Source organism: Amycolatopsis sp. NPDC004169, from assembly GCF_040610315.1.
In the GTDB taxonomy this organism is placed as follows: Bacteria; Actinomycetota; Actinomycetes; order Mycobacteriales; family Pseudonocardiaceae; genus Amycolatopsis.
In genome coordinates, this window is record NZ_JBEXMD010000027.1 from 56699 (window position 1) to 112804 (window position 56106).

Genomic DNA, 56106 nt, shown 5'->3' on the forward strand with positions numbered 1-56106 from the left:
CGGGTGCGGACGACGCAGTCGCTGGAAGAGGGCGTCGACGGCGCTTCCGCGGTGCTGATCCAGCTGCGCGTCGGCGGGCAGCGGGCGCGGCGCTCGGACGAGACGTTCCCGCACGTCTGCGGCTGCGTCGGCCAGGAGACGACCGGCGCGGGCGGGCTGGCGAAGGCGCTGCGCACGGTCCCGGTGGTGCTCGACATCGCCGACCGCGTCCGCAAGATCGCCGGCGACGACACGTGGATCGTCAACTTCACCAACCCGGTCGGCATCGTCACGCGGGCGCTGCTCAACGAGGGGCACCGCGCGGTCGGGCTCTGCAACGTCGCCATCAACCTGCAGCGCCAGTTCGGCAAGCTGCTCGGGGTCGGCGCGGACGACGTCAAGCTCGTCCACACCGGGCTCAACCACCTGAGCTGGGAGCGCGGCGCTCTGGTGGACGGCGTCGACCGGCTGCCCGAGCTCCTCGATGAGCACCTGGAGTACCTGTCCAACGAGGTCAGCGTGCCCGAGAAGTGGTTGCGGCGGATGAACGTCGTGCCGTCGTACTACCTGAAGTACTTCTACGCGCACGACGAGCAGGTCACCAAGCAGCGCACGGAGCGGCCGCGCGCGGACGTCGTGTCCGACGTCGAGGAAGAGCTGCTGAAGATCTACCTCGACCCGGAGCAGAACACGAAGCCGGAGTCCCTGGAGAAGCGCGGCGGGGCGTACTACTCGGAGGCCGCCGTGCAGCTGGTGCACGCGCTGACCGCGGGCGGCCCGGCCGAGGAGCACGTGGTGAACGTCCGCAACGACGGCACGTTCCCCTTCCTGCCGGACGACGCCGTCATCGAGGCGCGGTCCATTGTGGACTCGAAGGGTGCGACGCCGATTCCGCAACCGGTGGTCGAGCCGCAGTTCTCAGGCCTGATCTCGGCGACGACGGCGTACGAGTTCCTGGCTTTGGAGGCAGCGCTGAAGGGTGGCCGCGACCGCGTGGCCGACGCGCTGCTGGCGCACCCGCTGGTCGGCCAGTACACGAAGGCCGACACGCTCGCCGATTCACTGGTCCAGATCAACCGCGAGTACCTGCCCTGGGCCCGCGGATGAGCGTGTCTGATTGCGCCTCCGCGGGGAAAAGTACGTCGGCGGCAGTCATCGCGATCGACGGCGGAAACAGCAAGACCGAGGTCCTGGTGATCTCGGAAGACGGCGTGGTGCTGGGCAAGTCGAGAGGCCCCGGCGCTTCGCCGCAGAACATCGGCGTCGCGGCCTGCGTCACGGCGCTGGAGGGCCTGGTGCTGGCCGCGTACCCCGATTTCGGGGAGAAGCCGTTCGCGGTGCACACTTCCGCGTACCTGGCCGGGCTGGACTTCCCGCGCGAGGAGGAGGCGCTGCACGCGGCGCTCTCGGCGCGCGGGTGGAGCGACACCCTGACGGTCGGCAACGACACCCTCGCGCTGCTCCGGGCGGGCAGCGCGGGGGTGGGTGTCGCGGTCGTCTGCGGCGCCGGGATCAACGGCGCCGGCGTCGGCCCCGACGGCCGCGTCCACCGCTTTCCCGCGCTGGGCAAGATCTCCGGCGACTGGGGCGGCGGTTACCGGCTCGGCGAGGAAGCGCTGTGGTGGGCCGTGCGCGCCGAGGACGGCCGCGGCCCGCGAACCGCGCTGATGCCCGCGGTGGCGGCCTACTTCGGCAAGCCGACGCTGCTGGACGTGGTGCAGGGCCTGCACTTCGAGGAGATCGACCCGGCGTCGATCCACGGCCTCTGCCCGCTGCTGTTCGAAGTCGCGGCGGCCGGGGACGAGGTCGCGCAGGACATCGTGACGCGGTTCGTCGAAGAGGTCAGCGTGTTCGCGGCGGTGATCCTGCGCGAGCTGGACCTGACCGAGGGCGCCCCGGAGATCGTCCTCGGCGGCGGCGTGCTGACCGGGATCGGCGCGCCGGTGATCGCGGAGATCGAGAAGCGGTGCCTGAAGGTCGCCCCGAAAGCGGTGGTCCGCGTCGTCGACGTGAACCCCGTGGTGGGCGCGGCGTTGTTCGGACTCGACGAGCTGGGCGCTCCGGAAGCCGCGAAGGCGGCTTTGAAGGCGGCCACCCAGCGCGTCTGAAGACCCTGGCGGAGCCCGTCCCGAAGCGGCGCGGGACGGGCTCCGCCAGACCCCCTTACGGCGCCGGGACGATGGTGTCGCCGGTCTCCAGCAGCGTCTTGAGGTCGGAGAGGATCCAGGCCCAGCCACCGCCGGCGTTCTCGTTCGGCGGCGCGTCGAGCCGCTCGAAGGAACCGCTGACCATCCCGGCGATCGTGGGCGCGCCGGTGACGTCGTGGGTCACGGTCAGCCGGGTCCCGGCGGTCTTGGACTCCTCGATCTCGTAGGTGAGCTTCGTGTAGGGCTCCTCGCTCACGTCCCCGGGCGCCATCAGCAGCTTCCAGGTGAGCACGAGTTTCCGCGGCGGGTCCACTTCCAGTACCTCGCCGTCGACGAGATCGCCGGTCATCCCGGCGTCGATGAACGCCTGCGTCGGGCGCGTGCGGTGCTTGCCGCCCGGGCGCAGGTCGAAGTCGACGAGCCCGGTGTAGCCGTACTTCGCCGTCCACTCGGGCTTCGTGATGGCGTCCCAGATGCGCTCCGGCGACGCCTTGATGTAGACGCGGTAGACCTGCACGGTGTCGGTCATGGTTCTTCGCCTTCCAGCTCGTTCTTGAGGTCGAGGAGCGCGGTGACGTGGCGCTCGGTGTACTTGTCGATCCACCGGTCGTGGATCTGGCGGATCGGGACGGGGTTGAGGAAGTGCCGCTTCTCCCGGCCTTCCTTCCTGGCGACGACGAGCCCGGCCTCCTCGAGGAGTTTCAGGTGTTTCATGACGCCGAAGCGGGTCATCTCCACCTGGGTCTCCAGCTCGGTGAGCGTGCGGCCGTCACGCTCGAAGAGCAGGTCGAGCAGGAACCGGCGGGTCGGATCCGCCAGCGCCTTGAACACCAGGTCGTCGTCGGGCACGTGAGCGAGAATAGGTGACCAAAAGGTCACATGTCAACGTGCGAAGAAGGCCGCCACCCGCACCGGGTGACGGCCTTCGTGGCGCGGCTAGACGATCAGCGACAGCGGCAGGATCAGCGCGATCGCCACCACGGAGATCAGCGTCTCCATCACCGACCAGCTCTTCAGCGTCTGGCCCACCGACAACCCGAAGTACTCCTTGACCAGCCAGAACCCGGCGTCGTTGACGTGCGAGAAGAACAGCGACCCGGCGCCGATCGCCAGCACCAGCAGCGCGCTGTGCGACGGGTCCATCGTCGCCGCCAGTGGGGCCACGATGCCCGCCGCCGAGACCGTGGCCACCGTGGCCGAGCCGGTGGCCAGGCGGATCGCCACCGCGACCAGCCAGCCGAGCAGCAGCGGTGAGAGGTTCGCGTCCTTGGCCAGCCCCGTGATGACGTCGCCGACGCCCGCGTCGACCAGGGTCTGCTTGAAGCCGCCGCCCGCGCCGACGATCAGGATGATCCCCGCGATCGGGCCGAGCGAGTCACCGACCACAGTGGACAGCCGGGCGCGGTCGAGGCCGGCCGGGCGGCCCAGCAGTACCATCCCCACCAGCACCGCCGCCAGCAGCGCGATCAGCGGGTCGCCGACGAAGTCCAGTACGCGGCGGGCCTGGCTGTCCTTGGCCAGCAGGATGTCCGAGAGCGCTTTCGCCAGCATGAGCACGACCGGCAGCAGCACCGTCGTGAGCGTCGCGGCGAAGCTCGGCCGCGGCTTGTCCGTGTCCGCGCGCTCCGGGATCAGCCGCTCCGGCGGCGCCGCGTCCGGGACCAGCCGGGCCGCCACGCGGGCGAACAGCGGGCCCGCGATGACCAGCGTCGGGATGCCGACGAGCAGGCCGAACGCCAGCGTGACGCCGACGTTCGCGTTCAGCGCGCCCGCCGCGGCGAGCGGGCCGGGGTGCGGCGGCACCAGGCCGTGCAGCACGGAAAGGCCGGCAACGGCCGGAATTCCCAGCAGCATCAACGGCTTCCCGGTGCGCTTGACCGCGAGCAGCACCACCGGGATCAGCATGACGAGCCCGATCTCGAAGAACATCGGCAGCCCGATCAGGGCGGCGACCAGTGCCATCGCCCACGGCAGCGCAGCGCCGCGGGCCTTGCCGAGCACGGTGTCGACGATCTGGTCGGCGCCGCCGGAGTCGGCGAGCAGCTTGCCGAGCATCGCGCCGAGGGCGATCAGGATGCCGACGGACGCGACCGTGCTGCCGACGCCGGTCGTGAAGCTCTTGAGCAGCTTGTCGACCGGCATCCCGGCGGCCAGCCCGAGCGCGAGCGAGCCGAGGACCAGTGACAGGAACGGGTGCAGCTTCACCTTCGTGATCAGCACGACGATGACGGCGATCGCGACGACGGTCGCGATGATCAGGCGGGTGTCGTGGCCGGTCCAGCCGGCGGCGAGGACGGCGTTCACGCGTGCTCCCGGAAAGCGGTCAAGGCGGCTTCGGTGATCTCTTCCGGAGTTCCGCTGGTGTTGTCGAGGACGACGCCGGACTCGTCCGGCTCGAGGGGTTCGAGGTCGGCGAGCTGCGAATCCAGCAGCGACACCGGCATGAAGTGACCCTTCCGGGTCTTCATCCGCTCGGCCAGCTGGGCCCGGTCGCCGCTGAGGTGGGCGAACCAGACGTCACCGCCGCCGCGCAGGACGTCCCGGTACCGCCGCTTGAGCGCGGACGACGTCACCACGCCGCCGGTGTCCTGGTGCGCGCGGATCCAGCCCGCGATGGCTTCGAGCCAGGGCGCGCGGTCTTCGTCCGTCAGCGGCGTACCGGCGGTCATCTTGTCGATGTTGGCCTTCGGGTGGAATGTGTCCGCTTCGGCGTACTCGACGCCGAGGGCCTCGGCGAGCGCCGTGCCGATCGTCGTCTTCCCGGAGCCTGACACCCCCATCACCACGATGACGGTCATCCGCACCTCCCACTTCGTTGTGCCCAGGTGAGTCAAACTCAAAAGTACTACTTATTCAAGATGAAGTACTACTTAATCGAATCAGACGGTTAGGTTGGCCGGGTGAAGCACGAAGAAGTCCTGGACGCGCTGGGCGCGGAGATCGCGAACGGCGCGCTGACGCCGGGCACGGTGTTGCGCTCCGAAGAGCTGCAGGAGCGTTTCGGCGCTTCGCGGACGGTGGCGCGCGAAGTCGTCCGCGTGCTGGAGACGATGCGGCTGACCAGCAGCAAGCGCCGGGTCGGGGTGATCGTCCGGGAGCAGGCGGAGTGGAACCACTACGACCCGCGGCTGATCCGCTGGCAGCTCGACGGCCAGGCCCGCCCGGCGGCCTTGGCGACGCTGAACGAGCTGCGGTCGGCGATCGAGCCGTGCGCGGCGCGGTACGCGGCCCTGCGCGCGACGCCGGAGGAGCGTGGGCGCCTGGGTGCGCTGGCGGAGCGGCTCGCGCGCACGGCCCGGGCGCGTGACCTTTCGGCGTTCCTCGGGTTCGACATCGCTTTTCACGACCAGCTGCTGACGGCGTCGCGGAACCCGATGTTCGGGCAGCTGTCGGAGATCGTGGCGGAGGTGCTCACCGGCCGGACCGGGCACGGGCTGATGCCGCCGGAGCCGCAGCCGGAGGCGGTGGCGCTGCACGCGGAGGTGGCCGCGGCGGTGGCGGCCGGGGCCGCGGACCGGGCGGAGCGGGCGATGCGGGACATCGTCGTCCAGGCGCGGGAGGAGATTGCCGCGCTGGTCAGCGGGGGTTGAGCGGGGGTTTCGTCGTCCGGGTGCGCCCTGGTCAGGAGCCCTGAAGAGGGCACTTCCGGACGCGCGGCGAGGCGGCTTCCCGGGGCGAGTAGCCTCCTCGGGTACTGGAGTTTTCTGCGGCCGGGGGGCACGGGTGAGCGCGGCGCGCGCGATCGGACTGGTGTTGGGTGTGGCGGCCGACGGCGCCCTCGGCGACGCCCGCCGTCGGCTCCCCGTGACGGCGTTCCGCCGGCTCCCGCCCCGCTCGGGTGCCCTGGTCACGGCGGCCGCCGTGGCCGGCGGCGCGCTGCTGGAGCGGGCGAGCCGGGGCCGTCCGCTGCTGCAGGCCACGGCGACGGCGGTGACGACCTGGGCGGTCCTCGGCGCGGCCGGCCTGGCCCAGCAGGGCACGGAACTGGCCCGCGACCTCGAGGAATGCCGGTTCGAGCCGGCCAGGGCGACCCTGTCCGAACTGGACCCCCGGGTGGCGGACGGCCTCGGCGCGATCGCGCTGTCCCGCGCCTCGGTGGAGACGCTCGCGGAGAACACGTCCGACGCGGTGGTGGCCCCGCTGGTGTGGGGCGCGCTGGCGGGTGTGCCGGGGCTGCTGGGAGCGCGGGCGGTGAGCCTGCTGCGCCGGGCGCGGGTCGGCCGCCGCGGTCACTGGGCGGTGGACCGCGCGGACGAGCTGGTCCACCTGGTGCCGACCCGCGTGGCGGCGGCGTTGACGGTGCTGGCGGCCCCGGTGGTCGGCGGCTCGGCGGGCGGCGCCTGGCGGGCCTGGCGGCGCGACACGATCGCCCACCCGAGCCCGAACGCGGGCCGCGTCGAGGCGGCCTTCGCGGGCGCACTGGAGATCCGGGTCGGCGGGCGGACGGTGTACCCGCACGGGATCCTCGAGCTGCCGGTGCTGGGCGTGGGCCGCAACCCGGACGCAGGACACGTGACGCGCGCGGTGGAGCTGTCCCGCGTGGTCGGCTGGCTGGCGGGCGCGACCTCGATGGTGGTGGCCGTGCTGACCGGCTTCCGGCGCGGCTGACGTGTAACCCCTCCCCGTATCGACCAGCGTAGGCAACGCTTCGCCGAACTGGAGCGGCGCTGCGGCCCCACCTACGAGCAGGACGGCTTCGGCAGCCTGGGCACGTCGTTCACGCTGAAGTCCAAGCACGACGACGACGGCCCCGGCGGGTCGTTCGTCGTGGGGGAGGAGTTCGAGATCCACACGAACGTCGCCGGCCAGACCTGGAGCATCACCTTCGCCGACAACGGCAAGGTCTTCTTCACCGGCGACGACGTCTCGACGACCACGGGCATCCGGGAGCAGCACCCGACGGCCAACCAGCCCGGCGTCACCCAGCACATGACCGCCGACGCGCTGGACCACACCACCGGCGAGACCATCCACGGCTTCCTGGACGTGCTGCCGGTCCCGGGCTGCGGCGGCTGACAGCGCACGCCGCGGCCGGTTCCTCAGCCGCGGCGGCGCAGCTGCGCCAGCGCTTCCGCGTCCAGCGGCCCGTCGCGCTCGGCCAGCCGGACCCCGATCCGCTCCCGCTCCTCCGCCGTCCGGTTCCCGCCGAACTTGAACTTCGCCCGCACCGCGGTCACCGTGAATTCGATGCCCCGGATCCCCGGCAGCAGCCGCCGGTCCGGGAACTCCGCCGCCGCGCTCACCGGCGCCCGCGAACCGTCGGGCTCGAAGTGCCGCAGCTGCCGGTCCAGCAGCGCCGCCTTCTCCGCCGCGTCGTCGACCAGCCGGACGTCCCCCTCGAACTGCACCGTCGCGTAGTACGACGTCGGCACGCCGAACGCCGGATCCCCGCTCGCGTTCCAGTCCGCCCGGACGTACGTGTAGTCGCCGACCACCGTCAGCAGCGCCCGCGGGTGCTCCTCCAGCAGCGGCCAGATCGGGTTCGGCCGGGCCAGGTGCGTGACGATCGTGCGGTCGCCGTCGAAGGCGAAGTGCGCCGGCGTCACCACCGGCAGGTCACGGCCGCGGCCGCCGGCGATCAGCTGGCCGAAGTCGTGCCCGGACAGCCACGCCCGCCACTCGTCGGCGGTGGCCGCGTCCCACGGGTGGATCAGCATGGCCCGAGTATCCAGCAGCCAAGTGGCCTCGCCAGAGGGCCATTTCCGGCCTACTTCTGATGGCCACTTTCGGCGAGTTCGTCCTCGGCGAGGATCTCCGCGACCGACTTCCGCCGCGAAGGAGCTGCCGAGGACGCGTCCAGCGCCCCGCCCGGCTTCAGCTCGCGGACCGTGAAGTACAGCCAGCCGAGCAGCGCCATCGCGCCGAAGGCGATCCACTGCAGCGCGTACGACAGGAACGGCCCCGAGTCCGTCTGCGGCAGCGGCAGCGCGCCGAGCACCCCGGGCTGGCCGACATCGAGCTGGAAGTACCCCGGCCGGATGTCGAGCCCGCCCGCGCGCCCCACTACCCGGGAGTCGACGACGTAGCTCTGCAGCCGCCCGCCGGTCGACGCGTCGGCGAACGCGTCGCGGTTCTTCGGGTCCGTCTCGTCGGCGCGCACCCGTGCCGTCACCGTGACCGTCCCGGGCGGCGGCGGGGCGAACGGCAGCGCGGCCGACTTGCTGTCCAGCCGGACGTAGCCGCGGTCGACCAGCACGATGGTGCCGTCGGTGGTCCGCATCGGCGTGAGCACCTCGAACGCGCCCTCGCCCTGGACCGTCCGCAGCCGCGCGACGACCTCCTTGTCCGGCAGGTACTGGCCGGTGATCGAGACGAGGTGCCATTCGGTGCGCTGACCGGGCGCGGTCCCCGGCGGCAGCAGCTGCGCGAGCGGCACCGGCGCGGCGGTGAACGACGTCTCCAGCGCGGCGTTCTGCTGCTCGCGCTCGGCGTTGCGGCTGAACTGCCACGGCGAGAGCAGCGTGAAGCAGCAGACGGCGAAGGTGAAGACCACCGCCGTCAGCGCCAGCCACCCGGGCCGGAGGAGGAACCGCAACCGCACCCCACCACGGTAGCCCGTGCCGCTCGCCGTCCGTCGCGGGCTGTGACGTCTAGCTCCGCGAACGCACCCAATCCAGCAAACCGGGCACCGCGCGCTCGACCATGCCGAGGACGTCTTCGAAGCCGTCGTCGCCGCCGTAGTAGGGGTCCGGGACCTCGGCACCTTCGGGCGCCGACGGGTCGAACGACCGCACCAGCCGCACCTTCGCCGGGTCGCCGACCCGCGACCGCAGGAACTCGAGGTGGCCTTCGTCCGCGGCGAGCAGCAGGTCGGCGGCGAGGTCTTCGTCGGACACCTCGGACGCGACGTGCGCGGTGGGGTAGCCGTGTGCCTTCAGCGTCGCGCGGGCCCGCTTGTCGGCGGGCTCCCCGGCGTGCCAGGGGCCGGTGCCGGCGCTGCTGACGCGGACGGCGTCGGCGAGACCGGCGTCGGCGAGCTTGGCCCGGAACACCAGCTCGGCCATCGGGGAGCGGCAGATGTTGCCGGAGCAGACGAAGACGATGTGCGTCACGTCCCGAGCGTAACGACCGCCCGCCACGGCCCCCTGCGTAACCACCGGGTTCACCCGGTCACCCGCCCGCTCGGCGGTATCCGCGCCCCGCGGCGCCCACTTAGCGTCGATCGGGCGAGGACGCGAACCGGAAGGAGAGCGATCATGCACGGGTGCTGCTCGAAGTGCACCGGTCAGGGCTGCGGCTGCTGCGGCAACTGCAACTGACCCACCCGGGCGCCGCGGCGGCTCGCAGCCGCCGGGGCGCCCCTAAGCCGAACAGGTCGCCGACGTCGCTTCGCCCAGAGCGCGCGCGTGCAGGGTGTCGAACCGGTGGAAGCCGTCCACGACGGCCGCCGTCACCAGCTGCCGGACCGGGCACGAGCGCGCCGCCCGCGCCGGTACCGTCGCCGCCAGCTCGGTGAGCAGGCCCGTGTTGAGCCCGTCGATGACCGGGCGGATCTGCCCGAGGTCCGGGCGGGTCGTCGGCGCCTCCGCCGGGTGCGCGTCCCAACGGGCGTACAGGCCGCGCTGCACCAGCTTGTTCGCCTCGATCTGGGCGCGGAAGAACCGGACCGCGTCCGCCGGGTCGAGGCCGAGGCCGGGCGCCCGCGACGCCACCGAGTCGTAGATCTGCTGCTCCCGCACCGGGTCGTCGATCGGCGACGGCGTGCCGTACTTCGCCGCCGCCACCTGGTCGGCGATCGCGACGCGCTGCGCCGCCAGGTCCGTGAGCCGCCACAGTGACGATTCCACCGACGATCCGACCGACGATTCCACCGGCGACTCCGACGCCGGAGCCGGGGCTGCGAAGAGCGCGGAAGCGGCGAGCACCGCCGTCACCGTGACGAGCAAGGACCGAAGGCGCATGGTCCCGGACGGTACATGCCAAAATCTCCGGGTGCCCGCCATCTCCGAAGTCATTTCCGTGCTGGAACGGGCGTACCCGCCCGAGCTCGCCGAGTCATGGGACGCCGTCGGCCTCGTCTGCGGCGACCCGGCCGAGCCGGTGGACAGCGTGCTGTTCTGCGTCGACCCCGTCGCCGAGACCGTCGACGAAGCCGTCGAGATCGGCGCGCAGCTGATCGTCGCGCACCACCCGCTGCTGCTGCGCGGGGTGCACGGCGTGCCTGCCGACACCGCCAAGGGCTCGCTGGTCCACCGGATGATCCGCGAGGGCATCGCCCTCTACTGCGCGCACACCAACGCCGACTCCGCCGACCCCGGCGTCTCGGATGCCCTCGCCCAGGCCATCGGGCTGCGCGTCACCGGCCCGCTCGAACCGAAGGCCGACGGCGTCACCGGCCTCGGCCGCATCGGCGAACTGCCCGAGCCCGAGCCGTTCGCGGTGTTCGTCCAGCGCGTCGCCGACGCCCTGCCCGCGACCGCGCCCGGCGTGCTCGGCGCGGGCGATGCGGACCGGCCGATCCGCACCGTGGCCGTCTCCGGCGGGGCCGGGGACTCCTACCTGAAGCAGGCCACCGCGGCCGGCGTCGACGCCTACGTCACCGCCGACCTGCGGCATCACCCCGCCGGCGAGCACCTGGCCGGCCGGGGCCCGGTGCCCGCGCTGGTCGGGCTGACCCACTGGGCCAGCGAATGGCCCTGGTGCGGGCAAGCCTCGGCGGTCGTGGCGGAGGCGTTTGCGGGTAACGTCGACACCTGCGTCTCCACGCGGTGCACCGACCCGTGGACCGTCCGCGCCGAGCGCACATCGATTTAGAGGAGCACCGTGAAGGCCGAACCCGCCGTGCAGCGCCAGTTGCTCGAGCTCGCCAAGGTGGACGCCGAGCTCTCGCGCACCGCGCACCGCCGCCGCACCCTGCCCGAGCTGGCCGAGATCGACGCGGGGGAGAAGACCGTCCGCGAGCGTCGCGACGCGCTCGTGTCGGTGGAGACCGCCGCCTCCGACCTCGACCGCGAGATCGCCCGGCAGGAGAAGGAGATCGAGTCGGTGCGCGCCCGCGAGGACCGCGACCGCAAGCTCCTGGCGTCCGGCTCGGTCAACTCCAAGCAGATGACCGACATCGAGCACGAGCTGCAGTCGCTGGAGCGCCGCCAGGGCGCGCTGGAGGACGACCTGCTGGAGCTGATGGAGCAGCGCGAGGCCCTCGGCCTGGACGCCCAGCGCACCGGCGCCGAGGTCGACAAGGCCGAGGCCGAGGTCGCCGCCGCGATCACCCGCCGCGACGAGGCGTTCAAGGACCTCGACACCACCCGCGCGCGCCGCACCGAGGACCGCGAAAAGCTGGTGCCGCGCTTCCCCGAGCCGCTGCTCAAGCTGTACGAGCGCGTCCGCGAGCACAAGGGCATCGGCGCCGCGCTGCTGCGGGCCCGCCGCTGCGGCGCCTGCCAGCTGGAGCTGGACCGCAACACGGTGAGCGAGATCAAGGCCGCGCCGGAGGACGAGGTCATCCAGTGCGAGAACTGCGGCGCGATCCTGGTCCGGACCCTGGAGTCGGGTCTGTGACCTCGCACGTCATCGTCGAAGCCGACGGCGGCTCCCGCGGCAACCCCGGGCCCGCCGGCTACGGCGCGGTGGTCAAGGACAGCGACGGCGAAGTCCTCGCCGAGCGTAAGCAGAGCCTCGGCGTGGTCACCAACAACGTCGCCGAATACAACGGGCTGATCGCCGGCCTGGCCGCGGCGGCCGAGCTCGGTGCGTCCACTGTGGACGTCCGGATGGACTCGAAGCTCGTGGTGGAGCAGATGTCCGGGCGCTGGAAGATCAAGCACCCGGACATGCAGCCGCTGGCCGAGCGGGCCAAGGAGCTGGCCGCGGGCTTCTCGCGCGTCAAGTACGAGTGGATCCCGCGGGCGCAGAACTCCCACGCCGACCGGCTGGCCAACGAGGCCATGGACGCCGCGACCGGCAAGCCCGCCGCCGGACGGCCCGACAAGCCGAAGCTGCCGACGCGCCGCCCCGACCGCGCGCCGGTGGCCTGGACCGGCGCGAAGGGCACCCCGACCCGGCTGCTCCTGCTGCGCCACGGCCAGACCGAGATGTCGGCGCTGCGCCGCTACTCCGGCCGCGGCGACGTCCCGCTGACCGAGCTGGGCCGGACGCAGGCCGCCGCCGCGGCCAAGCGGCTGGCCGCGATGGACGGCCTGGTCGTCGACGGCGAGGCCGTGCCGATCATCTCCTCGCCGCTCACCCGCACGAAGCAGACCGCGCAGGCGGTCGCCGACGCCCTCGGCGGCCGCGTCGAGACCCACCCCGGCCTGATCGAGACGGACTTCGGCGAGTGGGAGGGCCTGACGTTCGCCGAAGCGGCCGACCGCGACCCCGAACTGCACTCCTCGTGGCTGGGCGACAGCTCGGTGCCGCCGCCCGGCGGGGAGAGCTTCGACGTCGTCCACCGGCGCGTCCGCAAGGCCCGCGACGAGCTCATCGCCGAGCACGGCGGCCGGACGTTGCTGCTGGTCAGCCACGTGACGCCGATCAAGACACTGCTCCGGATGGGCCTCGACGCCGGACCGCAGCTGCTGTTCCGGCTGCACCTGGACCTGGCGTCGCTGTCGGTCGTCGAGTTCTACCCGGACGGGAACGCGTCGGTCCGGCTCGTCAACGACACCTCGCACCTGGTCTGACCGGGAATAATGTGGGGTGGATCACGCTCAACACCGACGCGTGGCCGACCCCGGATGGGGTATTGGCTACAGTGTCTCGACCGCGTCGCCGCGGTGGCGGGTCCGCCGACGGACCCACTCAGGGGGCGCCAGCTCGCGCGTATCCCACCGGCAGAAGCCTGCGGGCGGAACAGTGACGAGGACATGACGGCTAGCGCACTCACCGAGACCTCCCCGAGCGACGTCCCCGAGGACCCGGCCACCACCACGGCCACCCGCGGCTGGGCCGCGCGGCTGGCGCCGGTGCTGGCCGTGCTCGCCGGCGTCGCGGCGGTCGCCGTCCACGCCACCCGCTACGGCCACTGGATCGTCGACGACGCCGCCATCACCTTCTCCTACGCCCGCAGCTTCGCCGACGGCCTCGGCCCGGTGCTGCAGCCGGGCGCCCCGCCGGTCGAAGGCTTCTCCGACCCGACGTGGATGGTGCTGCTCGGCCTCGGCAAGCTCGTCGGGCTCTTCGACCACGGCGCGATCTTCGGCATCCCGGACTACGTGCTGTTCCCGAAGGCGCTCGGCCTGCTGTTCACCGGCGGCGTGCTGACGGCCTGCCACATCGCGGCCAAGCAGATCTTCACCCGCTTCGCGTGGCTGGCGACGCTGGTCGTCGGCCTGACGCTGGCGACGATCCCCTCGTACGTCATCTGGGTCGTCTCGGGCCTGGAGAACTCGCTGTTCGCGTTCGCCGTCGTGACGCTGGGCGTGACGCTGTTCGTCGCGGTTCGCCACGACCGGCTCCTGACCCCCAAGATCGCGCTGTGGGCCGGGGTCATGGTCGCGTTCGCCGCGCTGACCCGCCCGGAGGGCCTGATCTACGCGGGCGCGTACCCGCTGGCGGCGCTGTTCCTGCTGCGCTCCGGGCTGTTCTGGAAGAGCTTCCGGCTCGCGCTGCTGTCGGTGGCGGCGTTCGCCGTGCCGTTCGGCGCGTACGTCGTCTGGCGGCACTCGGAGTTCGGGCGGCTGCTGGCCAACCCGTCGGTGGCCAAGCAGCAGGGCCTGCCCGGGTTCGACGCGGTGAAGCGGCCGTTCGAGCTGGTCGGCTACGCGGGCTGGGCCGGCGTGATCGCGCTGGCGCTCGTCATCGGTTTCGCGCTGGCCAAGGCGCCGTGGCGGCGGTCGCTGGTCGCGCTGCTGGTGCCGCTGGGGCTGGGGATCGTCGCCTACGGCGTGATGGTCGCCGACTGGATGTACCAGCACCGGTTCGCCAGCCCGATCTGGCCGCTCGCGGTGATCGCGGGCACGCTGTCGGCCGGTGAGCTGCTGCGGCACCGGCAGGCGCTGCTGCGCGTCGGCGTCGTCGTGGTGCTGGTGGGTGCGTTCGTCCCGTCGGCGATCGGGTTCGCGGCCGCGGCGGACAAGTTCGCGAAGAACCCGAACATCACCGCGTGCCTGGTGGCCGACCGGTTCGGCCGCGGCTTCAACACCTACGCGGACATCCTGGGCCTGCAGAAGGCGTCGCTGCTGCTGCCGGACCTCGGCGGCTCGTCGATGACCAGCCGGCTCGAGCTGGTCGACATGGCGGGGCTGGTCAACAAGCCGATCGCCGACCTGGTGCACGACAACGACCTGCAGGGCCTGCGCGACTACGTGTTCGACACGGTCAAGCCGACGTTCATCCACTCGTGGGGCCCGTGGGCGGCGGGCAACGGCATCGCCCTCGACCCGCGGCTCGACCGCGACTACCTGCTGATCTACTCGTCGCCGATCGAGGGCCTGCGCAACGGCGACTGGGTGCGTCGCGACGCGGTCACCGACCCGGCGAAGCTGAAGGCGGCCCAGGACTACGCGGCGAAGACGATCCCGGCCGTGGCCGCGGACCGCTTCGGCGGCCCGCTGGACGACTGCGGCGCGACGATGAAGCCGGGCCAGACGATCACGATGCCCAGCTGAGTCCCAGCCAGAGCGCAACGGTCGCGACGGCGAGGCTCAGCGGGGTGGTGAGCACGCCCAGGACGTGGAACGTCTTGAAGGAGGGCGGCTTCGGGAGCGTGCGGCGCCACAGCAGGGTCGCCAGTGAGCCGAGGTAGCTCGCGTTCGGGCCGATGTTGACGCCGAGCAGCACGGCCAGCAGCACGCCCGGCGCCGGGTGCGGGCCCAGCACCGACAGCAGGATGAGCGTGGCGGGCAGGTTGTTGACCAGGTTGGCCAGCAGCGCCGCCACACCGGCGGCGACCAGCAGGTCGACCAGTCCGGTGGACGTCGGCAGGACGTTCCGGAGAACCCCGCCGAGGACGTGCTCCGAAACGGCCTCGACCACGACGGCCAGGCCCAGCACGAACAGGCACAGCTGCGGAGCCGCCTCGGTGACCAGCTGCCACGGCCGGATCTTGCCCCGCGCGACGGCCCGCACGCCGAGGACCAAGGCGGCCAGCGCGGCTATCCAGACGGGTTCGACGTGCCCGAGCTGCCCGACCGCGAACCCGGCGAGCGTCAGCCCGAGGACGACGAGGGCGAACGTCGGCGTCTCGAGGTGCTGCCGCGGCTCCGGCGTCTCGCGCGGCCGCAGATCGGCTTTGAAGAACCAGAGGAAGACGAGCAGTTCGACGCCGATCGTGACGAGCCACGGGAGCGCCATCAGCGCGGTGAACCCGGCGAAGGTCAGCCCGGACGCGGCGAAGGCGAGCAGGTTGGTCAGGTTGGAGACGGGCAGCAGCGTCGACGCCGAGTTGGCCAGGTGCGCGCAGGCGTAGACGTGCGGCCGCGCGGGCAGTTCCAGGCTGGTGGCGGTGGCGAGGACGACGGGCGTGAGCAGCACGACGGTGGCATCGAGGCTGAGGATCGCGGTAACCCCGGCCGCGGCGGCGAAGGTGAGGACGAGCAACCGCCGCGGCCGCCCGTGGCACGCCTCGGCGAGCCGGTTGCCGAGCCAGGAGAAGACGCCGTCGACACTGGCCAAAAAGGACAAAAGCAGAATGGCGGCCAGAAACCCCAGGGTGGGCAGGATTTCCACGGCCCGCTCCCCGGCGGCGCCGGGGCGGACAAGGCCGAGAAGAAGGGCAACACCGGCAGCGGGAACAGCGGCGACGGCTTCGGGCCACCCGCGCGGCCGGACGATGGCGAAGACCAGCACACCGGCCAGGAGAAGCAGGCTGGCCGCACCCGCGAGGAGAGTCACGCGTTCACGCTAACTGCGCGGGGTTTCCGTCGGTGCCCCCGGGTAGCATGGAAGACGGGGGGCGGCGCCCCGCGCTCGAGCGAGAATCACCTGCCGTCGCTAGGTACCCGCGCCGGTTTCCGCCGTTCGCTCGGCCGGAAAGCGCCGGGGGTGCTCGGCCGGATGGGTAGGCTCGGTCGCGAGTCCGAAGTGGACCCGTGTCCGAAGTGACGCCCGCGACCGCAACGCCTCGGCGGCCGGCGCGCACCAGAGGCCACGACCTCGGCAGCCTGCGTGCGAACCCGATCCCGGCTCGCAGCCGGGCTCAGCGGCCGTCCACCCGCTGCGAAGACTTCGCCAGCGCCCCACCCAGCTCAGCCCGCCCCGGAATCCCCAGCTTCCGGTAAGCCCCCGACAGGTGCAGCTCCACCGTCCGCCGCGTCAAGTGCAGGGCCGTCGCGATCTCCCGGTTCGTCAGCCCCTGCGCCGCCATCACCGCGATCCGGTTCTCCTGCCGGGTCAGCCCGTGCTCGTTGTCCTTCGCCGGCGTCAACGCCCGCCGGGCCGAGCGCAGCTCCTCCGCCGCCCGGCGGGCCAGTGGCCTGGCTCCGCACTGCTCGCTCAGCTCCACCGCCTGCCGGAGCGTCTCGATCGCCTTCTCGGACTGGCCGTGCCGGGCCTGCAGCGTCCCCAGCTCCGTCAACGCCGTCGCCAGCTGCAACCGCGATGGCGATGTCCGCAGCGTCGTGATCGCCTTCTGCAGCGCCCGCTCGGCTTCGTCGTCCTCGCGGACCAGGCCCAGCGTCGTCAGCGCCGTGCCCAGCGGCCGGGGTGCGCCCCAGCGGGCCGCGGCGTTGATGTCCTCTTCGGCCAGCCGGGCCGCGTCGTCGGTCTGGCCCAAAGCCAGCGCCGCCCGTGCCGCGTGCGCTCGCCAGGGCACGAACCCCGGGAACCGCATCCCGTGGTGCGCCAGGCGCCGCCCGCAGCTCAGCAGGTCCTCGAACCCGAACCGCGTGTAGCCCGTCGCCACGCGCAGGCGGCCGCGGGCGTACAGCAGGTACGTGTGCGTGAACAGGCCCTGGCTGGCCACGAAGTCCATCCGGTCCAGCAGCGACGTCGCCGCCTCGAAGCGGCCGAGGTCCACCCAGCACTCGACCAGCTTCGCCGCGCACAGCACGCCGACCGGGCAGGTCGTCGTGCCGCCGCGCTCGTCGAAGCGGCGCAGCAGCGATTCGAAGTGGACGCTCGCCCGCTGCAGGTCGCCGCTGGCCTGCAGGGCGATCCCGCGGGCCAGGGTCGGCAGCGCGCCGTGCGGCACGTGCACGTCCCACGGCTCGCGGTCGACGTCGAGGACCCGGCACAGCCGGTCGACGTGCGCCGGCTCGTCCGAGAGGACCGCCGTCGCCAGCGTGAAGAAGTAGTGCTGCTCGAACAGCTCGCCGTCGTTGCCGGAGTCCCCGGCCGAAGACAGCGCGTCGGCGAAGTGGCCGACGGCTTCCTGCGCGGACTCGCCGCTGCGGACCGCGTCCAAGGCCAGCAGCGCCGACCGGCTGCGCTGGGCGGCCGGGTCGGTCAGCGGCGCCCACTGCTCCTCGAAGTCGCGGAACTCCGGCGGCGGGCCGAGCCGGCTGCCGGCCTCGGCGAGGTAGGTCATGCACAGCAGCGGCCACACCGCGTCCGGGCCGCCCGCGTCGAGCCGGGCCGCGATCTGGCCCGCCGCGCTGATCCCGAGCCGGGCGTCCTGGCCGCCGCACAGCGACAGCAGCATCGCGGTGGCGATGTACGCGGCCGTCTCGCGGTTGCCGACCGTGTCGACGGCTTCCCGCACCCGCTTGGCCGCGCCGGGCGGGTCGAACTGGAACTCCGCGTGCGCGAGCTGCAGCAGCACGGCCATCCGGCGCCCGGACGTCAGCCGCTCCTCCAGCGCCCGCCGCAGGTGCCGCGCGGCCAGCTCGGGCCGTCCGGAGAACACGGCGTCGCGCGCGCTCAGCCGCAGCACGTCCACCGCCCACGGGATGCGGATCGACGTCGCTTCCAGCAGGTGGGCAGCGACGCGCTCGGGCAGGGCCCCCGCCTCGGTCAGCAGCTTGGCCGCCCGGGAGTGGTTGACCGCCCTTGTCGTCTGCGGCATGTCCTTGAGCAGCGAGTTGCGGACGAACGAGTAGGTCAGCGTCGGCTGGTCGCTGTTGTTCAGCACGTGCAGCCGGACCAGGGTGTCGATCGCCTGCAGCGCGTCGAGCTCGTCGACGCCGGCCAGCCGGGCCAGCAGGTCGAAGCCGGCGTCCTCGCCGAGGATGGCCGCCGCGTGCAGGATGGCCGGCGCGTGCGGGAACTCCTGGATCCGCGTGACGAGCACCTGCCCGATCAGCGACGAACCGAGCTCGTGCGGGTCCGCGCCGGGCAGCAGCCGCGGCCGCAGCGCCTGCAGCAGCACCGGGTTGCCGCCGGTCGCCTCGCGGCAGGCGGAGGCCAGCTCGCCGGGGGCGAGGCCGAGGATCTCCGCCGCGGCCGCGTCGCCGAGGCCGTTGAGGGTGATCGTGACCGGCGTGCTCCCCACCATGTCCAGCATCGCGACCTCGCGGTGCTGCGGGTAGCCGATCACGGACGTCAGCACGAGCAGCACCGGCAGGTCGAGGACGCGGTTGCGGAGGTAGGCCAGGCACCGCATGGACCAGGCGTCGGCCAGGTGGACGTTGTCGATGGCGAGGAACAGCGGACCCCGCTCGGTCGCGTCGCGGACGATCCGGAAGAACAGGTCGAGCGCTTCGCTCTCGCCCGCGGTCCCGCACAGCTCGGTGACGGGCGGGCGCGGCGGCGACCCGGGCCCCTCGAGCGCGTCGGCCAGCTGGCGGACGACGCCGCCGGGCAGGTGGCTCTCCAACCGCGACCCGGTGGCCATCGCGACGGTGAAGCCCGCGTCCTCGGCCAGCGCCGCGGCGGTCCGCAGGGTGGCGCTCTTGCCCATGCCGAACTCGCCGGCCAGCACGGAGCTGGCGGCCGCGCCGCCCAGCACGACCGGGAAGAGGCCGGTCAGGCGGCCGAGCTCGGGCTCGCGGCCGGGGAGCCGCGGGGCGGGACGCTTCGGTACCGAAGCCCCGCTGCCGGGGTGCTCGGGATTTACTTCGGTATCCACCGTAAGGACTTTCATGTTGGGTTGGGGCAGACTACTGGAAACCGGCCGACCACGGGAGTGACCGCGGTGCGCGGCCGGTACCGGCCACGACCTGACCAGGGGAGACGATGGACGCAGCGGATGCGACGCGGATCTTCCCGGCGGACGGCCGGTGCGCGCAGAGGGCCATCGCGGCCACGCCGAGCGCCAGCAGGACGAGCGGACCCGCCGTGGGCCCCTGCAGGGCCGCCGGCCCGGCCGGCTTCCGGCGCCGGGCCGACCCCTCGCCCGGTGGCAGGTAGCCCAGCCGCACCGCCTCGGCCAGCGCGCCGGTGACCGGGGTGAACCCGGCGACCCGGCTCCGGCAGCGGGCGCAGCCGCGCAGGTGGGCTTCGAACCCTTCCGGATCTTCGTGGACGCCGAGCCCGTAGGCCGCGGCGTCCCCCTTCCGCCCCTTCATCGGACCGTCACTTCCCCGAGCGCCTTCCGCAATTGCCGCATCGCCGTGTACAACCGCGATTTGACAGTTCCTTCTGGAATTCCAAGAATTTCAGCTGCCTGCCGAACGGTGTTTCCGGCGAGATAAGTCTCGTAGATGACGGACTGATATTTCGCGTCCAGTTCACGCAATGCCCGAGTAATCGTTAGCGCGGCTAACGAGCTGTCCGTGCGATCGGTGGACTCGGCGTTTTCCGGGATCTCCAGAGCGACCTCCTGCGGGCGGACGCGGCGATTCCTCCAGCCGTCGATGACGATCCGCCGGGCCACCGTGAGCAGCCATCCGCGCAGCATTCCGGGCTCGCGCTCGAGCGTGTCGGAGTGCTGCCAGGCGCGGATCATGGTCTCCTGCACCACGTCTTCGGTCCACTGCCGGTCGTGGTTGGTCAGGGCCAGTACCTGCGCAAACAGGGTGGCGCGGAAGTCCTTGTAGAGCAGTGGGACCAAGTCGTCCCCCGCGGCGGGGCCGGTGTCGACCGCGGTGGCGGCCGACGCGTAGCCGACCTGGCCGCGACTTCTTCTGCCCAGTGCTTCCATAAAGCTCGCAACCTCACCTGATCGGCGGACCGTAGGGTCATCGGAGCGTAGCGCAAAAACACTTAATAGGCCATATGCATCAGTTTCCCGCTCTAATTCGACCCGGCATCGAAGGGTTCGATCAGCCGACGCCCACAATGGGTCTTTGTGATGCACGTCACAGGTCACTAAAAGGTGACGGATAGAACCGGATCACACCCACACTCCGTAACAGGTGGTGAGGACTCCTTTGCGAAGGGACAACAGGGATGCCGCTCCGATTCCTGGCGGTGCTGGCCGCGTCGGCCGCGTTCGTGCTGGGCTGCGCCCTCCCGGCGTCGGCCGGGGAGCTGCAGCAGACCGACCGCGCCCTGCTGACCCGGCTCAAGCAGCACACGCTGTGGGCGGTGCCGTCGAGCAGGCTCGCCGCCGAGCGGGCCACCAACCGGCGCGTGCGTGCCGTCGCCGTCCGCATCGCCGACGACGAGGCACGCCTCGACGTCGCCCTGCGCGCGGTCGCCGACCGGCTCGCCGTCACCCTGCCGGGGGAGCCGACCGACCGGGAGCGCGGCTGGGCGGGCGAGATCGCCGCCGGCTCCGGCGACACCTTCGACCGCGCCTACGTCAACCGCCTCCGCGCCGAGTACGGCACCCTCTTCGGCCTCGCCTCCGACGTCCGCGCCGGCACCCGCGACGACGACGTCCGCGCGTTCGCCCAGACCGCCGTCGACACCTCCCTCGGGCACCTGACGCTCCTGGAGAGCACCGGGCTCGCCGAGACCACGTCCCTGCTCGTCTCCGCCACCGAGGACGACACCCTCGGCGGCGGGGCCGTCGCCGCCGGCGCCGTTCTCGTGGCCCTCGCCGCCGTCGCCACGTTCGGCCTGCTCCGCCTGCTCGGAACCCCCGGCAGGCCCTCGCCGCGCACCCGGAGGTAAGCCGCCCCATGTCCCCATCCGCCGCGCTGATCCCGGTGTCGCCGCACGACACCGGGATCGCCGAGGCCGCCGCGCTCTCCGGCCGCCTCACCTACCTCTGCATGTGCCTGGCGCTGTGCTGGGGCGTCCTGGCCGCCACCGGCTGGGTCCGCCGGTTCAGCGGCCAGGAGGCGATCCGCACCGGCCACGTCGTGCTCGCCGCGTTCACCCTGGCGACCGGCACCCTGCACGGGCTGACCTTCCTCTTCCTGGAGGACGACCCCTTCGGCGTCGCCGATCTGCTCGTGCCCTTCTACGACGGCACCCCGCGGCACGCGCTGGGCATCGCCGGGCTCGAGCTCGTCATCGCCGTGTCCGTGACCGCGGCCCTGCGCCGCGCCACCGGCGAAGGCCGCTGGCTGCGCTTCCACCAGGTGGGCTACCTCGCCATCGGGCTGCTCGCCGTGCACGCCTGGCTCGGCGCCATCGCGAGCGGGCACCTGGCCGTCGGCTGGCTCGCCGGCCTCACGCTGCTCACGCCGCCGGTGCTGCTGTCGGTCCTGCGGGTGCTGCCCGCGGCCGTGCTCGCTCGCGCCGGGCTGGTCACGCCGCCGCCCACCGGTGACGGCCCGGAGCCGGCCACCGTGCGCGTCGACGTCGACAGCCAGCGCTGCCACGCCTACGGGGTCTGCCAGGCCGAGGCACCCCAGGTCTTCCAGCTCGGCCAGGACGGGCAGCTCGCCTACGAACGGCGTCCGGGCGCCCAGCTGGTCCCGCACGTCCAGGCCGCCGCGCGCGCCTGCCCGATGAGAGCCATCCACCTGTTGGGAGCCACCCGATGAGCGAACGCATCGTCATCGCCGGAGCCGGCCTGGCCGGCCTGCGCGCGGCCGAACGGCTGCGCGAACTCGGGTTCGACGGCGAAGTCGTCGTCCTCGGCGCCGAGCCCGACATCGCCTACCACCGCCCGGCGCTGTCCAAGCAGCTGCTCACCGGCGCCGTCAGCCGCGCCGACACGCTGCTCGCCGACCCGCTCGAGGTCGACGCCGAGTGGCGCTTCGACACGCCGGTCACCGGGCTTTCGCCGCAGCAGCAGGTCGTCCACCTCCGCGACGAGGAACTCCGCTACGACGGCCTGGTCATCGCCACCGGCGTCGAACCGCGCCGGATGCCCGGCGCGCCGCACGGCCACCCGCGCGTGGTCGTCGTCCGGACGCTGGCCGACACGATCGCGCTGCAGCGCGCCCTCGCCTCCAGTCCCGGCCCGGTCGCCGTCATCGGTGACGGCTTCATCGGCTGCGAAGTCGCCTCCAGCCTGCGCGAGATGAACCGGGAGGTCGTCCTCTTCGGCCGGGAGAGAGCCCTGCTGGCCGACGTACTCGGGCCCGACATCGGCGACTGGCTCACGGCGCTGCACACCGCCCGCGGCGTCCGCCTCGAACTCGGCACCACGATCCGCCGCTGGCGGCCCGCGCCGACGCACGTCGGCCTCGAGTTCGCCGACGGCCGCGCGATCCAGGTCGCCTGCGTCGTGGTCGCCGTGGGCAGCGTGCCCGCGGTGTCGTGGCTGCGCGGCGCCAAGCTGCCGCTCGACGACGGCGTCGTCTGCTCGGCGACCTGCCACGTGGTCGGCTCGTCGACGATCGTCGCGGCCGGCGACGTCGCCCGCTGGCCCAACCTCCGCTTCGACCCCGCGCCGCACCGCGAGGAGCACTGGCTCAACGCCGTGGAGATGAGCCGGGCCGCCGCCGAGAACCTCCTCACCGGGCCGCAGGGGTCGCGGGCCTACACGCCGGTGCCGCGCTACTGGTCCGAGCAGCACGGCGTCCGCATCCAGGTCGCCGGCCGCCCGTCGCTGGCCACCGACACCGTGTTGCTGGAGTCGCCGGTCCCGGGCACCCGGCCGATCACCGGCTTCGTGCGGCAGGGGAGGCTCGTCGGCCTGATCGGCCTCGACAGCCCCGCCGCCGTCTTGCACTGGACCGCCGAACTGGCCCGCCAGCACCCGGTGCCCGCCGAGCCGCCGCCCGAGGTCCGGCCCCGCCACCACACCGAGGCCGTGGCCGGGTACTGAGCTACCATCCAGCCTGCGGACGAGCTGGCAGGGCGGTCGCGGGCCGGGGCGACCCGGCCCGAGGAAAGTCCGGACTCCACAGGGCAGGGTGGTTGCTAACGGCAACCCGGGGTGACCCGCGGGAAAGTGCCACAGAAAACAGACCGCTCTCGCCTTCGGGCGGGGGTAAGGGTGAAACGGTGGTGTAAGAGACCACCAGCGTCCCGGGCGACCGGGACGGCTAGGTAAACCCCACCCGGAGCAAGGCCAAGAGGGAGCCCACGGGCTCCTGCGCAGGCGTTCGAGGACGGCCCGTCCGAGCCTGCGGGTAGGCCGCTGGAGCCTGCCGGCAACGGCAGGCCGAGATGGATGGCCGCCGCCCCGGAAGCCGCAAGGCGACCGGGGAACAGGATCCGGCTTACATGCCAGCTCGTCCGCCCTCACCCCGCACCGGAACAGTCGGCTCACGTACCCAGCCGGTCGGCCCGCGTGCCTGGAGGGTCGGCCCGCGTTCGGCTCCCGGCCAGGCCAACCGACCCTCTGGATACGCAAGCCGACCTTCCAGGTACGCAAGCCGACCCTCCGGGTACGCGGACCGACCCTCCGGGTACCGCGATTCCGGTTCCGCCGGGTGGTTACTCGGTAGTAGGGTGCCGCTATGGCGGGTGACGAGCAGCGGTTCAAGTCGGCTTTCGATTCCTTGCACGCCTTCGTGTACTTCGCGCCCGAAGTCGATGCCGCGCTCACCGGGACCGGGCTCCGGCCGGGCCGGATGCCGTACTTCGCGGGCCGGGCCGCGGCCATGGGAGCCGTCGGGGCCGAGGTCGTCGCGGCCACCTTCTACAACTTCAACCCCGAGGTCGTCGCGCGCACGATCCCGCGCGCCTGGACCCTCGCGACCCCCGAGCAGGTCCTCGACGCACGCCTCGAAGGCACCGACAAGGCCCTGACCCGCCTGCTGGGCGACCACGTGAAGAGCGACGAGGTCGCCGAAGCCGCCGAACTCGCGCGCGAAGCCGCCGCTGGGTGCACCGCGGAAGGACGTCCCCTCTACGCCGCCCACGCGGGGCTGGCCTGGCCGGGCGAGCCGCACCTCGTCCTCTGGCACGCCGTCACGCTGCTGCGCGAGCACCGCGGCGACGGCCACATCGCCGCCCTCGTCCTCGAAGGGCTCGGCGGGCTCGAAGCCCTCGTCACGCACAGCGCCACCGGACGCGGGTTCAACCTCGCCGCCGCGAAGCTCACCCGCGGCTGGACCGACGAGCAGTGGGCCGCCGCCGAGGGCAGGCTGACCGACCGCGGGATCCTCGCCGACAGCGCACTGACCGACGCGGGCGCCACGCTGCGCGATCGCATCGAGGTCGCCACCGAGACCGCCGCGCGGGGGCCGTGGGACCACCTGGGCCCGGAGCGGACCGCCCGGCTCGAGGAGCTGTGCCGCGGGCTGAGCCGTCGCGTCATCGAGGCCGGCGCCTTCCCCGAAGGCGTCTTCGCGCTCGGGCGACCTTAAACCTGGTCAAGATCACGCTATGTAGTGAAAAAGTTGTGAAGTTCGCGGCGCCCCGTGACGGACAGCACTCGCGGTCAAGATCGACATGGCCGCCGACCGGCGGACCGACGTCACAGAGCGGACTCGCGGGACACGGCCGTTCGTGTCATGCAACACTGTTCCAGGCCGCACAACGGCCACAGTGTCAGTACCCACAGTGAGCAAATCCCGGGCAATGGGGTGAGTTCGTCAGCACACTGAGAAGTATGGGTGGCCGGGGTTCAACCCGAGGGCCCTTGCCGCGATGATGGTGGGCGTGGAGATTTCGTGTGCCATCCGCGCCACGCCGGTTGACGAGCCAGCCGGTCTCTACGCAGCGCACTTTGACCACTACCCCTCGTAGCCCCCATGATGTTGTTCGAAGCACCGCCTGAGCCAGAACCGCGCGGCCCCCACCGCGCACCGGGAGTATCGCGATGATGACCTTGACCACCCTCGACACGCTGGCCGCCGGCGAACTGGGCACCGGAAACGTGCGCCAGTGGCTGCTTGACAACGTCATCCCCCTGGTGCTGCTGGCCGTCGCGCTCCTGCTCCTGTGGCTGGGCGGCGGCAAGGGCGACAACGCCGGTGTCATGCGCCGGCTCGCCGGCGTGGTCATCGCGCTCGCCATCATCGGTCTCGCGGTCAGCGGCGCGGGCGTGAACGTGGGCCAGTGGATCGCCGGCCTGTTCACCGGCTGAGGCGGCCCGCGTGCGCATCAGGACTGACGACGAGGTCTACCGGGTCGACGCCGTGTGGCTCGGCCCCCCGAAAGCGACTTTTCCCTGGAGAGCCCGGTACGTCGCCTGGCTCATCGGCATCCCGACGTTCTTCGTCGTGCTCGGCGTCGAACGCTGGGCGGGCTGGAGCTTCGGCTTCTTCTCGACGGCGTGGGGGTTCATCGCCACCATCGTGATCACCCGGCTGCTGACGGCCAAGATCAGCCACGAGCGCCCGCTCGGCGCCGTGGTCGCGATGGCGGGGCGCGAGCTCAACACCCCCCGGGCGCGGACCACGGGCGTGGGCGGCGCGGTCAGCGCCAGCCGCGTCCGGGTGCGGGCCGAACGCCCGCTGCCGAAGCACCGCCGCAGGCGGCAGTACCAGCACCACGGCGGCCCGCCGGGTGCCGTTCCGCCCGTGCCTCCCGCTTCGGCGGGGGCGTTTCGCGGCACTGCGTCCAACGGCACTGCGTCACTCAACGGCACTAGGTCGATTCACCAGGGAGCACCACGAGCGCGCCGGAGCCGGGGCAACCCGTCTCGGGCCGGGAGGTAGTCGTTGTTCGGTCGCGGCGGTAGCCGAGGAAAACGGGGTCGGGACACCCACTCGGGCGCATGGCAACCGCCCGAGCAGGTCCGCGCGTCGCGGAACGGCTCGGGGAACAAGTCGCGCCTGACCGGCGAGCAGGCGATCCCCGCCTATACCCCGTCCATCGCGGTGCGAAGCATCGACGGGCACCTGGTCCGCACCGGCGTCGAGGTCTACGCCTGGTACCGGCTGGCGCCGCAGCGCTGGTCGTTCCGCTCGGACTCCCAGCGGCGCGACCTGATCGCGGCGATCGCGGGCCAGTACGCCGAGCTGCAGGGCCGCTGGCTGCACCTGCGCGTGACCAACCGGCCGTACCCGATCCGGATGTGGGCCGAGGCGCACGTCTACAACGCCCACAACCGCCCCGGCGACGTCCCGGGCGCGTTGTCGTTCGACGACTACCTGATCGGCGAGCAGCAGCAGCTGATGGGCCGCTCGATGGCCGAAAAAGAGGTCTACCTCGGCGTCCAGGTGCAGACCCGCCGCATGGTCGACCGCGCGGTCGAGCGGGCCGCGCCGGTGCTGCGCAAGATCCTGCCCGAGGCCGTCGACGCCGAGCTGACCGCGCTGGACTCCGAGGTCGAGCACCTCGACCAGGTCATCGGCAGCGCCGGGCTGGAAGGCCGTCCGGTGCACGCCGAGGAGATGTCCTGGCTGATGCACCGGTCCTGCTCGCTGGGCCTGCCCGCACCGCGGAACATGCCCGCCGTGCCGGGTGCGGCCTGGGAGCCGGAGGACCTGGCCAGCTTCACCGACGCCGCCGACTTCTACGCCGAGCCGTACGCGCCGACGGTGACCGTCCGCGGCCGCACCGGCTCCAACGCCGGTGTCTCGCGGCACCTGGCGATCCTCACCGTCGGGCAGATGCACGGCCTGCAGATCCCCGAGGTCGACGACCCCTGGATCCAGCACGCCGACCGCCTGCCGGCCGCGGTCGAGGTGTCGGCGCGCATCTACGTCCGGCGCCCCGAAGAGGTCGCCGGCGAGCTGCAGCGGCAGATGAACAAGGTCCGCTCGCAGGTCAAGCACTACACCGACGAGCACGAGCTGGAGCCACCGCAGTCGCTGTCCCGGCAGGCCGGGCGCGTGCTGGAGATCGACGACGAGATGACGTCGGGCTTCACCGCGCTCGCCACCCGCGTCCGCTCCTGGTGGCGGCTGGCGGTGTCCGGCCCGACCGAGCGCGACGCGCTGCGCCTGGCCCAGCAGCTGCTCGACCTGTACAAGCCGAAGATCGCCATCGAGCACCCCGAAGCCCAGTACGCGATGGCGCGCGAGTTCATCCCGGGCGAGCCGCTGGCCTCGGCGGCGTACATGCGCCGCGGCTCGGTGGTCTGGGCGTCCTCGGCGGTCCCGACGGCGACGGCCGAGGTGGGCGACCGCCGCGGCATCCTCCTCGGCGAGACCTGCACGGCGACCCGCCGCCCGGTGGCCTGGGACCCGTGGATGGCCCAGGAAATCCGCGACGGCTCCGGCCTGACCGCGATGGTCGCCGGCCTGGGTGGTGGTAAGTCGTTCCTCGGCGGCGGCATCGTCTACAAGACCCTGCGCGCGGGCGCGAACTGGACGATCCTCGACCCGTCCGGCCCGCTGTCGCGGCTGTGCGACCTGCCGGAGCTGCGGCCGTACGCGCGGCCGATCAACCTGCTCAACGCGCAGCCGGGGATCCTCAACCCGTACCGGGTGGTCGCCGAGCCGCTGATCGAGCACTTCATGGACGAGGACGACCCCGAGCGCTCCTGGCGCCGCGAAAAGGCCCTCGCGGGCGCGACGCGGCGGCGTCTGGTCCTGGACGTCCTGACCGGGGTGCTGCCGTACGAGGTGTCCCGGATGGCGCAGACCCGGATCGTGCTGCTGCGCGCGGTCCGCGCCGTCGGCGGCCGGTTCGACGCCGATCCGGGCCAGGTGATCGATGCCCTGCGCCGGGATTCGTCCGAGCACCACGAGCACGCGGGCGTCGTCGCGGACTTCCTGGACGAGATGCGCGAGCGGATGGCGTTGCTGATCCCGGAGTCGGACGCGGACCCGTACTCGGAGACCCGCGACGACCGGCTGACGGTCCTGACGATGGCCGGGCTGACCCTGCCGAAGGACGGCGTCCCCCGCGAGTACTGGACCGACGCGGAGTCCCTCGGCGTCGAGATGCTGAACCTGGCGGCGTGGCTGACCCAGCGGTCGGTGTACGAGAAGCCGAAGGAGATGCGCAAGGGCGTCTGGATCGACGAGGCGTTCTTCCTGTCCGAGGTGCCGACCGGCCGCGTGCTGATGAACCGCTTCGCGCGTGACTCGCGCAAGTGGAACGTCCGCGTGCTGCTGTCGTCCCAGATCCCGGCGGACTTCCTGAAGATCCAGGGTTTCGTGGCCCTGCTGGACTCGGTGTTCGTCGGTCGTCTCGACGACGACGACGCCCAGGCGGACGCCCTGCGGCTGCTGAAGGTCCCGGTCGGCGTCGGCTACGAGCAGGTCGTGGCCGCACTCGGCCGCCGTCCCGGCGCCCAGCGCGGCATCGAGCGGGACATCGAGCCCCGCCAGTTCATCTTCGGCGACGGCGCGGGCGGCGTGGAGCGCATCCGCGTCGACTTCTCGGGCCCGCACCTGGACCACCTGCGCGCGGTGATGGACACGACCCCGGGGTCGAAGGACGCGGCGTCCCCATCCCGCAGGCCGGGCAACGAGCTGGCGCTGCCGGCGGAGGAGAAGAAGCCGTACGTCGCGGTCCCGCCGGAGGACGACATCGAGCTGGAGCAGGACTTCGAGCTGGCGGCGGAACTGGAGGTCGGCCTGGCCGACGAGAACCTCCTGGGCGCCCCGGACCCATTGGCGACCGAAACGGGCGAGGTGGAGGGCGGAGTCCAGCCGTCCGGGCAACACGCCCGAACCGGCGGAAAGGGCGGCACCGGCCGGGACGCCGCATGAACGCGGCCCGGGAACGAGGCGTGCGCGCGGATCAGGGCGCGAGCCCCGGCCGCCGGGTCGCGGGCCGCCGCCCCGAGCCCGGTCGCGTCGCGACCGCGGGGGGTGCGGCATGAACACCCTGCTGACGTTGGCGGTGCTGCTGACGCTGGCCGCCGGGTGGCACGCCGTGAAACGCCGCATCAAGGAAGGGCCGCCTGCCCGGCGCGTGCCGAGCCGCAAGGCGACCATGTTCGCCGTCATGCTGGTCCTCGGCCTGCAGGCCATCGCAACCGCCCCGGCGGCGAGCGCGGCAGCCTGTGGCGAGGCACCGAACCCGGAACGCCCGGGTGCCGGGATGGTCGGCGCGATCGACCCGCCGGAAGGCCACGGCGAACCGAACAGCGCCTACATCGACTACAGCTACGCCGGCATGGTCTGGAACACCTTCGAGACCAACTGCTCGGGCCTCAACCTCACGCCCGCCGGGTCCACTTTGGACACCTGGGGCGGCAACCAGCTGTTCAACCTGGGCAAGAACATCGTCGGCGCGACCAACTCGCTGCACTACACGGTGCTCGAGGGCGGCCTGCTGAACCCGATCTACAACGCGGTGAAGTCCGGCGCCGAGAAGGTCTACAACAACATCTACGCCCAGCTGTTCGGCCTGGTCGCGCTGATCCTGTCGATCATGCTGTTCCGCAACATCTGGCGCGGTGACCTCGCGTCGGTCAGCAAGCGGGCGCTCTACGCGCTGGCCGGGGTGTGGCTGGCGGCGTCGTCACTGGCGATGCTGCGCTACTTCGACCCGATCGACAAAGCGATCGTCCAGACCACCACGAACATCCAGGCGGGCTTCGTCGACGACAGCGGTGACCGGATCATCCGCGACATCCTGCCCACCCAGCTCCACACGCAGATCGTCTACAACAACTGGCTGCGCGGGGAGTTCGGCACCCCCACGGCGCCGCAGGCCGAGCAGTACGGCAAGCCGCTGCTCGACGCGCAGGCGTTCACCCGCAACCAGCTGGTGAACGGCGACGACGGCAACCAGTCCGTCATCGACGGCAAGAAGAACGCCTACAAGGACATCTCCACCAAGCTCGGCCCCGCCACCGGCTACTTCACCGGCGAGGCGGGCGGCCGCACCGGAGCAGGCTTCCTCTCCCTCGGCCAGGCCCTCGTCTACTCCCTCTTCCAACTGCTGGCGAAGGCGTCAGTACTGCTGGCCCAGGTCCTCATCCGCCTCTTCGCGCTCACCGCCCCGCTGATCGGCCTCGTCGCCCTGCTGCACCCGGAAATCCTCCGCCGGGTTCTCAAGGTCGCCGGCGGTGTCGCCTTCAACCTCGTCGTGCTCTCCGTCCTCGCCGGTGTGCACGCCCTTCTGCTGCAAGCCATCTTCGACGCCGGGAACTCGCTGAACATGCTCACGCAGATGGTCCTCGCCGGGCTCATCACCGTGCTGCTGTTCATGGTCGGGCGGCCGGTGCGGCGGCTGTGGCAGATGGTCGAGATGTCGGTCAGCATGGTCGGCGCCGCCGTGCCGTCGCCCGGCGGCGGGATCTTCTCCCGGTTCCGGCGCAACCGCACCGGCCCGACCCCGCAGGACGAGTTCTGGCAGAACGTCCGCGACACCGACGACGTCGTCGACGGCGAGCAACGCGGCCCGCTCGGCGCCACCGCCGGCGGGGGCCGGTTCCGGCCCGAAGCCACGATCTTCGCCAACGCCCAGCGCCTCGACAACGGCTCCGGCGCCTCCCGCCCGGCCGCGGCCTGGTCCGGTGCGTGGCCGGGGTCCATCCCCCGTGGCTCCGCGGGCGCGCTGCCCGCGGGCGGCCGTCCCGGCGCGCCGGTGTTCGGCCAGTACAACCCGGCCAACGGCGATGGCGGCGAGTACGTCGTCGTCGGCGCCGGTGGCCGTCCGACGACGCGGGAGGAGAGCCGGCGGGTCGACACCTCGCCGGTGGCCGACCGGCGGTGGAGCGACGAGCCCGAGCCCGTCGTCGTGCCGTCCGACCTGCGCCCGCCCGAGTCGAGCTTCAGCGACTACGCGCCGCGCACGCCGGGTGTGCGTGCCCAGCCGCGCCGCGTCGATCCCGAGGTCGTCGCGGGCAAACCGGTGTTCGTGCTCTACCGGCCGTCGCGGGGCATCGAGGTCCGCGAGGAACCGCGGGACACCGACCAAGTTCTGGGGCGGTGACCGATGCCGATCCGCACCAACCGCGGCCGCACCGCGGTCTACCGGCGTCTGTGGGGCTGGCCGCTGCGCTCGCCCCGCCACCTGATGGGGACGCTGGTCTTCCTGGCCATCCTGGTCACCGCGCTCGGCATCGTGCTGCCCAAGGTGGTCGGCAAGCCGCAGGCCAAGGCGTCGCCGTCCACTCCAGGGGTGACGACGTCGGCGCCGGCGACCCCGTCCGGCGTCGCGGCGCCGGTCCCGACGTCGAACCTGCCGACGCGGCTGTCCACGCCGCTGGCCACCCCGACGCCCACGACGCCGAACGGCGACGCCATCCGCGTCGCCAAGGAGTGGGCCGCGGCCTGGGTGAACCACCCGGCGGGCATGACGTCCGAGCAGTGGCTGGCCCAGCTGAAGCCGTTCACCACCGAGGAGTACCTGCCGGTGATGGGGACGGTCGACCCGTCGAACATCCCAGCCACGAAGGTCACCGGTGAGCCGGTCGTCGGCACGTCGTACCCGAGTTCGGTGCAGCTGACCATCCCGACCGACGGGCCGAAGCTGGCCATCACGGTGGTGAGCACCAACGCCGGCTGGCGGGTCGCCGACTACGACCAGGCGAGCTGACCGTGCGGCGCCTGGGGTTGTGGCTGGGGCTGGTCGTGTTCGTCGCGATCGGCGCACTGGTCGTGACCGCGGTCGCCGCGAAGGTCGTGATCGACAACCAGCAGGCGCAGGCCCGTGGCGTCAACCTGATGAGCTGCGACGCCTCGGTCGGGCCCACTCAGCCCGGCCAGGGCGACCGCGGCACGGTCGACGCGTCGAAGCTGGACGACGAGCAGCGCGGCATCGTCGCGCTGATCATCTCGCTCGGCAAGCAGCGGTCGCTGGCGCCGCGCGCGTGGCAGGTCGCGATCCAGGCCGGGATGACCGAGTCCGGGCTGCACAACCTGACCTACGGCGACCGCGACTCTCTGGGCATCTTCCAGATGCGCCCGTCGATGGGCTGGGGCACGGTGGCCCAGGTCACCGACCCGACGTACGAGGTCAACAAGTTCTACGACGTGCTGCTGGCCGTCCCGGACTGGGAGAACAAGCGCCCGGGCGACGCGGCGCAGGCGGTGGAGCGCTCGGGCTTCCCGGACCGCTACCACAAGTGGGAGCCGATGGCGGCGACGCTGGTGGAGACGGTCGGCCAGGTCGTCGACGTCGTCGCCTGCGGCACCGGGCTGGGTGCGCTGCTGCCGCCGAGCCAGGCGGCGGGGCAGGCGATCAGTTTCGCGCTGGGCGAGCAGGGGAAGCCGTATGTGTGGGGTGCCACGGGACCCGATTCCTACGACTGTTCGGGCCTGATGCTGCGCGCGTACGAGTCGGCGGGGATCATCCTGCCGCGCGTCTCCCGCGACCAGTACCACGCCGGCGCGTACCTGCCGGTCCGGGACGCACAGCCCGGCGACCTGCTGTTCCTCGCCACCGACCCGTCGGACCCGTCGTCGATCCACCACGTGATGATGTACCTGGGGGACAACAAGATCGTCGAGGCGCAGCAGACCGGCGTCCCGGTGCACACCCGGGCCTTCTCGTTCGACGAGCGCGAACTGGTGCCGCAGGCGGTCCGCCCCGGCGTTTAGCATGGGTTGCGAGGCCTGACACCGATCGCACCGACGTCGCGGCCGCTTCCACGAGCAGGTGGCCGCGTACTGGCAGAGGATGAGCACGTGGGACGCAAATTCGGCAGGAGGGGCAAGCCGGGACCGGGCGAGCCCCGAGACCCGGCGGCGCTGTTCGGCGCGCCTCAGCCGCCCCGGCAGAGCGCCCGTCCCGTGTCGAGCACCCCGCTGGCCGACCAGCTGGCGCAGGGCTACCCGGGGGTGGACGCGGGGTACGTGGTGCTCCCGCGTTCGCTGGCGGAGGGCATGTCGCTGCCGTGGCAGCACCAGATGGCGGCGCTGCTGGCCCAGTTCCACGCGGAGCACGCGGGGCTGGCGTGGCCGATCTACCGGGTGGTCCCATCGAGGTACGAGAAGCTGGCGGACCTCGACGAGGAACAGCTGGCGGAGGCGGGCTACCTGGTCGAGATGGACGCGGACGGCGAGATGGTCTACCGCGAGCGCAGCGGCCGGAAGGTAGCGGACCCGGAGAACACCTCGGTCCTGGTGTCGTGCCTGGACCCGATCCCGAAGCCGGCGGCCCGCCAGGCGCCCCCGACGGCGGCTTCGCCGTCGGCGCCGGCACCGATGAACATCGGTCCGGCACCGGTGTGGCGGACGGTGCCCCAGCCACCACCGGGGCCGTGGGGGCCGGCCTCGCCTCCTTCACCTCCCGTGGAGCCGGAGTGGTCGGTGACGGCGGAGTCGGACTTGCCGGGACCGGTGAGGGCGCCATCGTCACCTCGCCATGCGGCGCCTGACCCGACGGTGGGGGCACGCCCGGAGACGCTCGCCTCGCCATCGGCCGGACCGGAGCGTGGGGAGGCCGAAGCGGGGGTCTCGATCGACCGTCCGAACCAGCCGACGGGCGTTGCTTCGGTACTGCCTGATTTGGGCTCTGACCAGCTGGAAGTCGCTGAACCAGCTCCGCGAGAGCCGGACCCGGCTGCGGCAGCATCGGAAGGCCGCCCAGCTCCGGGCGAACCCGAGGCGCCGCCCCCGCTGCCAGCGGCTGCCCCCGTCGAGCCCTCGGTGGTGGAGGCGCGAACGGAGTCGACCGGGTCCAGCCCGGTTGCACCCGACTTCCAGTCGGGGCCGCCCAGCGTGCCGCGGGAAGTGCAGTCGGCTGTTCCGCAGCCGCAGCCGCAGCCGCAGCCGCAGCCGCAGCCGCAGCCGCAGCCGCAGCCGCCCGCCGAGCCGCTGGCCAGCGCCGAGCCGCGCCCGACTTTCGGTGAAGCGCCGGCCGGGGCGCAGTCGCCGGTTACCGCCGAGCCGCAGCCGCCGGCCGAGCCGCTGGCTAGCGCCGAGCCGCAGCCGACCCCAGGTGAAGCGCTGGCAGCGCCGGCCGGAGCACAGCCGCCAGCTACCGCCGCCGAGCCGCAGCCGACCTCCGGCGATGCTCTGGCAGCGCCAGCCGGCCCACAGCCGCCGGCTACCACCCAGCCGCAGCCGACCTCGGCCGAGGCCGCACAGCCGAGCGCTGCCCCGGAAGCCCGTCAGCACATCGAGCCGCAAGCACCCGCCAGCGCAACCCAGCCGACACCCCCAACGGGCGGCGAGCACCGGCCGGCGGAGCCGCAACCACCAGCACCGGCCACCACACAGCACCCCACGCCACCGCAGGCGTCCCCGGATGCCGTTCCCCAGCCGGCTGCCACCTCCAGCGAGGCACCGCAGCCCCCAGCGGCCTCGGGCGACGCACCGCAGCCGCCCGCAGTTGCGGATGAGGCATCGCAGCCAGCGGCTCCCGGTGAGGCATCGCGCCTAGCCACAGCCCTGGACGAGGCACCGCAGCCGCCCACGGCGCCGGGCGAAGCATCGCAGCAGCCCCCGGTTTCGGCTGGGGCATCGCGGCTAGCTGCTGCCCTGGGTGAGGTTCCGCAGCCGAGCGAAGGACCGCAGCCACCCGCGGGCCCGGGCGAAGCGGCACAGCCACCTGCGGTTTCGGGCGACGCACCGCGGCCTGCGGTCCCAGTCGCACCGCCCCAGCCGCCCGCGGTCCCGGGCGAAGCCGCGCCGCCCGCAATATCGGGTGAAGGGCCGCTGCCACCTGCGGTTTCAGGTGGGGCAGCGCTGCCGCGTGCGGTTTCGGGGGAGGCAGCACAGCCGTCCGCGGAGTCCGGCGAAGCGCTCCAGCCTGTGGGCTTGGGCGAGGCGGTACCGCCTGCGGTTTCGAGGGAAGCGCCGCTGCCACCTGTGGCTTCGGGCGAGGCAGCACAGCCGCTCCAGGCTCCTGGCGAAGCCCCCCAGCCTGCGGTTTCCGGCGAGCCAGCCCCGCCGCCTGCGGTTTCCAGCGAAGTGACCCAGCCACCTGCGGTTTCCGGCGTGCCGGCGCTCCCGCCTGCAGCTACCGGTGAAACGCCGCAGCCACTTGCGCCCTCGGGCAACGCTCCGCAGCCGTCGGCGGTCGTGGGGGAGGAATCGGGGTCGAGCTCGTCACAGGCGCAGCCTCCTACGAGCGGCTCCTCCCTGCCCCGGCCGCCTTGGGGACCCGCCGGCTTGCCGGCTCCCAGCAACGGTCCCGGACCCGTTCCCGCACACGGCAGCCATGCAGCGCAGCCCACCGGACCGTCGCCGGTCCACGGCGGCGCCCCCACACCGAGCACTGCACCCCCGCAGGGCACGACCTCCGCTCAGGGCCTTCCTCCGGTGCCAGGCACCCCGCAGGCACCGAGCCCGGTTCTCAATCACCAGCCGGGCGTCGCCACCTCGCAGGGTGGGATTCCTGCCGCACCGACGCAGGGGTCGGCCTTCTCCCCGGCGACCTCCGATGCGCCGGTAACCGGCCAAAGCCCGGCAGGCCCCTCAGGCGCACCCGGTGACCCCGCGCAAGGCGCGCTGGGTTCCCCCGCCGCATCCGGTGCTTCGGCTCAGGGTTCCCCGGCGGCACCCGCCGCGCCGACGCAGGGGCCGGCTGGTCCCCCGACCGCATCGGGCGCCACGGCCTCAGCCACACCCACCGCTCCCGCGCAGGCCCCAGCCGCACCCGGCTCCAGCTCCCAAAACCCGGCCGCCCCTCGCTCCAAGCCCGTCTTCCCCGGCCCGGAATCCACCCCCCAGCCCTTCCCCACCCGCCACGCAGCCCCCGCCCGCCCGGTCTTCCCCGGCCCCGGCACCATGCCCCCCGTCCCGCCTCCGGCCCCCAACGCCCGCCCCGTCTTCCCCGGCCGGGACACCCCTCTCCCGCAGCCCAGCCGCCAAGAACCCGAGACCCCTCCCCGCGGTACCCCGCGCGGCTGGTTCGACGAGTTCACCGAACAGAAAGACCCCGAAGAACCGCAGGACTTCGGCCCCACCGGGCAGCCGACCGAAATCCCGTACCGCTACAAGCGCTGAAAAACGCGGCCGGGGGTGCGAACCTAGGTCCATGTCGAAAGATCCGAACCCGGACCAGGGGTGGTACTACAACACCCGCACCCACCAGGTCGAGCACCTCGAACGCAGCCGCAGCGTCGATCTGCTCGGCCCCTACCCGGACGAGGCCACCGCCCGGCGCGCCCTCGACATCGCCAAGGAACGCACCAGGCAGGCCGACGCCGCCGACGCGTCTTGGAACGACGACTAGACCGTCAGCCGCGGGCTCAGCACGAACTCCGGGTCCACCTGCGCGGCGAGGTCGGCGCCCGCCCAGGCCGCCGCGTTGCGCAGGTGGAACTCGACTGCCTGGCGCTGGTAGCGGGCCCAATCGCGCTGTTCGCCGTCGACTGCCGCGCGCATCGAGGCCAGCGTCGAAAGGTTGATCGGCTCCAGCTCGGCGATCGGCCGGGCCCTCCCGCGCTCGGCCGCGCGCACGTGCCCTGACGCCGAAAGCCACCCCAGCAGCGCCGGCCCGACCTGGTCCTGCAGGAACTCGACGTCCTCCGCGTCCGTCACCTTGTTGCCCACCACCACGAGCCGCACGCCGAAGTCGCGGGCGTAGTCCGCGTACTGGCGGTACACCCCGACGCTCCGGACCGTCGGCTCGCACACCAGGAACGTCACGTCGAACCGGGTGAACAGCCCCGAGGCGAACGCGTCCGCGCCCGCCGTCATGTCCATCACGACGTACTCGCCGTCGACGTCGACCATGTGGTTCAGCAGCAGCTCCGCCGCTCCCACCTTCGAGTGGTAGCACTTGACGCCGAGGTCGTCCTCGTCGAACTGCCCCGTGACGCCCAGCCGGACGCCGCCCAGCTGGCGGAAGCACGCCGCGAACACCGGGTTGTCCTCGAACGGCCGGACCAGCCTCGACCCGCGGCCCGGCGGGGTCGTCTTGATCATCGACGCCGCGTCCGGGATCCGCGGGTTGTCGCCGCGCAGGTAGTCCTTGATCAGCGTCATGTTGTCGCCCAGCGTCGGCCAGGCGAGCGCTTCCTCCTCGGTCGCGCCGAGCGCCACCGCGAGGTGCTGGTTGATGTCGGCGTCGATGGCCAGCACCGGCAGGCCGGCGTCGGCGAGGTGCGCGACGAACAGCGACGAGAGCGTGGTCTTGCCGCTGCCGCCCTTGCCGACGAACGCGATCTTCACAGGAGAGACCCTTTCTGGGAATGAAGACGGTTTTCATTTCGACCCCCGAAAACGTACACCCGACCGGCCCGCGCCCGATCGGGCGATCTCCGGGCCCGGAGCGGGTTAGGGTTGGGGGGTGCCTCCCCTCGTGATCAGGACACACTCGGCGGGCGGGGACTTCGGCCCCCTGCGTGCCGAGTTTTCGCTGCCGGAGTCGTTCGGGCCCGAGGTGCTGGCCGAGGCGGAGGCGGCGGTCCTCGACCCGCTGGCCAGCGCCGGCCCCCGCGAGGACGCCACGGACCTGCCGCTGGTCACCATCGACCCGCCCGGCGCCAAGGACCTCGACCAGGCGATGGTCGTCGAGAAGACCGCGCACGGCTTCCGCGTGCACTACGCGATCGCCGACCTCGCCGCGTTCGTCCCGCCCGGCGGCGCGCTCGACCGCGAGTCGCGCCGCCGCGGGCAGACGCTCTACCTGCCCGACGGCAACGTCCCGCTGCACCCGCCGGTGCTCTCGGAGGGCGCGGCGAGCCTGCTGCCCGGCGAGGTCCGGCCCGCGGTGCTCTGGACCATCGAGACCGACGACGCCGGCGAGCCGACGGCCACCCGGGTGCGCCGCGCGCTGGTCCGGTCCACCGAGCAGTTCGACTACGAGACCGTGCAGGCCGCGCTCGACGCCGGGAACCCGCACCCGTCGGTGGCCGCGCTGCCCGAGCTGGGCAGGCGGCGGCGCGAGCTGGCCGTCCGGCGCGGCGCCGTCGAGCTGCAGCTGCCGGAGCAGGAGATCACCGGCGACCCGGACGGCGGCTGGGTGCTCGCCCGCCGCCCGCGCACCGCCGTCGACGCCTGGAACGCCGAGATCTCGCTGCTCACCGGCATGGCCGCGGCGCGGATCATGCTCGACGCGCGGATCGGCGTCCTGCGCACGCTGCCCGACCCGGAGCCCGAGGCGGTCGACTGGCTGCGCCGCTCGGCCGAGGCGCTGGGCATCCCGTGGGCGCCGGAGGCGACCGTTTCGGAGTTCCTGTCCAAACTGGACCCGGGCCAGCCGGCGTCGATGGCCCTCTACGCCGACACGACCCGGCTGCTGCGCGGCGCGGGCTACACGGCGTTCGACGGCGAGCTGCCGTCGCTGACGACGCACGCCGGCATCGGCGGCGCGTACGCGCACGTCACGGCGCCGATCCGGCGGCTGGTCGACCGGTTCGCGACGGAGATCTGCCTCGCCGTCTCGGCCGGCCGCGAGGTCCCGGAGTGGGTGCGCGCGGCGCTGGCGGACGTGCCGGAGCGGATGAGCGCGTCGGACACGCTCGCCGCGAAGGTCGAGCGGGCGTGCATCGACCAGGTCGAGGCCTGGGTGCTGGCCGAGCACGTCGGCGGCGAGTTCAGCGCGGTGGTGCTGCGCGCGGACGAGAACAAGGCGGAGATCCTGGTCGAGGACCCGACGGTGATGGCGAAGTGCGCGGGGGAGCGGCTGACCGCGGGGGAGCGGATCGCGGTCCGGCTGACCGCGGTCGACGCCGAAAAGCGGAAGGTGTCGTTCGAACGCGCATGACTCACCTCGTCGATGACCTCGGCGAACCGGTGCCGCTGTCCGGACCGGCTTCGCGAGTGGTGTCGCTCGTGCCGTCGCTGACCGAAGCGGTCGAGGTCAGCGCGCCGGGGCGGTTGGCAGGCGCCACGGACTACTGCACCCACCCGTCCGCTTTGGACGTCCCGCGGGTGGGCGGCTCGAAGTACCCGAAGCTGGACCGGGTGCTCGACCTGGCGCCGGACCTGGTGCTGGCCAACGCGGAGGAGAACCGCCCGGAGGACGTGGAACGCCTGCGCGCCAACGGAATCCCGGTGTGGGTGATGGCCGCGGCGGCTTCGGTGCCCGCCGCGCTGGGCTCGCTGCGCCGGATCCTGACCCAGGCGTACGAGCTGGACGAGCCGGAGTGGCTGGTCGAGGCGGAGCAGGTCTGGCGTGAGGTCCGGCCGGTGCGGTTCCACGCGGTGGTCCCGGTGTGGCGCAAGCCGTGGATCGTCCTGGGCCGTGACACGTTCGCCGGGGACGTGCTGCGCCGGGTGGGCGTGGCGAACGTGTACGCGACGGCGGCGGAGCGTTACCCGCGGCCGGACGTGGAGGAGCTGCGGGCGCACCTGAGCTCGGACGCGGACCTGCTGGTGCTGCCGGACGAGCCGTACCTGTTCACCGCCGACGACGGGCCGGACCACTTCCCGGACGCGCGGTACGTCCTGGTCTCGGGCCGCCACCTCACGTGGTACGGACCGTCGCTGGTCGAGGCGCACGCGGCGCTGACGGAAGCACTGGACTAGTCCCTGAGAGTGAGCCGCGGAATCGCTCTCACCGGCGATCCGCCGCGCGGCGCGGAAAACCATGATCGAAGGCAGCACCGGAACCCACCGAGGAGCCTTCACCATGATCAAGCACGTCGCCGCTGCCCTGCTCGCCCTCGCGCTGGCGGGCACCGCCGCACCGGCGTTCGCCACGACTCCCGGCCACGCCTGCGTGGCCCGGAAACCCTTGGACACCACCGCACTCGAGCAGGCGATCAAGGGCCTGCCGAACGACGCCGTCAACGCGGCGCTGGTCCGCGCGACCGGCCCGGACGGCTGCTGGACGGGCACCGCCGGTGTCGCCGACCGCCGCACCGGGGCGCGGGTCGACCCGGACGCGCGGTTCCGGATCGGCAGCGTCACCAAGGTGTTCACCGCCGTCGTCGTGCTGCAGCTGGTCGCCGAGCAGCGCATCGCCCTGGACGGCACCGTGCAGGAATACCTGCCCGGCCTGCTGCCGGCCGGGTACCCCGCGGTGAGCGTCCGGCAGCTGCTGGACTACACCAGTGGCCTGCCGAGCCCCGTCATCGAGGACGACAGCATCGAATACGTGGTGGCGCACCGGTTCGACCGCTGGACGCCGGAGCAGTACGTGGCGGCGGCCTTCGCCAAGGGCACCAAGGAGTTCGAGCCCGGCACGGCGCAGCACTACCGCAACATCGGGTACATCGTCGCCGGGATGCTCGTCGAGAAGGTCACCGGACGCAGCTACGAAAGCCAGGTCCGGGACCGGATCGTGCGCCCGCTGCACCTGACCGGGACCACCGCGCCCGGCCACGACCCCGCGCTCCACGGCCCGCACGTGCACGGCTACCAGGTCATGACCGACGGCTCCGTCCAGGACGTGACGCGCTGGGACCAGTCGTTCGGCTGGGCCTCCAGCAGCATCGTCTCGACGACCCGGGACCTCGACGTCTTCACCGAGGCGCTGCTGGGCGGACGGCTCCTGCCGCCGTCGGTCCAGCCGGAGCTGTTCGCCGTGCCGCCGGTCCCGGACGTCTCCGGGAAGCCCGCGAGTTTCGGGGCCGGCCTCCAGCGGTTCAAGCTGCCCGGCGTCGGCGAGGTCTGGGGCAAGAGCGGTGGCTGGTACGGCTACCTCGCGGGGATCGGCGGCACGCGCGACGGCCAGCGGCGGCTCGTCTACGGCCTGACCGCGAACGACGCCAAGAACGGCGACAACCCGACGCCGGTCACGCAGCAGATCGTCGCCGCCGGGATGACGCTGGCCGCGCGCGGATGACCGGGTGGGCCCCGGGAACCGGGGAGCGGGCAGGATCACGTCCTGTGTCCGCCTCGCCGGTTCTCCAACCCCTGACCCGCCGCCTGCGCGCGCTGCCCGCCGCGGGTGTCGACGTGGCGCTGGCCGCGGGCGTGGCGGTGGCCGGGCTGTGGCCGTTCTTCTCCCGCACGAACCCGGCCGGCGGCCCGTGGCACGCGTGGGGTGTCGTCGTCGTGCTGGCGGCGGCCGGAGTCCTGGGGTGGCGGCGGCGGTTCCCGGTCGCGGTGCTGCTGTCCGGCCTGGTGGGCGCCTGGGCCTACGACTTCGCCGGGAACGTCCCGGCCCAGCCGGTCTGGTACGGCGTGCTGATCGCGCTCTACACGGTCGCGGTGCGGTCGGCGCCGTGGCCGCGGGTCGCCGCCCTGGCGGTCACGGTCGGCGGAAGCCTGCTCACAGCGTCGTCGGAAACGGCGTTGCGCAGCGGGATCCTGTTCGCCGCCGCCTACGCGATCGGCCGGGTCGCGGTGGCGTCCCGCGAGCGGGCCGAGTGGCTGGAGCGCGAGCGGCTCGCCGAAGCCGCACGGGCGGCGGAACGGGAACGCGCCCGGATCGCGCGGGACATGCACGACATCCTGTCCCACGCGGTCAGCCTCATGGTCGTGCAGGCAGAGGCGGGCCCGGTGGCACTGCCCGGCGATCCGGCCCGCGCCGAGGCGGCCTTCGACGCGATCGCGTCGGCGGGGCGGGACGCGATGGCCCAGCTGCGCCGGATGCTCGCCGTGCTCAAGACCGACGACGGCTCGCCCGCCCCGCAGCCGACGCTCGCGGACCTGCCGCTGCTGGTGTCGGGTGCGTCCGGAGCGGGGACGGACATCGCTTTCTCGGTCTCCGGGGAGCCGGGCGAGCTCATGCCGGACGCCGAGGTCGCCGCGTACCGCATCACCCAGGAAGCTCTCACCAACATCGTCAAGCACGCGGACGCCCGGCACGCCGGGGTCCGCCTCGACTGGCAGGACGGCACCTTGACCCTCGAGATCACCGACGACGGCCGCGGCGGTCCCGCCACCGGCACCGGTGGGCACGGCCTCATCGGCATCCGCGAACGCGCCACCGCGTGCGGCGCCGAGGTGACGGCCGGGCCGCGCCCGGACGGCCCGGGGTTCCGCGTCCGGGCGCGGTTCGGGGCGCGGGCATGACCGTGCGGGTGGTCGTCGCGGACGACCAGGACCTGGTGCGCGCCGGGTTCGCGATGATCTTGGGTGCGCAGCCCGACATCGAGGTCGTCGCGGAGGCGGCGGACGGTGCCGAGGCGGTCGACGCGGTCCGCGCCCATTCGCCGGACGTGCTGCTGCTCGACATCCGGATGCCCCGGATGGACGGCATCGAGGCGGCGAAGATCGTCTGCGCGTCGACGTCCTGCCAGGTGCTGATGCTCACGACGTTCGACCAGGACGATTACGTGTACGAAGCGTTGCGGGCGGGCGCGAGCGGCTTCCTGCTCAAGGACGTCCGCCGCGACGACCTGGTGCAGGCGGTCCGGGTGGTCGCGGCCGGGGACGCCCTGCTGGCGCCCTCGGTGACCCGGCGGCTGATCGCGCAGTACACGGCCCGCCCGGCGGTCCCGGCCCCGCAGCGGCTCGCGGAGCTGACGGCGCGGGAACGGCAGACACTGGCGATGCTCGCGCGCGGGCTGTCGAACGCGGAGATCGCCGCGGAGCTGGTGGTCAGCGAGCACACGGTGAAGACGCACGTGAGCAACCTGCTGAGCAAGCTGGGCCTGCGAGACCGGGTCCAGGCGGTGATCGTCGCCTACGAAACCGGCCTCGCAGTCCCCGGCCTCGCCTAGAGCGTCAACCCCGTCAGGACCGTGACGCGCTCCTCGGTGAAGTCCGCCATCGCCGCCGCCGGGCCTTCCCGCCCCACACCCGAGTCCTTCACCCCGCCGTACGGCATCTGGTCCGCCCGGAAGCTCGGCACGTCCCCGACGATCACGCCGCCCACCTTCAACGCCGCCGACACCTCGAACGCCGTCGGGACGTCACGCGTGAACACGCCCGCCTGCAACCCGAAACGCGACGCGTTGATCCGCGCCACCCCCTCGGCCACCGAGGACACCCGGACCAGCGAAACCACCGGGCCGAACACCTCCTCGGCCATCACCGACGCGTCTTCCGGCACGTCCGCCAGCACCGTCGGCTCGACCGTGGCTCCCGACCGGCCGCCGCCGGTCAGCACCCGTGCGCCGGAAGAAACCGCGGCGGAAACCCACGATTCCACTCGCGTGGCGGCGTCCAGGTTGATCAGCGGGCCGACGTCGACACCGTCGGCGCGCGGGTCACCCACCCCCAAAGCACGCACCTGCGAAACCACCTTCGAGGCCAGAGCGTCGTAAACGGAGTCGTGGACGTACACCCGCTGCACCGAAATGCACGACTGCCCGGCCTGGTACATCCCGAACGTCGCGATCCGCTGGGCCGCGAAGTCCAGGTCCGGCCAATCCGGACAGACGAGCACCGCGCCGTTGCCGCCCAGCTCCAGTGCCACGTGCTTGCGGGGCACGCGGTCGCGGATCGCCCAGCCCACCGGGACCGAGCCGGTGAACGACACCACCGGCAGCCGCGGGTCCTCGACCAGCTTCGACGACGTCTCGTTGTCCACCGGCAGGATCGACCACGAGCCGGCCGGGAGGCCCGCCGAAGCGAGGATTTCGCCCAGCAGCAGCGCCGTCAGCGGCGTTGCCGGCGCGGGCTTGAGCACGATCGGCGCGCCCACCGCGATCGCCGGCGCCACCTTGTGCGCCACCAGGTTCAGCGGGAAGTTGAACGGCGTGATGCCCAGCACCGGCCCGCGCGGCACCCGCCGGATAAGGGCCAGCCGGCCGGTGCCGCCCGGGTCCGTGTCGAGCCGCTGGAGCTCGCCCGAGAAGCGGCGGGCCTCCTCGGCCGCCCAGCGGAACGTCGACACCGCGCGCCCCACCTCGCCGCGCGCCCACTTCAGCGGCTTGCCCGACTCCGCCGTGATCAAGGAAGCGATCTCTTCGGACCGCTCACCCAGCGATCGGGACACGTGGTCCAGCGCACCCGCGCGGACGTGCGCGGGCAGCGTCGCTAACTCGTCGGCGACGTCGGCCGCGGCCTGCACCGCCGCCTCGACGTCCGACTCCGACGGCACGAAGTGCGAACCGGCCTCGGAGCCGTCGAACGAGTGACGGACGACGGCGGTCGCGCCGCCGGTCACCGGCTTCCCGGCGACCCAGAACGGGAACGTCATGCGCGGGCCTCCGTCCGGACCGCGTGCTCCAGCACGGAGAGGCCCTCGTCGAGCAGGTCGTTGGACAGCGACAGCGGCGGCAGCAGCCGGACGACGTTGCCGTAGGTGCCGCAGGTCAGCACCACGACCCCGGCGCGGTGGCAGGCGGCCGCGACGCGCTTGGTGAGATCGGCGTCGGGCTCGGACGTGCTGGGGCGGACGAATTCCGCGGCCAGCATCGCGCCGCGCCCGCGGACGTCGCCGATCACCCCGGTTTCGGCAGCCAGTGCCCGCAGCCGCGGCAGCACGACGCCTTCGATGCGCTTGGCCGAGGCCGCGAGGTCTTCGGTCTTCATCGTCTCGATCGAGCCGAGCGCCGCGGCGCACGCGATCGGGTTGCCGCCGTACGTGCCGCCGAGGCCGCCCGGCGGGACCGCGTCGAGCAGCTCGGCGCGGCCGGTGACCGCGGACAGCGGCAGGCCGCCGGCGATGCCCTTGGCCGTCGCGATCAGGTCCGGGACGACGTCCTCGTCGGTGGAGGCGAACCAGGCACCGGTGCGGCAGAACCCGGTCTGGACCTCGTCGGCGACGTACACGACGCCGTTCTCGCGGCACCAGGCCGCGATCGCGGGCAGGAAGCCGCGCGCGGGCTCGATGAAGCCGCCTTCGCCCTGGATCGGTTCGAGCACGACCGCCGCGACCTGGTCGCCGCCGATCTGCTTCTCGATCCGGTCGATGGCCAGCGCGGCGGCTTCCGGGCCGGACAGGCCGTCGCGGAACGGGTACGAGCCCGGCACCCGGTAGATCTCGGGCGCGAAGGGGCCGAAGCCGTGCTTGTAGGGGATGGACTTCGCGGTCATGCCCATCGTCAGGTTGGTGCGGCCGTGGTAGGCGTGGTCGAACACGACGACGGCCTGACGTCCGGTTGCCGTGCGCGCGATCTTCACGGCGTTCTCGACGGCTTCGGCGCCGGAGTTGAACAGCACCGACTTCTTCGCGTGGTCGCCAGGGGTCAGCTCGGCCAGTGCCTCGCAGACCTCGACGTACCCCTCGTACGGCGTGACCATGAAGCAGGTGTGGGTGAACCAGCAGGCCTGCTTGCGGACGCGGTCGACGACGGCGGGCGCGGAGTGCCCGACGTTGGTCACCGCGATGCCGGAGCCGAAGTCGATCAGCACGTTGCCGTCGGCGTCGGTGAGCAGGCCGCCGCTGGCGGAGGTGACGTAGACGGGCAACACCGAGCTGACCCCGGCGGCGACGGCGCCGGCGCGGCGCTGCTGCAGCTCGCGCGAGACGGGGCCGGGTATCTCGGTCTGCAGCCTGCGCTGGCGGGGCGCCGGGGCCTGGGGCCCGGCGGTGGTGCTTGCGGTCACGGCGTGCTCCTGGGAAGTCGGTGGACGTCCTCAGGATGAGTGGTTACCGGGCGGTCGTCAGGTGGCCGTTCCGGACAGTTCGGCGCGTAGAGTTGGCCGTTATGGCACTCACGCTGGCCGCGCTGGCCGCCGAGCGCCCGCTCGGGCTGCGGGTGCTGACCGGCGAAGACGTCCTCGACCGCCCGATCGGCTGGGTCCACCCGACCGAGCTGACGGACCCGCAGGCGTTCCTCGAAGGCGGCGAGCTGCTGCTCACCACCGGCCTGGCGCTGGACGAGGGGACGTCGCCTGCCTACGTCCGCCGTCTGGTCGACGCGGGGGTCGCGGGGCTCGGCTTCGGCGTCGGGCTGAGCCACGAGTCCGTCCCGCGTTCGCTGGTGGAGACGGCGGCGGCGGTGGGGCTGCCGGTGCTGGAGGTGCCGCGGAAGACGCCGTTCATCGCGATCACCCGCGCGGTTTCGCGTGCGGTGGCGGCGGACGAGTACGCGACGACGGTCCGGATCGGCCGCGCGCAACAGGAACTGACCCGCACGGCGGTCGGCCAGGGCGGCCCGGCCGGGGTGCTGCGCAAACTGGCGAAGCTGGTCGACGGCTGGGCGCTGCTGTTCGAGCGCACCACGGTCACCGAAGCGGCCCCGGCGAGCGCACGCGCGTACGGCCCTTCGCTGCGTGAGGAACTCGAGCGGCTTCGCACCGGCACCCGGGTGGTGGCGCTCGACGGCCGGGAAGTCGTGCTGCAGACGTTGGACACCAGCGCGCGGCGGGTGCTCGCGGTCGGTGCGCCGCTCGACACCGCGGGACGGCACATCGTCAACACCGCCGTTTCGGTGCTTTCCCTGGCCCTGGAACAGGATCGCGCCCAGGCGACGGCGCGGCAGGCGTTGCGGACCGGGCTGCTCGAACTGCTGGCGGGCGGCCAGGCGGAGCTGGCGCTGCGGGTGCTGGCGGCCACCGGGGCCGAGCCGCCGCGGGCGCCGTGGTCGGTGCTGGTGTTCCTCGGCCCGCCCGCGGCCCGGCGCAAGCTGCTCGACGCACTGGAGGACGAGGTGTTCGCGGCCCGCTCGGGAGCGTCGGTGGCGGTTTTCGGTGCCGGAGCGGTGGTCGACACGGTGGCCGAAGCGGCGTTGCGGATCGGCGGCCTGCACGGCGGGGTGGCGGGCCCGGTCTCGGCGGGCGACTTCGCGGCCGGGCTGGAGCAGGCGGATCTGGCGGCCCGCGCGGCGGAGGCCGAGGGCAAGATCCTCGTCTCGGCGGCCGAGCACACCGGCCGCGGCCTGCTGTCCCTCATCGAGCCGGTGGTGGCCCAGGCGTTCGCGCACGGCCTGCTGGCCCCGCTGCGCAGCCACGACGAAACCGGCCGAGGCGATTTGGTGGAGTCATTGCGTTGCTGGCTGGAGCACCACGGCCACTGGGACGTGGCGGCCGCCCGGCTGGGCGTGCACCGGCACACGTTGCGGAACCGGATCACGAAGGCCCAGGAACTGCTGGGGCGGGACCTGGACTCCCCGGGCGTGCGGGCCGAGCTGTGGGTGGCGCTGCAGGCGCCCGCCTAGCGCCGGAGGATCCGCTCGACGTCCGCTGCGAGGGCTTCGTTCACCGCGGTGATCACCGCGTTCCGGCGGGTCAGCCAGACCTCCTCCGCGTTGTGCTCCCGGAGCCGGTCGAGTGCGTCGAGGAGCTTCCGGTGCCGCGGCAGGCTCTCGTCGAGCTGCAGGCGTACCAGGGTGAACAACCGATCTTCCCGTTCGACCTTCTCCGCCATCGGTCCCGGCCAAGGCGAGCCGGTGTCCATCGCGCGCCGGTAGGCGTTTTCGATGAGGTAGGTGAGGGTCAGCTCCTCGGCGAGCGCCTCGCGCAGGCGAGCGGACTGGCCTTCGAGGAGGGACATGCGTGCGGTGCTCACCGCGGCGAACCGCTGGGTGCGCATCGTGAGCACGACTCCGAGCAGGACCGCGCCGCTCGAGAGCAAGGTCGTGAGGACTGCGGTGAGCACGGTGCTCATGGCGATCTCCCGGGTCGGCGCGAACGCGTGGGACGGTAGGCAGTAGTCGCCGGCGCCGCCCCGGCTGTTTCACCGCGGTGGCGCAGCCGGCAACGCCGGTGTCATTCCGCGCGTCCCCTTTGCATGACCGGCAAACGGCTGGCTGTGGTGACGCTCGTGGTCCTGCTCCTGTCAGCAGGCGGCCTGGCCTTCCTGCCCTGGACCGCCAACCACTTCGGCTACGCCCTGCCGACCGACCACGGGCTCCCGTACCGCATCCACCACGCGGGCCGCGATTACCACAGCGAAGCGACCTGCGCGGGCGCCGGCTGGTGCGGCACCTCCGCGCCGCACTGCGGGCCGCCGGAAGCCGACCTCACCCGGGTCGGCGAGGTGCCCACCCTCTTCGGGACAGCGCACCCCGTGTTCACCACCCGGCCGGCGCCCACGCCGCTGACCGTCCTCGTCCAAGCCACCCCCGGCTGCTACGTCGGTTACGCACTGATGGGTGGCCCCTGAGCCCCGGTCACCAGCACGATCGGCGAATCACCGCACCGCCGCAGCTCCGGTCCGGGCGCCGCCCCCGCCGACCACCACGCCGGGACGTCCGCCTCGCGGACCAACGACCCCGTCGGCTGGCGGACGCTGTTCGACACGATCACCCGCCCCTGCGCGTTCAGCAACGCCGCCCCGCGGCCGAGTGACCGCAGCCGCGGCCGTACCGCGCGCTCGAATTCGCGGACGTAGACGTCCGCGCCCACGACACCGGCGAACGAACCGGCGCGGAACACCGGGATCGTGAACGTCAGCGTGTACTCGTCGGTGCACAGGTAATCCACGTACGGCCCGTTGATGTGCCGCCGGCCGGTGTCGCGGGGGACCGTGAACCAGGACTGCCTGGTGTAGTCCAGGAAGTTCGGGCTCGCCGGGTCGAGGCTGATGAACAGCTGGGCCGGCTCCGCGGACGAGCCCGTCCACCACTCGAAGCCGAACTCCGAGTCGGTGAGCACGTTCGGGGCGCTGACGAAGCCCGCGCCGATGATCAGCCCGCCGAGCGCGTCGGTGACCTGCGGGCGGATCCGGTGCAGGCCCGCCGCGGACGGCGCCTCCGCCAGTACCGACTCGGCCGCCGCCAGCAGGGGCTTGAGCCGCTCGAAAACGCCTTCCACCAGCGCGGAAACCTGCTCGACGACCTCGTCGCCTGCCAGCGTGCGGGTGTCGTTCACGGTGCTCACCTCGATGCGCGGAGTAGCGGAAGTTTACGGGGCGAGCAGGCCGAGGTGCACGTCCGCGAGCCGGTCGAGGGCGGCCAGCACGTGCTCCTCCGTCAGCTTGCGGGCCAGTTCGCCGTCGGCCGAGGAAATCGCCGCGGTGATCGCCGCGTGCTCCTCGCACGAGGGCGCCGACGGCCCGAGCGGCAGCCACAGCAGCCCGCCCAGCTCGCTCTGCAGGTGGACCTCTTCGTGCGTCAGCCGCGGTGACTGCGCGGCCGCCGCCACCTCCAGGTGGAACTGCCGTTCCGCCCGGGTGAAGTCGATGCCGCCTGCCGTGCGGAGGTCCTCGGTCGCCAGCCGCAGCCGGGCGACGTCCTCGGGCGAGCTGCGCTCGGCGGCGAGCTTGGCCGCGGCCCCGGCGATCGCGAGGTAGTGGTCGCCGACGTCCCGCAGATCGGACAACGACACCTCGCGCAGCCGCGAACGCCACTCGTCCGGGGGAGGGTTGGCCGGCGCGCGGACGAAGCTGCCGCCGCTGCGCCCCCGCCGCGTTTCGACCAGCCCCTGCTGCCGCAGGGCCACCAGCGCTTCCCGGACCGTCACGGTCGAGACGCCGAACTGCGCGGCCAGGTCGGCTTCGCTGGGCAGTTGCTCGGAGTCGGCGAGCAGGCCGAGCGTGATGGCGTCGACCAGCCGCGCCGCCACCGCCTCCGCCCGGCCGACCTGGCCGAGCGGCGCGAACATGGCGGACCGCGCGCTGTGCGACATGCCCTTGCGCATCGCCTCGCTCCTCCGCACCGGACTACCCGTTCGCACCAATCTTGCCCCATGCCCTTGTCCTATTACATATGGACTTATATGTTTTAGCTTCCGCCAGCACCCGAGGAGTGATCGTGCAGGAGCTGAAGCACTACGTCGGCGGCGCGTACGTGGAGTCCAAGTCGGGCCGGACGGCCGAGATCACCGACCCCGTCACCGGCCGCCCCTACTGCACCGCCCCGATCGCCGGGCCCGAAGACGTCGACAACGCGCTGCAGGTCGCCGCGACCGCGTTCGAGACCTGGCGCGAAACGACCCCGGCCCAGCGCCAGCTCGCGCTGCTCAAGCTGGCCGACGCCCTCGAAGCCCGCGCCGAAGAGCTGGTGAAGACCGAGTCCGCGAACACCGGCAAGCCGGTCGCGCTGACGATGGCCGAAGAGATCCCGATGATCCTCGACCAGGTCCGGTTCTTCGCCGGAGCCGCGCGCGTGCTCGAAGGCCGTGCCGCCGGTGAGTACATGGAGGGCCACACCTCCTTCGTCCGCCGCGAACCCGTCGGCGTCTGCGCGCAGGTCACGCCGTGGAACTACCCGCTGCTGATGGCCATCTGGAAGATCGCGCCCGCCCTCGCCGCCGGGAACACGATCGTGCTCAAGCCCTCCGACACCACCCCGGCGTCGACGCTGCTGCTCGCCGAGATCGCCGGCGAGTTCTTCCCGCCCGGCGTGTTCAACGTGGTCTGCGGTGACCGCGACACCGGCCGCGCCCTGGTCGAGCACGACATCCCGGCGATGGTGTCGATCACCGGCTCGGTCCGGGCGGGCATCGAGGTCGCGAAGTCGGCCGCCACCGACGTCAAGCGCGTGCACCTCGAACTCGGCGGCAAGGCACCGGTCATCGTCTTCGGCGACGCCGACCTCGAAGCCGCCGCCGAAGCCATCGCCGTCGCGGGGTACTTCAACGGCGGCCAGGACTGCACCGCCGCCACCCGCGTGCTGGTCGCCGACGACGTGCACGACACCTTCGTCGCCGCGCTCACCCGGCAGGCCGAGACCACGAAGACCGGACGGCCGGACGACGAAGACGTCGCCTACGGCCCGCTCAACAACGCCACCCAGCTCGAACGGGTGGCCGGGTTCATCGACCGGCTGCCCGGGCACGCGACCGTCCACTGTGGCGGGCACCGGGTCGGCGAGGAAGGTTACTTCTACGAAGCCACCGTGGTCTCCGGCGTCCGCCAGGACGACGAGATCAGCCAGAACGAGATCTTCGGCCCGGTCATCACCGTCCAGCGGTTCTCCGACGAAGCCGAAGCGCTCAAGGCCGCGAACGCCGTGCAGTACGGCCTCGCGTCGTCGGTCTGGACCCGCGACCACCAGCGGGCCATGCGCGCCGCCGCGAAGCTCGACTTCGGCTGCGTCTGGATCAACACGCACATCCCCCTGGTCGCCGAGATGCCGCACGGCGGGTTCAAGAAGTCCGGCTACGGCAAGGACCTCTCCCTCTACGGCCTCGAGGACTACACGCGCGTCAAGCACGTGATGAGCGCACTGTGAGGCTGGCCGTGCCGAACCAAGCACCCACCACCGAGTCCCGGGAAGAGCCCGCGGCGCCGGAAAGCACCGGCCCGGCCATCCGGCTTTCCGGGCTGCGCAAGCACTTCGGTGACGTCCACGCGGTCGACGGCGTCGACCTCGACATCCCGCCGGGCGAGTTCTTCTCGATGCTCGGCCCGTCCGGCTCCGGCAAGACCACGGTGCTGCGCATGATCGCCGGGTTCGAGCTGCCCACCGAGGGCACGATCGAGCTCGACGGCCACGACGTCAGCCGGCTGGCGCCGTTCGAGCGGGACGTCAACACGGTGTTCCAGGACTACGCGCTGTTCCCGCACATGAGCGTGCAGCAGAACGTCGAGTACGGCCTGCGCGTCAAGCGCGTCCCGAAGCAGCAACGCCGGGAGCGCGCGCTCGAAGCGCTGAAGACCGTGCGGCTGGAGGACTACGGCTCGCGCAAGCCCGCGCAGCTGTCCGGCGGCCAGCGCCAGCGCGTCGCCCTCGCCCGCGCGCTGGTCAACCGGCCCAAGGTGCTGCTGCTCGACGAACCGCTCGGTGCACTCGACCTCAAGCTGCGGCAGGCGATGCAGCTGGAGCTCAAGCAGATCCAGCGGGACGTCGGCATCACGTTCGTCTTCGTCACCCACGACCAGGACGAAGCGCTCACCATGAGCGACCGGATCGCGGTGTTCAACGACGGGAAGATCGAGCAGGTCGGCCCGCCCGAAGAGGTCTACGAACGGCCCGCGAGCGCGTTCGTCGCCGGGTTCGTCGGGACGTCGAACCTGCTCGGCGGCCGCGGTGCCGAGAGCGTCATCGGGCGGCCGGGGCTGTTCAGCATCCGGCCGGAGAAGATCCGCATCGACGCCGACCTGTCCGAGCCCGCCGCGGCCGGGGACACCAGCGCGACCGGCACGGTCACCGACGTCGTCTACGCCGGGGCGACCGTGCGGTACTCGGTCGCCCTCGACGCCGGCGGCCGGCTTTCGGTGGTGCGGCAGAACACCGACGGCGTCCTCGCGGACGGCCGCGTCCGGCTGAGCTGGCGGAACGAACACAGCTTCCAGGTCCAGTAGTCCCTTCGGAAGGGTTGCCATGAAGAACAGGAAGACGCGGCTTGCCGGGATGCTCGGCGCTAGCCTGCTGTTGGCTGCATGTGGCACGTCGGGCACGAGTTCGTCCGCGCCGCCCGGCGCGCAGGGGTTCACCCCGCCGAAGCTCGAAGCGCTCAAGGCGCTCGGGCAGCCGGAAGGCCAGCTGAACGTGCTGGCCTGGCCGGGGTACGCGGAGAACGGCTCCAACGACCCGAAGGTCAACTGGGTCACGCCGTTCGAGCAGCAGACCGGCTGCAAGGTCAACGTCAAGCCGTTCGGGACGTCCGACGAGGCCGTCACGCTGATGAAGACCGGCCAATACGATGTCGTGTCCGCCTCCGGTGACGCGTCGCTGCGGCTGGTCGCCTCCGGGGACGCCGAGCCGGTGAACACCGCGCTGGTGCCGAACTACGCCGACGTCCAGCCGTTCCTCAAGGACAAGTCGTGGAACAGCGTGGGCGGCACGGCCTACGGTATCCCGCACGGCTGGGGCGCGAACCTGCTGACCTGGCGCACCGACAAGGTGACGCCGGCGCCGAACTCGTGGTCGGTCATGTTCGACGCGAACTCGCCCTACAAGGGCAAGGTGATCGCCTACGACTCGCCGATCTACATCGCCGACGCCGCGCTGTACCTGCAGGCGCACCAGCCGGACCTGGGCATCAAGAACCCGTACGCCCTGGACGACAAGCAGTTCACCGCCGCGGTCGATCTGCTGAAGCAGCAGCGGCCGCTGGTCAGCGAGTACTGGTCGGACTACCTCAAGGAGTCGCAGGCGCTGAAGAACGGCGACGCCGTCGTCGGGACCGCCTGGCAGGTCACGGTCAACCTGACCAAGGGCGAAGGCGCGCCGCTCGAGTCCGCCGTGCCCAGCGAAGGCGCGACCGGGTGGTCGGACACCTGGATGGTGGCGGCGAAGTCGGCGCACAAGACGTGCGCGTACAAGTGGCTCGACTACATCATCAGCCCGAAGGTCAACGCCCAGGTCGCCGAGTACTTCGGCGAAGCGCCGGCGAACACGAAGGCGTGCGCGGAGATGACGGACAAGACGCTCTGCGACATTTACCACGCCGGCGACGCCGGGTACGCGGCGAAGATCGCCTACTGGACCACGCCGATCCCGCAGTGCCTCGACGGCCGCACGGACGTCAAGTGCAAGGACTACGGCGAGTGGACCAAGGCCTGGACCGAAATCAAGGGCTGACTCTGCCCATTGTCGCCGATCCGACCGGCAGCCACGGCGGAACAACGTTCCGGTGAGCGGTTAGCTCCCGTTCGTATCCGCCTGCTTTCGGGCCGGCTCGGCGACCCGAACTCCGGGAGCGGCGGGCTGTGTCCCCCCACTCCGCCCGCCGCTCCCGGACCTGCTCCTGCGAGGCACGATGACCGCCGTTTCGGCCTTCTTCTACCGGAAACCCCGGCTGCGCCTGGGTTTCCTGCTCTCGGCGCCGCTGCTGTGGCTCGGCCTGGCCTACCTTGGCGCGCTCGCCGCGCTGTTCGTCACGGCGTTCTGGCACACCGACGCCTTCACCGGCCAGGTTGTCATCGAGTGGTCGCTGGACAACTTCAAGACGCTGTTCACCGACGCGGTGTACCGCACGATCACCTTCCGCACGGTCGGGATCGCCGCGCTGGTGACGGTGATCGACGCCGTCATCGCGTTCCCGATGGCCTACGCGATGGCCAAGCTCGCCTCGCCGCGGGCGCAGCGGATCCTGGTGATCGCCGTGATGACCCCGCTGTGGGCGAGCTACCTGGTGAAGGCGTACGCGTGGCGCTCGATGTTGTCCGGCAACGGCGCTTTGAGCTGGCTTTCGCCCGGCTACGGCGTGACGGCCACCATCATGACGCTGTCCTACCTCTGGCTGCCGTACATGATCCTCCCGATCTACGCGGGCCTCGACCGGCTGCCGGATTCCCTGGTGGACGCCTCCGGTGACCTGGGCGCCCGCTCGCTGCGGACGTTCCGCTCGGTGATCCTGCCGCTGACCTTCCCGGCGATCGTGGCGGGCTCGATCTTCACGTTTTCGCTGTCACTCGGCGACTACATCGCGGTGAAGATCGTCGGCGGCACGTCCCAGATGCTCGGCAACGTCGTCTACGACAACATCGGCGCGGCCAACAACCTCCCGTTCGCGGCGACGGTGGCGACCGTGCCGGTCGTGATCATGCTGGTGTACCTGGCCGCGGTGCGCCGCACCGGCGCGCTGGACAACCTCTAGGAGCTCTCGTGCGCAAGCTGCTGTGGACGGCGCTGGGGCTCGGCCTTGCGGTGATCTACTTCCCGCTGGTGGTGGTGCTGCTCAACTCGTTCAACGCGGACACCACGTTCGGTTTCCCGCCGACCCGGTTCACCCTGGAGTGGTGGAGCCGCGCGGCGGCCAACGAAGGCGCGCTGCACGCGCTGTGGACGAGCGTCGAGGCCGGACTGGCGGCGACGGCGATCGCGCTGGTGCTCGGCACGATGGCGGCGTTCGCGTTGCAGCGCTACCGGTTCTTCGGGCGCAACCCGGTCTCGCTGCTGATCATCCTGCCGATCGCGCTGCCGGGGATCGTCACGGGCATTGCGCTGAACAACGCGTTCCGCACGATCCTCGGCATCGATCTGGGTCTGCTGACGGCGATCATCGCGCACGCGACCTTCTGCATCGTGGTGGTGTTCAACAACGTCGTGGCACGGCTGCGGCGGATGGGCGGCAACCTGGAGGAGGCGTCGATGGACCTCGGCGCGACCGGGTTCACGACGTTCCGCCTGGTGACGTTCCCGATGCTGCGCTCGGCGTTGCTGGCGGGCGGCCTGCTGGCGTTCGCGCTGTCGTTCGACGAGATCATCGTGACGACGTTCACCCTCGGCACCGGCATGGAGACGCTGCCGATCTGGATCTACAACAACCTGTTCCGGCCGAACCAGGCACCGATCGTCAACGTGGTGGCGGCGGTCCTGATCGTGGCGTCGACGGTCCCGGTGTACCTGGCCCAACGCCTCTCGGGCGACACGGCATCGGGCGGCCGGCTCTAGTGCACCGACCGGATGGTGCCGCCGTCCACGCGGATCGTCGCGCCGCTCACGTACGCCGCCGCCGGGCTGACCAGGTAGCCGACCGCGGCCGCGATCTCCTCGGGACGGCCCAGCCGTCCGACGTCGTTGGGCACCAGGTCGCGGGCCGCGGCGTGCTCGATCTCCGCCCATTCCGTGCCCCAGCCGTGGGCCGGGGCGATCGACGTCAGCAGCTCACGGACCGAGTCCACCAGGATCGCGCCGGGGGAGACCACGTTCGACGTCACGCCGGTGCCGGCCAGGTCCCTGGCCAGTGACACCGCCAGGTTGTGCCGCGCGGCCAGCGTCGCCGTGTAGTGCGGCTGCATCGCCAGCGGCTGGATCGCCAGGCCGCCGCCGATCTGGACCACCCGGCCCCAGCCGCGCTCGCGCATGCCCGGCACGCACCGGTGGATCATCCGGACCGCCGAGACGACGTTCGCCTCGTACATCGCGGCCCAGTCCTCCGCCGTCGCGTCGGTCCAGCCGAGGTGGTCGTACGCGCCGGCGTTGTTGACCAGGATGTCGACGTCGCCCGCCGCCTCGGCGACCGCGTCCGCTCCGGAGCCGGTCGACAAATCGCCAAGGGCGACCCCGGCTGCGCCGATCTCCGCCGCCACCTTCTCCGTCCGGGCCGCGTTCCGGCCGTGGACGACCACGGCCGCGCCTTCGGCGGCCAGCAGCCGCGCGATCGCCTCGCCGAGACCGGCGCTCGAACCGGTGACCAGCGCCCGCTTACCCGCGATTCCGAGATCCATGAAGCACCTTCCGTGGAGGTATACACCTGTAGACTTAGTGTAAGTCTACACTCGTATACATGAGACCCCGCAACGCCGCCGCGACCCGGGAAGCGATCCTGGCCTCCGCGCTCGAAGCGTTCACCCGGGCCGGCTACGACGGTGTCGGCGTGCGCGAGATCGCCGAGTCCGCCGGGGTCACGGCGATGCTGGTCAACCGCTACTTCGGCTCGAAGGAAGGGCTCTTCGCCGAGGTCGTCGAAGCGGCGATGGCCGAGCGGACCGTGCTCACCGGCGACCCGGAGACCCTCGCCGCCGACCTCGCGGCCTCGCTCGTGCGCCGGACCGCGCCGGAGGCCGGGCGGCTCGAACCGTTCCTGCTGATGCTGCGGTCGGCCCCCAACCCGCGGGCCGCCGAAATCCTGCGGGCGGGCATCGAGCGGCACGTCGAGAAGCACCTGGCCGACCTGCTTCCCGGCCGGGAGCAGCCGGGCCCGGCGCTGGCCCTGTCGGTCATCGCCGGGTTCTG

General features: G+C 72.3%; 52 protein-coding genes and 1 other RNA gene (2 of these 53 only partly in view). 34 read left to right on the plus strand and 19 right to left on the minus strand.

The annotated features are described in order from the left end of the window. Both ABZX11_RS30805 and ABZX11_RS30810 read left to right on the plus strand, forming a co-directional pair. Window positions 1-1086 carry the 3' portion of a 6-phospho-beta-glucosidase gene (locus ABZX11_RS30805; RefSeq protein WP_354919464.1) on the plus strand. Its footprint begins 180 nt before the window's first position, so the window shows 1086 of its 1266 coding nt (coding positions 181-1266); its start codon lies beyond the left edge, outside the window; the stop codon is at window positions 1084-1086. Continuing rightward, on the plus strand, window positions 1083-2087 hold the full coding sequence (locus tag ABZX11_RS30810) for a BadF/BadG/BcrA/BcrD ATPase family protein (protein WP_354919467.1): 1005 nt from the start codon (window positions 1083-1085) through the stop codon (window positions 2085-2087). Before ABZX11_RS30805 ends, ABZX11_RS30810 begins: the two co-directional genes overlap by 4 nt. A 55-nt stretch (window positions 2088-2142) precedes the next feature. Here the strand turns inward: ABZX11_RS30810 and ABZX11_RS30815 are convergent, their stop codons facing one another. From ABZX11_RS30815 to ABZX11_RS30830, 4 genes are all read right to left on the minus strand, one after another. Next, window positions 2143-2655, minus strand: a complete 513-nt coding sequence (locus ABZX11_RS30815) for an SRPBCC domain-containing protein (protein ID WP_176172887.1) — start codon at window positions 2653-2655, stop codon at window positions 2143-2145. After that, window positions 2652-2975, minus strand: a complete 324-nt coding sequence (locus tag ABZX11_RS30820) for a metalloregulator ArsR/SmtB family transcription factor (RefSeq protein ID WP_003092533.1) — start codon at window positions 2973-2975, stop codon at window positions 2652-2654. The genes ABZX11_RS30815 and ABZX11_RS30820 overlap by 4 nt, the downstream gene beginning before the upstream one ends. 87 nt (window positions 2976-3062) lie before the next feature. Then, window positions 3063-4430 (minus strand): gluconate:H+ symporter, encoded by a 1368-nt coding sequence (locus tag ABZX11_RS30825; RefSeq protein ID WP_354919471.1) that lies wholly within the window; start codon window positions 4428-4430, stop codon window positions 3063-3065. Beyond that, complete coding sequence (locus ABZX11_RS30830; protein ID WP_176172884.1) at window positions 4427-4924, minus strand: gluconokinase; 498 nt, start codon at window positions 4922-4924, stop codon at window positions 4427-4429. The genes ABZX11_RS30825 and ABZX11_RS30830 overlap by 4 nt, the downstream gene beginning before the upstream one ends. 102 nt (window positions 4925-5026) lie before the next feature. Between ABZX11_RS30830 and ABZX11_RS30835 the strand changes: the two genes are divergently transcribed. The 3 genes from ABZX11_RS30835 (at window position 5027) to ABZX11_RS30845 (ending at window position 7142) form a co-directional block, all read left to right on the plus strand. Beyond that, window positions 5027-5716, plus strand: coding sequence for an FCD domain-containing protein (locus ABZX11_RS30835; RefSeq protein WP_176172883.1), 690 nt, complete (start codon window positions 5027-5029; stop codon window positions 5714-5716). A gap of 133 nt (window positions 5717-5849) precedes the next feature. Continuing rightward, window positions 5850-6734 (plus strand): cobalamin biosynthesis protein, encoded by an 885-nt coding sequence (locus ABZX11_RS30840; RefSeq protein ID WP_354919476.1) that lies wholly within the window; start codon window positions 5850-5852, stop codon window positions 6732-6734. A gap of 159 nt (window positions 6735-6893) precedes the next feature. After that, window positions 6894-7142: a hypothetical protein gene (locus ABZX11_RS30845; protein WP_354919479.1), complete on the plus strand. Its 249-nt coding sequence runs from the start codon at window positions 6894-6896 to the stop codon at window positions 7140-7142. A gap of 23 nt (window positions 7143-7165) precedes the next feature. Here ABZX11_RS30845 and ABZX11_RS30850 read toward each other — a convergent pair whose 3' ends face one another. From ABZX11_RS30850 to ABZX11_RS30865, 4 genes are all read right to left on the minus strand, one after another. Further along, window positions 7166-7783: an FMN-binding negative transcriptional regulator gene (locus ABZX11_RS30850; RefSeq protein WP_354919482.1), complete on the minus strand. Its 618-nt coding sequence runs from the start codon at window positions 7781-7783 to the stop codon at window positions 7166-7168. 50 nt (window positions 7784-7833) lie between these two features. After that, window positions 7834-8667, minus strand: a complete 834-nt coding sequence (locus ABZX11_RS30855) for an SURF1 family cytochrome oxidase biogenesis protein (protein ID WP_354919485.1) — start codon at window positions 8665-8667, stop codon at window positions 7834-7836. Window positions 8668-8716: 49 nt separating this feature from the next. After that, complete coding sequence (locus ABZX11_RS30860; protein WP_354919488.1) at window positions 8717-9178, minus strand: low molecular weight protein-tyrosine-phosphatase; 462 nt, start codon at window positions 9176-9178, stop codon at window positions 8717-8719. A 249-nt stretch (window positions 9179-9427) separates the two neighbouring features. Then, the gene (locus ABZX11_RS30865) at window positions 9428-10027 is read right to left on the minus strand and encodes a chorismate mutase (protein WP_354919491.1); all 600 of its coding nucleotides are present in this window, start codon (window positions 10025-10027) and stop codon (window positions 9428-9430) included. Window positions 10028-10058: 31 nt separating this feature from the next. Here ABZX11_RS30865 and ABZX11_RS30870 point away from each other — a divergent pair, with 31 nt between their 5' ends. The 4 genes from ABZX11_RS30870 (at window position 10059) to ABZX11_RS30885 (ending at window position 14674) form a co-directional block, all read left to right on the plus strand. Further along, the gene (locus ABZX11_RS30870; RefSeq protein WP_176172876.1) at window positions 10059-10880 is read left to right on the plus strand and encodes a Nif3-like dinuclear metal center hexameric protein; all 822 of its coding nucleotides are present in this window, start codon (window positions 10059-10061) and stop codon (window positions 10878-10880) included. 9 nt (window positions 10881-10889) lie between these two features. Continuing rightward, on the plus strand, window positions 10890-11627 hold the full coding sequence (locus ABZX11_RS30875; RefSeq protein WP_176172875.1) for a C4-type zinc ribbon domain-containing protein: 738 nt from the start codon (window positions 10890-10892) through the stop codon (window positions 11625-11627). Beyond that, window positions 11624-12748 carry a bifunctional RNase H/acid phosphatase gene (locus ABZX11_RS30880; protein WP_354919495.1) on the plus strand — a complete coding sequence of 375 codons (1125 nt, stop codon included), beginning with the start codon at window positions 11624-11626 and terminating at the stop codon, window positions 12746-12748. Before ABZX11_RS30875 ends, ABZX11_RS30880 begins: the two co-directional genes overlap by 4 nt. A gap of 183 nt (window positions 12749-12931) precedes the next feature. Beyond that, a complete protein-coding gene (locus tag ABZX11_RS30885) occupies window positions 12932-14674 on the plus strand; it encodes a hypothetical protein (RefSeq protein WP_354919498.1) in 1743 nt (580 codons plus the stop codon). On the opposite strand, the gene ABZX11_RS30890 is transcribed toward ABZX11_RS30885, so the two are convergent. The 4 genes from ABZX11_RS30890 to ABZX11_RS30905 form a co-directional block, all read right to left on the minus strand. Continuing rightward, complete coding sequence (locus tag ABZX11_RS30890) at window positions 14658-15899, minus strand: SLC13 family permease (protein ID WP_176172872.1); 1242 nt, start codon at window positions 15897-15899, stop codon at window positions 14658-14660. The two genes, ABZX11_RS30885 and ABZX11_RS30890, sit on opposite strands and share 17 nt — an antisense overlap. A gap of 304 nt (window positions 15900-16203) precedes the next feature. Next, window positions 16204-19011: a LuxR family transcriptional regulator gene (locus tag ABZX11_RS30895; protein ID WP_176172871.1), complete on the minus strand. Its 2808-nt coding sequence runs from the start codon at window positions 19009-19011 to the stop codon at window positions 16204-16206. 31 nt (window positions 19012-19042) lie between these two features. After that, entirely contained in the window at window positions 19043-19450 is a 408-nt protein-coding gene (locus tag ABZX11_RS30900; protein WP_176172870.1) for a hypothetical protein, read from the minus strand. Beyond that, complete coding sequence (locus ABZX11_RS30905; RefSeq protein WP_176172869.1) at window positions 19447-20025, minus strand: sigma-70 family RNA polymerase sigma factor; 579 nt, start codon at window positions 20023-20025, stop codon at window positions 19447-19449. The genes ABZX11_RS30900 and ABZX11_RS30905 overlap by 4 nt, the downstream gene beginning before the upstream one ends. A 248-nt stretch (window positions 20026-20273) precedes the next feature. Here ABZX11_RS30905 and ABZX11_RS30910 point away from each other — a divergent pair, with 248 nt between their 5' ends. From ABZX11_RS30910 to ABZX11_RS30965, 12 genes are all read left to right on the plus strand, one after another. Continuing rightward, window positions 20274-20942: a DUF4142 domain-containing protein gene (locus tag ABZX11_RS30910; protein ID WP_354919504.1), complete on the plus strand. Its 669-nt coding sequence runs from the start codon at window positions 20274-20276 to the stop codon at window positions 20940-20942. Between the two features lie 8 nt (window positions 20943-20950). After that, window positions 20951-21763 carry a ferredoxin gene (locus ABZX11_RS30915; RefSeq protein WP_354919507.1) on the plus strand — a complete coding sequence of 271 codons (813 nt, stop codon included), beginning with the start codon at window positions 20951-20953 and terminating at the stop codon, window positions 21761-21763. Then, entirely contained in the window at window positions 21760-22995 is a 1236-nt protein-coding gene (locus tag ABZX11_RS30920; RefSeq protein ID WP_354919510.1) for an FAD/NAD(P)-binding oxidoreductase, read from the plus strand. Before ABZX11_RS30915 ends, ABZX11_RS30920 begins: the two co-directional genes overlap by 4 nt. A gap of 20 nt (window positions 22996-23015) precedes the next feature. Further along, window positions 23016-23411, plus strand: an RNA gene (rnpB, locus tag ABZX11_RS30925) — RNase P RNA component class A. Window positions 23412-23632: 221 nt separating this feature from the next. Beyond that, window positions 23633-24484, plus strand: a complete 852-nt coding sequence (locus ABZX11_RS30930) for a hypothetical protein (RefSeq protein WP_354919513.1) — start codon at window positions 23633-23635, stop codon at window positions 24482-24484. 455 nt (window positions 24485-24939) lie between these two features. After that, entirely contained in the window at window positions 24940-25206 is a 267-nt protein-coding gene (locus ABZX11_RS30935) for a hypothetical protein (RefSeq protein ID WP_004562703.1), read from the plus strand. 10 nt (window positions 25207-25216) lie between these two features. Further along, window positions 25217-25780 (plus strand): hypothetical protein, encoded by a 564-nt coding sequence (locus ABZX11_RS30940; RefSeq protein WP_176172864.1) that lies wholly within the window; start codon window positions 25217-25219, stop codon window positions 25778-25780. Between the two features lie 3 nt (window positions 25781-25783). After that, window positions 25784-28729, plus strand: a complete 2946-nt coding sequence (locus ABZX11_RS30945) for an ATP-binding protein (RefSeq protein ID WP_176172863.1) — start codon at window positions 25784-25786, stop codon at window positions 28727-28729. 109 nt (window positions 28730-28838) lie between these two features. Beyond that, on the plus strand, window positions 28839-30905 hold the full coding sequence (locus ABZX11_RS30950; protein WP_354919517.1) for a magnesium transporter: 2067 nt from the start codon (window positions 28839-28841) through the stop codon (window positions 30903-30905). Between the two features lie 3 nt (window positions 30906-30908). Next, window positions 30909-31511 carry a hypothetical protein gene (locus ABZX11_RS30955; protein ID WP_354919520.1) on the plus strand — a complete coding sequence of 201 codons (603 nt, stop codon included), beginning with the start codon at window positions 30909-30911 and terminating at the stop codon, window positions 31509-31511. Window positions 31512-31513: 2 nt separating this feature from the next. Then, window positions 31514-32515 carry a C40 family peptidase gene (locus ABZX11_RS30960; protein ID WP_176172860.1) on the plus strand — a complete coding sequence of 334 codons (1002 nt, stop codon included), beginning with the start codon at window positions 31514-31516 and terminating at the stop codon, window positions 32513-32515. 3385 nt (window positions 32516-35900) lie between these two features. Next, a complete protein-coding gene (locus ABZX11_RS30965) occupies window positions 35901-36098 on the plus strand; it encodes a hypothetical protein (protein WP_176172859.1) in 198 nt (65 codons plus the stop codon). Here ABZX11_RS30965 and ABZX11_RS30970 read toward each other — a convergent pair. Further along, on the minus strand, window positions 36095-37039 hold the full coding sequence (locus ABZX11_RS30970; protein WP_354919524.1) for an AAA family ATPase: 945 nt from the start codon (window positions 37037-37039) through the stop codon (window positions 36095-36097). The two genes, ABZX11_RS30965 and ABZX11_RS30970, sit on opposite strands and share 4 nt — an antisense overlap. Window positions 37040-37169: 130 nt before the next feature. Here ABZX11_RS30970 and ABZX11_RS30975 point away from each other — a divergent pair, with 130 nt between their 5' ends. The 5 genes from ABZX11_RS30975 to ABZX11_RS30995 all read left to right on the plus strand — a co-directional run bounded on the left by ABZX11_RS30975 (window position 37170) and on the right by ABZX11_RS30995 (window position 42426). Next, window positions 37170-38576, plus strand: coding sequence for an RNB domain-containing ribonuclease (locus tag ABZX11_RS30975; RefSeq protein ID WP_176172857.1), 1407 nt, complete (start codon window positions 37170-37172; stop codon window positions 38574-38576). Then, window positions 38573-39340, plus strand: coding sequence for a helical backbone metal receptor (locus tag ABZX11_RS30980; RefSeq protein WP_354919527.1), 768 nt, complete (start codon window positions 38573-38575; stop codon window positions 39338-39340). The genes ABZX11_RS30975 and ABZX11_RS30980 overlap by 4 nt, the downstream gene beginning before the upstream one ends. 103 nt (window positions 39341-39443) lie before the next feature. Further along, window positions 39444-40601, plus strand: coding sequence for a serine hydrolase domain-containing protein (locus tag ABZX11_RS30985; RefSeq protein ID WP_354919530.1), 1158 nt, complete (start codon window positions 39444-39446; stop codon window positions 40599-40601). 44 nt (window positions 40602-40645) lie between these two features. Further along, on the plus strand, window positions 40646-41776 hold the full coding sequence (locus ABZX11_RS30990) for a histidine kinase (protein WP_354919533.1): 1131 nt from the start codon (window positions 40646-40648) through the stop codon (window positions 41774-41776). Further along, window positions 41773-42426, plus strand: a complete 654-nt coding sequence (locus tag ABZX11_RS30995) for a response regulator transcription factor (protein WP_354919536.1) — start codon at window positions 41773-41775, stop codon at window positions 42424-42426. Before ABZX11_RS30990 ends, ABZX11_RS30995 begins: the two co-directional genes overlap by 4 nt. On the opposite strand, the gene ABZX11_RS31000 is transcribed toward ABZX11_RS30995, so the two are convergent. After that, a complete protein-coding gene (locus ABZX11_RS31000) occupies window positions 42423-43850 on the minus strand; it encodes an aldehyde dehydrogenase family protein (RefSeq protein WP_354919539.1) in 1428 nt (475 codons plus the stop codon). The two genes, ABZX11_RS30995 and ABZX11_RS31000, sit on opposite strands and share 4 nt — an antisense overlap. Next, window positions 43847-45202, minus strand: a complete 1356-nt coding sequence (gene gabT / locus ABZX11_RS31005; RefSeq protein WP_354919542.1) for a 4-aminobutyrate--2-oxoglutarate transaminase — start codon at window positions 45200-45202, stop codon at window positions 43847-43849. Before gabT ends, ABZX11_RS31000 begins: the two co-directional genes overlap by 4 nt. Window positions 45203-45303: 101 nt before the next feature. Between gabT and ABZX11_RS31010 the strand changes: the two genes are divergently transcribed. Beyond that, entirely contained in the window at window positions 45304-46755 is a 1452-nt protein-coding gene (locus ABZX11_RS31010) for a PucR family transcriptional regulator (protein WP_354919545.1), read from the plus strand. Here the strand turns inward: ABZX11_RS31010 and ABZX11_RS31015 are convergent. Further along, window positions 46752-47204: a hypothetical protein gene (locus ABZX11_RS31015; RefSeq protein WP_354919548.1), complete on the minus strand. Its 453-nt coding sequence runs from the start codon at window positions 47202-47204 to the stop codon at window positions 46752-46754. The genes ABZX11_RS31010 and ABZX11_RS31015 overlap by 4 nt on opposite strands. Before the next feature lie 123 nt (window positions 47205-47327). Between ABZX11_RS31015 and ABZX11_RS31020 the strand changes: the two genes are divergently transcribed. Continuing rightward, window positions 47328-47702: a hypothetical protein gene (locus ABZX11_RS31020; RefSeq protein ID WP_354919551.1), complete on the plus strand. Its 375-nt coding sequence runs from the start codon at window positions 47328-47330 to the stop codon at window positions 47700-47702. Here the strand turns inward: ABZX11_RS31020 and ABZX11_RS31025 are convergent. Both ABZX11_RS31025 and ABZX11_RS31030 read right to left on the minus strand, forming a co-directional pair. Next, window positions 47678-48409, minus strand: coding sequence for a cache domain-containing protein (locus tag ABZX11_RS31025; protein WP_176172848.1), 732 nt, complete (start codon window positions 48407-48409; stop codon window positions 47678-47680). The genes ABZX11_RS31020 and ABZX11_RS31025 overlap by 25 nt on opposite strands. Before the next feature lie 33 nt (window positions 48410-48442). Continuing rightward, window positions 48443-49177 carry an FCD domain-containing protein gene (locus ABZX11_RS31030; protein WP_176172847.1) on the minus strand — a complete coding sequence of 245 codons (735 nt, stop codon included), beginning with the start codon at window positions 49175-49177 and terminating at the stop codon, window positions 48443-48445. 113 nt (window positions 49178-49290) lie between these two features. Here ABZX11_RS31030 and ABZX11_RS31035 point away from each other — a divergent pair, with 113 nt between their 5' ends. The 5 genes from ABZX11_RS31035 (at window position 49291) to ABZX11_RS31055 (ending at window position 54822) form a co-directional block, all read left to right on the plus strand. Continuing rightward, window positions 49291-50712, plus strand: coding sequence for a gamma-aminobutyraldehyde dehydrogenase (locus tag ABZX11_RS31035; protein WP_176172846.1), 1422 nt, complete (start codon window positions 49291-49293; stop codon window positions 50710-50712). Further along, window positions 50709-51785: an ABC transporter ATP-binding protein gene (locus ABZX11_RS31040; RefSeq protein ID WP_354919556.1), complete on the plus strand. Its 1077-nt coding sequence runs from the start codon at window positions 50709-50711 to the stop codon at window positions 51783-51785. Before ABZX11_RS31035 ends, ABZX11_RS31040 begins: the two co-directional genes overlap by 4 nt. A 19-nt stretch (window positions 51786-51804) precedes the next feature. Then, window positions 51805-53007, plus strand: a complete 1203-nt coding sequence (locus tag ABZX11_RS31045) for an ABC transporter substrate-binding protein (RefSeq protein ID WP_354919559.1) — start codon at window positions 51805-51807, stop codon at window positions 53005-53007. Window positions 53008-53185: 178 nt separating this feature from the next. After that, on the plus strand, window positions 53186-54025 hold the full coding sequence (locus ABZX11_RS31050; protein WP_176172843.1) for an ABC transporter permease: 840 nt from the start codon (window positions 53186-53188) through the stop codon (window positions 54023-54025). A gap of 8 nt (window positions 54026-54033) precedes the next feature. Next, window positions 54034-54822 (plus strand): ABC transporter permease, encoded by a 789-nt coding sequence (locus ABZX11_RS31055; RefSeq protein ID WP_176172842.1) that lies wholly within the window; start codon window positions 54034-54036, stop codon window positions 54820-54822. Here ABZX11_RS31055 and ABZX11_RS31060 read toward each other — a convergent pair. Continuing rightward, window positions 54819-55598, minus strand: a complete 780-nt coding sequence (locus ABZX11_RS31060) for an SDR family NAD(P)-dependent oxidoreductase (RefSeq protein ID WP_176172841.1) — start codon at window positions 55596-55598, stop codon at window positions 54819-54821. The genes ABZX11_RS31055 and ABZX11_RS31060 overlap by 4 nt on opposite strands. A 59-nt stretch (window positions 55599-55657) precedes the next feature. On the opposite strand from ABZX11_RS31060, the gene ABZX11_RS31065 reads away from it, so the two are divergent. Continuing rightward, window positions 55658-56106, plus strand: the 5' portion of a protein-coding gene (locus ABZX11_RS31065; protein WP_176172840.1) for a TetR/AcrR family transcriptional regulator. It continues 103 nt past the right edge of the window; the window shows 449 of its 552 coding nt (coding positions 1-449); its start codon is at window positions 55658-55660; its stop codon lies off the right edge, out of view.

What these genes read in the sequence shown, in the direction of transcription:
- ABZX11_RS30815 (WP_176172887.1), bottom strand. Translation starts at nt 2,655, where the DNA reads ATGACCGACACCGTGCAGGTCTACCGCGTCTACATCAAGGCGTCGCCG.
- ABZX11_RS30905 (WP_176172869.1), bottom strand. Translation starts at nt 20,025, where the DNA reads ATGGAAGCACTGGGCAGAAGAAGTCGCGGCCAGGTCGGCTACGCGTCG.
- ABZX11_RS30950 (WP_354919517.1), top strand. Translation starts at nt 28,839, where the DNA reads ATGAACACCCTGCTGACGTTGGCGGTGCTGCTGACGCTGGCCGCCGGG.
- ABZX11_RS30930 (WP_354919513.1), top strand. Translation starts at nt 23,633, where the DNA reads ATGGCGGGTGACGAGCAGCGGTTCAAGTCGGCTTTCGATTCCTTGCAC.
- ABZX11_RS30995 (WP_354919536.1), top strand. Translation starts at nt 41,773, where the DNA reads ATGACCGTGCGGGTGGTCGTCGCGGACGACCAGGACCTGGTGCGCGCC.
- ABZX11_RS30830 (WP_176172884.1), bottom strand. Translation starts at nt 4,924, where the DNA reads ATGACCGTCATCGTGGTGATGGGGGTGTCAGGCTCCGGGAAGACGACG.
- ABZX11_RS30965 (WP_176172859.1), top strand. Translation starts at nt 35,901, where the DNA reads ATGTCGAAAGATCCGAACCCGGACCAGGGGTGGTACTACAACACCCGC.
- ABZX11_RS31020 (WP_354919551.1), top strand. Translation starts at nt 47,328, where the DNA reads ATGACCGGCAAACGGCTGGCTGTGGTGACGCTCGTGGTCCTGCTCCTG.
- ABZX11_RS31045 (WP_354919559.1), top strand. Translation starts at nt 51,805, where the DNA reads ATGAAGAACAGGAAGACGCGGCTTGCCGGGATGCTCGGCGCTAGCCTG.
- ABZX11_RS30955 (WP_354919520.1), top strand. Translation starts at nt 30,909, where the DNA reads ATGCCGATCCGCACCAACCGCGGCCGCACCGCGGTCTACCGGCGTCTG.
- ABZX11_RS31015 (WP_354919548.1), bottom strand. Translation starts at nt 47,204, where the DNA reads ATGAGCACCGTGCTCACCGCAGTCCTCACGACCTTGCTCTCGAGCGGC.
- ABZX11_RS30980 (WP_354919527.1), top strand. Translation starts at nt 38,573, where the DNA reads ATGACTCACCTCGTCGATGACCTCGGCGAACCGGTGCCGCTGTCCGGA.
- ABZX11_RS30935 (WP_004562703.1), top strand. Translation starts at nt 24,940, where the DNA reads ATGATGACCTTGACCACCCTCGACACGCTGGCCGCCGGCGAACTGGGC.
- ABZX11_RS30900 (WP_176172870.1), bottom strand. Translation starts at nt 19,450, where the DNA reads ATGAAGGGGCGGAAGGGGGACGCCGCGGCCTACGGGCTCGGCGTCCAC.
- ABZX11_RS30910 (WP_354919504.1), top strand. Translation starts at nt 20,274, where the DNA reads ATGCCGCTCCGATTCCTGGCGGTGCTGGCCGCGTCGGCCGCGTTCGTG.
- ABZX11_RS30850 (WP_354919482.1), bottom strand. Translation starts at nt 7,783, where the DNA reads ATGCTGATCCACCCGTGGGACGCGGCCACCGCCGACGAGTGGCGGGCG.
- ABZX11_RS30865 (WP_354919491.1), bottom strand. Translation starts at nt 10,027, where the DNA reads ATGCGCCTTCGGTCCTTGCTCGTCACGGTGACGGCGGTGCTCGCCGCT.
- ABZX11_RS31060 (WP_176172841.1), bottom strand. Translation starts at nt 55,598, where the DNA reads ATGGATCTCGGAATCGCGGGTAAGCGGGCGCTGGTCACCGGTTCGAGC.
- ABZX11_RS31030 (WP_176172847.1), bottom strand. Translation starts at nt 49,177, where the DNA reads ATGCGCAAGGGCATGTCGCACAGCGCGCGGTCCGCCATGTTCGCGCCG.
- ABZX11_RS30885 (WP_354919498.1), top strand. Translation starts at nt 12,932, where the DNA reads ATGACGGCTAGCGCACTCACCGAGACCTCCCCGAGCGACGTCCCCGAG.
- ABZX11_RS30810 (WP_354919467.1), top strand. Translation starts at nt 1,083, where the DNA reads ATGAGCGTGTCTGATTGCGCCTCCGCGGGGAAAAGTACGTCGGCGGCA.
- ABZX11_RS30985 (WP_354919530.1), top strand. Translation starts at nt 39,444, where the DNA reads ATGATCAAGCACGTCGCCGCTGCCCTGCTCGCCCTCGCGCTGGCGGGC.
- ABZX11_RS30920 (WP_354919510.1), top strand. Translation starts at nt 21,760, where the DNA reads ATGAGCGAACGCATCGTCATCGCCGGAGCCGGCCTGGCCGGCCTGCGC.
- ABZX11_RS31050 (WP_176172843.1), top strand. Translation starts at nt 53,186, where the DNA reads ATGACCGCCGTTTCGGCCTTCTTCTACCGGAAACCCCGGCTGCGCCTG.
- ABZX11_RS31010 (WP_354919545.1), top strand. Translation starts at nt 45,304, where the DNA reads ATGGCACTCACGCTGGCCGCGCTGGCCGCCGAGCGCCCGCTCGGGCTG.
- ABZX11_RS31000 (WP_354919539.1), bottom strand. Translation starts at nt 43,850, where the DNA reads ATGACGTTCCCGTTCTGGGTCGCCGGGAAGCCGGTGACCGGCGGCGCG.
- ABZX11_RS30915 (WP_354919507.1), top strand. Translation starts at nt 20,951, where the DNA reads ATGTCCCCATCCGCCGCGCTGATCCCGGTGTCGCCGCACGACACCGGG.